The following is a 49,443-nucleotide window of genomic DNA, read 5'->3' as shown; positions in this document are numbered from 1 at the left end:
GCTGATGCCACAACAGCGCATGACCCCGCACACTCATCCCGTTCGCACGAGCATGACTCACCAGACGATCACCACCGGCGTAACTGAACCGCCCCTGCTGCGGCTCGGTGGCATCCCACTTCATCTCGTTCTCGGCCACGACACTGTTGAACTCGCTGTTGAGGATTCCGACGTACTGGCTGTCGGAGAGCTTGCCCGTGGCGACGGCGGCGCCGAAGTAGCGGCCCTTCTCGGCCGCCGACGCCTTCAGGGTCGTCCCGGCGCTGGCCATCGGGGCCAACGCCATCGTCATGCCCGCGGTCAGGGCGACCGCGAGGGTCGCCGTCGCCAGCAGCGTTCTCTTGGGTCTCATGTTGTTCCTTCTCAGTGGTTGCATCGGTGGTGGTGAGGTGCCACTTCACCCAGGACCGGAAGAAGCCGTTCGGTGCGGCCGACGCTCGCTGGACCGAGGAATCCGGGACGGTCATCCTGGCCATCTCGCACTGACGCACGCGGTCCGGCGGGTTGTCGCCGGCGACTGCGGAGAGCCCTGAGGCGACGTCCACATGCCCAGGGGGACGCCGTGCTCCGAGGTGCGGCCGGCGGGGCTCGCCCGGTGAGTTACCGGCGCCGCCGTCCTCTCCATCGAGAGTGAGCGATAACATGCTGTTCGTCAAGACGTAACGAACGAGCCATATCGATGCCTTCGATATGGCCGCTTTCCCGCGCCGAACCTCGCCCCCCGTCGCCGGATCGCACCGCCCGCACCTGTGGGACGACCTTGTTATCGCTCACAGGTGAGGCGCCGGTCAGGACCTCGGGTCGGCGCGGCGGGTGGTGCCGAACCGGCGCTGGTAGGCGGCGGGGCTGATCGACAACTGACGGGCGAAGACCCGCCGCAGGCTCTCGTAGCTGGGGAACCCGGCGAGGGTCGCGGCCTGCGTTGCCGTGTGCCCCTGGTCGAGCATCGCCCGGGCCAGATCGAATCGAATGTTCTCCACGTATCGGGCGGGTGTCGTGGCCAGCTCGTCGTGGAAGAGTCGGGTGAGGTGCCGGGTACTCACGTTGAGATGCTTCGCGAGTTCGCCGAGCGAATGGTCGGCCCGGGGGTTCGCCATCACCAGGTCGATGATCGAACGGAGCGCCGGCGAGCGGGGCGGCGGTCCCTGCAACGGCGCCGAGAACTGGGACTGTCCGCCCGCCCGCTGCATGTACACCACGAGGGCACGCGCGACGTCGCGTGCCACGTCGGGCCCGTGGTCCTCCTCGACGAGCGCGAGCGCCAGGTCGATACCGGCCGTCACCCCCGCCGAGGTGTACGTGGCACCGTCGCGAACGTAGATCGCGTCCGGTTCCACGCGGCTCGTCGGATACCGGGCGGCCAGCTCGTGCGCGACCCTCCAGTGCGTGGTGGCACGTTTGCCGTCGAGAAGGCCGGCAGCGGCGAGGACGAACGCGCCTGTGCAGATCGACGCGACCCGACCGGCACGGGCCGCCGGAGCCCGCGCGGCGTCGGCCAGGTCGGCGGGGACACCGACCCGCGGATACCGGTCGGAGCCGGCCACCAGGAACGTGTCGACCGCCGGTTCCGGGAAGACGGCGCCGTCGACCGCCATCCGGATCCCGAGGTTCGACGTGACGTCCGCGCCGTTCGGGGAGAGCAGCGTGATCCGGTAGTCGGCACCGAACCGGTTCGCCTCCTTGAACACCTCGGCCGGGCCGGCGACGTCCAGCAGGGTCACCCCGTCGTACACCAGGATCGCCACGCTGTGCGGACCGGCGCTCACCGCGGCCCCCGACCGCGTCGGCGAACCAGGCGGCGTGGACACCGTCTATTGGTAGCACGCCCCCTGTCCTGATCTGAGGGGAACCTGGCCAGACAAAGGCGGCGACGGACGAGGATCAGTGGGCAGCATGGGCGTGGAAACAGCATCCACGCACGTTCCGGAAGGGCCATGCACCATGCCAGAGGTCATCGCGGGGTGGGAGATTCCTGAGACAGCGGCGGTCGCGGAAGCGACACGGCACATCCAGGAGACGACCAGCTCCCTCATCTACCACCACTCGCGCCGGGTCTTCCTGTTCGGCCTGATCCACGCGGGCAGGCTCGGGGTGAAACCGGATCCGGAACTGCTCTACCTGGCGGCCATGTTCCACGACAGCGGCCTCCTGACGCCCTTCTCCGACGTCGAGCAGCGCTTCGAGGTCGACGGCGCCGACCACGCGCGCCGGTTCCTCCTGGACCGGGGCTTCTCCGCCGCCGCCGCCGAGACCGTCTGGACGGCGATCGCGCTGCACACCACGCCTGGCATCCCCGACCGGATGGGCCCGGAAATCGCGACCACGTACCTCGGTGTCCTGACCGACGTGCTCGGTCTCGGCCTGGACGGACTGGACGGCGATCAGCTGGCCGAGATCCTGGCCGTCCATCCGCGCGGGGATTTCACGAACGAGTTTCTGCGAGCGACGGTCGACGGGTTGAAGGGCCGCCCCGAAACCACCAACGGCACAGTGAACTCCGACATCCTCGAGCACTTCATCCCCGGCCTGCGACGGGTGACGACTGTCGAGCGCATCACCGGTTCGCCCTGGCCGAGCTGACCGGATCCGAGGTACCTCCTGAAAGGTTTTGATCATGCGAGCGATAGTCGTGCGAGACCGGGACGCGGGTGTCGGTGGTCTCACCCTCACCGATGTGCCGTATCCCCACGCCGCGGAGAACGACGTCATCGTCCGGGTGCACGCCGCCGGGTTCACGCCCGGCGAACTCGACTGGCCCGCCACCTGGACCGATCGGGCCGGCCGGGACCGGACGCCCACCATCCCCGGGCACGAGCTGTCCGGAGTCGTGGCCGAGCTGGGCTACGGAACCACGGGCCTCACCGTGGGTCAACGGGTGTTCGGGCTGACCGACTGGGCCCGCAACGGGTCGCTGGCCGAGTACACAGCGGTGGAGGCGCGCAACCTGGCCCCCCTCGCGGCCGACATCGACCACACCGTGGCCGCCACGCTGCCCATCTCCGGACTGACCGCCTGGCAGGGGCTCTTCGACCACGGCCGCCTCACCACCGGTCAGACCGTCCTCGTGCACGGCGCCACCGGCGGGGTCGGCTCGATCGCCGTGCAGCTCGCGCGGGAGGTGGGCGCCCACGTGATCGGTACCGGACGAGCCGGCGACCGTGACCTCGCGCTGGCCCTGGGCGCGCACACCTTCCTCGACCTGGGCGCCGACGACCTGCGGGACGTCGGCGAGGTGGATGTGGTGTTCGACGTCATCGGCGGGGACATCCTCGAACGATCGACGGCGCTGGTACGCCCGGGCGGCACAGTCGTCACCATCGCCACGCCCCCGACCGTGCAGCCGAGGGACGGACGGGCCGTCTTCTTCGTCGTCGAACCCGATCGAGCCCGGCTCACCGACCTTGCCGAGCGCGTCCGGAGCGGGCGGCTCAAGCCCATCGTCGGTGCCGAGCGACCACTGGCCGAAGCGCCCGCCGCGTTCGCCCGCGACCGCCGTACGCCCGGCAAGACGATCATCAAGGTCGGGTGATCACGATGGTGGTGGGCCGGATACGGTGACCTCCTCGTCGGCCGGTGCGCCTCTCGGCACCGCCGAGGCCACCACTGGCACCCGGGAGCGGAGGAGAACCATCCTGATGCGCTCGACAACGTTGCTGCGGGAACGCCTGCTCCGCGCGGGGATGCGGGAGATCGTCACAGTGGAGCCGGCGTCGGGCGGGCTCGCGGCGCTCGCCGGCACCGCCACGCGACGGGACGGGCCGCCGGTGTTCGTCAAGGCCTTCGCCGAGGCGCCCGGCGACGACGTCTTCGTCGCGGAGGCCGAAGGGCTGGCCGCGCTGCGTGAACTGGGCAGGGTCGCGACGCCGGAGGTGATCCTGGCCGAGCGCGAACTGCTCGTGCTGTCCCTGCTGGAGCCCAGACCACGCAGCGAGGCCTTCTGGGAGCGGTTCGCGCACGAGTTGGCCCGCATGCACATGAGTACGACCCATAGCCGCTTCGGCTGGCACCACGACAACTGGCTGGGCCGCCGCCGGCAGATCAACACCTGGAATGACGATGGCTTCGCGTTCTTCGCCACGCATCGGCTGCTCCGGTGGCTCGGGCAGCCTCGCGTCGAGGCGGCACTCGACGCCGCGGACCGGGCCGCGTTGGAGCGGCTGTGTCACAGGCTGCCCGACCTGCTGCCGGACCGGCCGGCGTGTCTGACGCACGGCGACCTGTGGGCGCAGAACATCCTCGCCACAGCGGACGGACGGCCCGCGCTCATCGACCCGGCCGTGTCCTACACCTGGGCCGAGGTCGACCTCGCCCACGTGTGGTCCACCTCGCCCCCGCAGGAGGCGCAGCGGTTCTTCGAGGTCTACGCGGAGCTGACCGCGCTCGACGAGGACTGGCGGGCTCGCATGCCGATCGTCCAACTGCGCCAACACCTCGCCGTGCTCGCCCAGTTCGACGACGACTGGGGCGCGGCCGATCACATCCGGGCCACCCTCGCCCCGTTCCGGAAGCGGACCTGACAGGCGCTCGACGGCGCGGTGCCCCGATCCCCACGACCGCCGGCCCCCGTACGGTCAGGCGGTCTGGCGGTGCGCCAAGCACGCTCAACCCCTGCCGATGAGGTCGAGACCTGTCAGGTCCGCCGAGAGCGACCAGAGGCGGGCCGCGTCACCGCTGTCGGTGGGGGCGCTCCCGGCGATCCGGCAGTCCACGCAGTACTCGCCGCCGTTCGCGGCGAGCTGCGGTGACGTGGCGGCCCACACCTGCGTCGCCGCGCCCTGCTCGGCGGTCTTGAACAGGCCCGGTCGGGGCGTCCCGTGCGTGTCGATCCAGCCGGCGGCGACCATCTCCTCGACGTCGAGGTGTCGTTGCAGGCCGGTGAGGATCCAGCCGGGGTTGACCGAGAAGGCGCGGACGCCGTGCGGCCTGCCGAGCAGGTCGAGGTGGCGCGCGAACAAAATGTTCGCGAACTTCGACTGGGTGTACGCCTCCCACTTGTCGTAGCCGCGCTCGAACTGCACGTCGTCCCACCGGATACGCCAGGTCGGGTTGCGCCCGGAGCTGACCGATACGACACGGGCCGCGCCGGGATTGGTGAGCGCCGGCCACAGCAGGTTCGTCAACGCGTGGTGGCCGAGATGGTTGGTCGCGAAGTGCGCCTCCCACCCGGGGCCCACCCGGGTCGGTGGGCAGGCCATGATTCCGGCGCTCGTGATGAGGATGTCCAGGGCACGATGCCTGCTCAGGAACCGTTCGGCGAACGCGTGGACCGAGTCGAGGTCGGCAAGGTCGAGCTGGTCGACCTCGACCCCTGTCACACCGGCGAGCGCCCGCTGCGCGACGTCCGGCCGCCGTGCCGGTACGACAACCCGGGCACCGGCCCGGGCGAGGGCGAGGGTCGTAGCGAGACCGAGGCCGGAGGAGCCACCCGTGACGACAGAGGTCGTGCCGGTGAGGTCGATCCCGGCGAGGACGTCACCGGCCGTGCTGTGGGCGCCGAACGGCGTGTGCGTCGTGTGACTGGTCATGCCGCGGACGCTAGGTGCTAGACCGAGGTCTAGGTCAACGGACTACTGTCGACGGTGTGGCGGACCGGGACCTGAGCATCGGACAGGTGGCGCAGCGTACGGGGTTGAGCGTGCACACCCTGCGGCTCTACGAGCGAAAGGGACTGTTGGCCAGCGACGTGCGGCGTGACGCGTCAGGCAGGCGGGTCTACTGCGCCTGGGACGTCGAGTGGCTGGCGAACTGCGTGAAGTTCCGGGCCTCCGGCATGCCGCTCACGACGATCGCCCACCTGGCCCAGCTCGTCCGTGAGGGCGACGGCAACGAGGTCGAACGGCTCCAGCTGCTCCGCGAGCATCGGCGCCGGGTCACCGACCAGCTCGCGCAGCTGCGCGACTGTCTCGCCCTCATCGACACCAAGGTGAGCAGCTACGAACGGCACCTCGCCGACGGCGCCACAGGGGACCCCTGGCAGCAGCAACCCCCGCCGACGCCGGACGAGCACGCCTCCCGGGTCGCCTGACGCGCGGCGCTCCGGCGGCGTGAGCCGGGCAGGGAACAGCACAGGCCCGGGAAACAGCACGGGCCCCCGGAAACAGCAAAGGCAAGGAGGGGAACTCCTTGCCACTTTCAACATATACCGCATACCGGGGCTTGTGGCAAGACCCCGGTTGTGGCGCACAATCGTCGGCCGACCGCGAAAATCGGCAGACATGGGGAATTGCGTGTTCGACGTGATCATCGTCGGTGGCGGGCCGACCGGAATGATGCTGGCGAGCGAATTGCGGTTGCGGGGCGTCACCGTGCTCGTGGTGGAGAAAGAGATGGAGCCGCCGCCGTTCGTGCGGTCGCTCGGGCTGCACGTCCGCAGTATCGAGGTGCTGGATCAGCGAGGCCTGTTGGAGCGGTTCCTGGAGAACGGCAAGAAATTTCCGATCACCGCCGGCGGCGTTCGAGGATTCTTCGCGGGAATCGAGAAACCCGCTCCGGCCGGCCTGGACACCGCCCACGGGTACGTACTCGGCATCGCGCAGACGCTCACCGACCGACTGCTCGCCGAACACGCGGCCGACGTCGGCGCGGAGATCCGGCGCGGTGGTGCGGTGGTCGGGCTGGAGCAGGACGACGACCGGGTGACAGTGCACGTCGCGGACGCAACCCCTACGACGTTCCGGGCCCGGTATGTCGTCGGCTGTGACGGTGGGCGCAGCACGGTTCGGAAACTGGCAGGCATCGGATTCCCAGGCGAGCCGTCGACGATCGACACTCTGCTGGGCGAGATGGAGGTGACAGCGTCTCTGGACGAGACCACCGCGGTGATGACCGAGGTGCGCAAGACCGAGAAGCGGTTCGGTATCGGCCCCTCCGGTCGACCGGGGGTGTTCCGGGCTGTCGTACCGGCGGAGGGCGTGGCCGAGGACCGCTCGGTGCCGCCCACGTTCGAGGAGTTCAAGAGGCAGTTGCGCAGGTACGCCGGCACCGACTTCGGCGCGCACTCCCCCCGCTGGCTGTCGCGCTTCGGCGACGCGACCCGGCAGGCCGAGCGCTACCGGGCCGGCCGGGTGTTTCTGGCCGGGGACGCCGCGCACGTCCACCCGCCGATGGGCGGGCAGGGGCTCAACCTCGGGATCCAGGACGCGTTCAACCTGGGTTGGAAGCTGGCCGCGACAGTCGCCGGCTGGGCGCCCGACGACCTGCTGGACAGCTACGAGTCCGAGCGGCATCCGGTGGCCGCCGACGTGCTGGACAACACCCGCGCCCAGATGGAGCTGACGACCAACGAGCCCGGGCCGCAGGCGGTCCGACGGTTGGTGGCGCAGCTCATGGACTTCGAGGACGTCAACAGGTTCCTGATCGAGAAGATCACGGCGATAGGTGTCCGGTACGACTTCGGGGAGGGGCACGCCCTGCTGGGGCGGCGCCTGCGCGACGTCCAGGTGAAGCAGGGGCGACTGTTCGAGCTGATGCGTACCGGCAGCGGGCTGTTGCTCGACCAGACGGGGCGACTCTCGGTCGACGGCTGGACCGATCGGGTCGACCACGTCGTCGACACGAGCGAGGAACTGGACGTGCCAGCGGCGCTGCTGCGGCCGGACGGGCACGTCGCGTGGGTCGGCGAGGATCAGGAGACGCTCACCACGGCGTTGACCAGGTGGTTCGGTGCCGAGGGCGCTCCCGCGCGGGTGTGAGGGACGCTTCTATCCAGGCTCGTCCGGTGGCTGCTCCTTCGTCAGGTGGAGCAGCCATCCCTCGCCGGTCCGGATGAGCGCGTACCGCCGACGGCCGGTGCGGCCGTGCAACGTGAACAGCATCCTGCGGTCGGTGCGGTCGTGCTCCTCCCAGGTGCCGATGTCGGCGATCGACTTGTCGGCGTCCTCGTAGGTCAGATGGTCGAGGTGGTGGTCGGGTACGGCGATCGCGAGCCTGTTGTCGCGGGGACCTGCCGGCAGCCCGCGAGGCACCGCCCAGGAGCGCAGCACACCGTTCTCCTCCAGCCGCAGGTCGAAGTGCGGTCGTGGTTTGCGGTGGTGGTGCAGGACGAAGGCAGGTGCCACGTCCGCCATTGTCGGCGATCGTCGGCCCTCGCGCCTGTCGCTTGCTGCTCACGCCGGGGTGCCCGCCCTGCCCGGACACATCGATGCGAGGTGTAGCCCCCGCGTCCGAGGGGCAAGAACCACCCATGGGTGCGACGGCGCGGGGCGACGAGCAGGTGCTCGGCGGGCGGCACCGACAGGGTGGATCGGAGTGTGCGTACCCCTGGACCCGACTGTCACCGGCTCTCGACTGATGCGTCTGCGGTACTGCCTGCCCGCGGCGGCCCTCGGGGCGGCGGCGCTCGGCGCGGCCGTCGGCGCCGACCCCGCCGGCGCCGAACCACTGCCGTTGCCTGCCGGTCCCCCGCCGGCGCGGGCCGCCACCCCGCCGAAGATCATCAAGGCGCTGGTGCCGGACGTGATCGAGACGCCGCTGACGGTCCCCGTCCCGCTGCCGTCGGCCATCGCACTGCCGTCGGCCCTCCCGTTGCCCTCGGCCGTTCCCCTGCCCACCACCGCCCTGAGGCCGACGTCGGTCACGCCGCCCGTCGCGGTACCGACCAGACCGCCCAGGACCCGGCCGTCGCCCCGGTCGACAGCCGCACCCGTCCCGTCCGCCTCCAAGGGCCGTACCGCGGCGCCGTCGTCGCCTGCGCCCTCCGCGACAGCGACGGTGTCCCGCGCCCGCGAGGGTCGTGTGCCCGCGGGGAGGCGGGTGGCCGCTGCCGGAACTCCCGCGCCCACCCCGCCCGCCCGTCCCGTGCCGGGGCTGCCCGCGCTCGTACGGTCGCTGGCGTCCGTCACCGCGGCCACCGGCGTCAGCGGCGCCGATCCCGCGACATCGACCACCGAAGACCCGCCGCCCAGCTCGCCGCTGTGGCGGGGGCGCGCTGTCGCCGCCGTCGACATGCGCGCTGCCAGCCGCCCCGTGGGGCGGGGTCCGCCCCCGCCCCGGCAACTCCTGATCACCCACCCGCGTCCACGACGTTGATCAGGAGAAAGTCATGGAAATCGCTGTTATCTGGATCCCCGCCGACATCGAGCCGTCGGAGCCCGCCGTCGCGGCGTGTCTCACCCACCTCCGCCGGCACGACTACCGATCGAACGGGATCGTCCGGGCACCGTGGGAGACGGTCGAACAGGCGATGATCGACGGGGAGGTGGACGTCGTCGTGATCGCCGACCTCGCCCACCTGCCGCCGGACCGGTCGCCCCGCATCGAGGTGGCCACCGCCCCGGAGCCGACCATCGACGAGGACCGGCCGGTCCCCGGCTGACACGACGACGCGCCCCGTCCACTCCGGACGGGGCGCGTCGCGCTTCGTTATCTTGACTTTCATCGATGTTAGCGCCAACACTGCTGAGACCGCGTCTCCCGCGCTCCACACCCTCCGGAGGTCTGATGCCACCGCACCCGGACGGTCCAGCCAACCGCCGCGCCATCGGAACGGAGCGCGTCGGCCGCCACAGCCCCCGACGCCTCCGACCGATCCTGGCCGCGATGCTCGTCGTGCTCGCCGTGTCGGCGGGCCTGCCGGTGGCCGGGCCGGCGCACGCCGCGCCGGCGGTCGCCTACACCAACCCACTGGTGAACCAACGGGCCGACCCGCACATCGTCAGGCACACCGACGGCTACTACTACATGACCGCGACGGTGCCGCAGTACGACCGACTCGTACTGCGACGGGCGACCACGCTGCAGGGGCTCGCCACAGCGGCGGAGACGACCATCTGGTCCCGGCACACCAGCGGGGAGATGGGCGCCCACATCTGGGCGCCGGAGATCCATTTCATAAACAACAGGTGGTACGTCTACTTCGCCGCGGGCCGGACCGACGACGTCTGGCGGATCCGGATGTACGTGCTGGAGAACGCGAACCCGAACCCGCTCACCGGTTCGTGGACCGAACGCGGCCGGATCACGACCCCCTGGGACACCTTCAGCCTGGACGCCTCGACCTTCGTCGCCAACGGGGTGCGTTATCTGACCTGGGCGCAGCAGGAGCCGGGCATCTCGACGAACTCCAACGTCTACCTCGCCCGGATGGGCGCCAACCCGTGGCAGATCACGGGCACGGTGACCCGGCTCGTCGTGCCGACGTACGACTGGGAGACCCGCGGCTACCGGGTCGCCGAGGGCCCCAGCGTGGTCCAACGCAACGGTCGCCTCTTCCTGACCTACTCGGCAAGCGCAACGGACGCCAACTACTGCCTCGGGATGCTGAGCGCATCCGCCACCGCGAACCTGCTCGACGCCGCCTCCTGGAGCAAGAGCCCCACTCCGGTGTTCACCAGCAACGCGGCCACCGGCCAGTACGGCCCCGGCCACAACTCGTTCACCGTCTCGGAGGACGGGCAGAGCGACATCCTGGTCTATCACGACCGCAACTACCGGGACATCAGCGGCGATCCGCTCAACGATCCGAACCGCCGGACCAGGCTCCAGAAGGTGTACTGGAACGCCGACGGCACGCCGAACTTCGGCGTCCCGGTGCCCGACGGAGCCACACCGGTACGGCTGCGGTCACACGATGTGACAAGCAGCTACATCAGGCACTACGACTACCGGGCCCGGATCGAGCCGAACGTGGCCAACCTGGCCGACTCACAGTTCCGGATCGTCAACGGTCTCGCCGGTGGCGGCACGGTGTCGCTGGAGTCGACCAACTTCCCGGGCTACTACCTGCGCCACAGGGGCTTCGCCCTGTACGTCGAGAGGAGCGACGGGTCGTCCCTCTTCGGCGGGGACGCGAGCTTCCAGCGCAGGTCCGGCCTGGCCGACAGCGCCGGGCTCTCGCTGGAGTCGCAGAACTACCCGGGACGGTACGTGCGTCACCGCGACGGGCTGCTCTATGTGGAGGCGGTGGGTACGAGCGCCGAGCGGGCCTCCGCCACGTTCCACCTGGAGTAGTCGTCACCCACCCGTGGTGCCGGTGCTCTCCCTGCGGATGAGCCGGAACGGCGTCTGCACGGTCAGCGGCGCCGCAACCTGCGCACCCTCGATGCGGGCGATGAGGCGGCGCACCGCCAGACGGCCGATCTCCCTCTTGTCAGGCGCGATAGTGGTGAGGGTCGGCGTACTGAACCGGCCCTCCTCGATGTCGTCGATGCCGACCACCGCCACGTCCTGCGGCACCCGGTGGCCGGCCTCGGCCAACGCCCGCAGCGCGCCGACGGCGACCAGGTCGTTGTAGGCGAACACCGCGTCCGGTGGGTCACCGAGCGCGAGCAGCTCACGCATGGCCCGCATGCCGTCGGGTCGGCCGAACGCGTCGGTGCGGGCGACCAGCCCCGGGCGGTACGGCAGGCCGGCGGCGGCGAGGGCTTCGCGGTAGCCGCGTACGCGCAGGTGCGCCGACTGCCGGTCACCACCCGGCGTGGCGCCGAGAAACGCTATCCGGCGGCGACCGATCGTCACGAGATGCTGGATCGCCGCGTGGCTGGCGGCCACGTTGTCGATGGCGATGTGATCGTGCGGTACGTCGTACACGCCCTCGCCGATCAGCACGAGCGGACTGTCGGCGGTCCGGGACAGGACCTCCTCCCGACCGATCCGCACCGGGCTGAGGATCAGGCCGTCGATGATGTGCCGCCGGGAGCCGCCGAGGAGCGCCAGCTCCGCGTCCCGGTCCGCGGCGGTGTTCTCCATGACGAGCGTGTAGCCGAGCCCGGCGGCCTCGGCGATGGCGATCTCGGCGAGTTCGGCGAAGTAGGGATTGTTCAGTTCCGGGACGGCAAGGGCGATCAGACCGGTACGCCCCCGACGGAGGTGCCGGGCGCCGAGGTTGGGGCTGTACCCGAGTTCGTCGACCGCCTGCTGCACGCGCTGCCGGGTCCGCTCCCCCACCGGCCGGTATCCGTTTACCACGTTCGAGACCGTGGCCAGCGAGACGCCCGCGCGTTCGGCTATGTCCTTCAGGCTGACGGCCATCCGCCGACCCTCCACGAATTCGACTGATGAGCGACGGTACATCGATGACCAAGGATTGACGCGGCGGCCCGCGCGGCTCTATAACGTTATACAGACGATGATGCATGTCAATATCGCCGACGCCCACCACCCACGCGCTTCGGGCATGGCCGTACCGCCCGTGGCGACTCGTCCCCCGGAGACGGCATGACACGTCAGGTCACCACCCGCCCCGCCCTGCCGCTGCTGCTCATCCTCGCCCTGGTCGCCGGCGTTCTCGCCGCGCCAACCCGGGCGGCACACGCCGCGCCGGCCAAGACACCGCCACTGACCACCCCCTGGACCGGCCAGGCCCTGGTCGGCACACCACTGCCGGAATACCCACGACCCCAGATGACCAGGCCGGACTGGCTCAACCTCAACGGCGAGTGGCAGCTACGCCAGTCGGCCACCGACGACGCCCCGCAGTTCGGCACCACCCTGCCCGAGCGGGTAAACGTGCCCTTCCCGGTGGAGAGTGCCCTGTCCGGCATCGGGCGGGCCGCCAACGACAACCGCAACTACCTGTTCTACCGGCGCACCGTCACCATCCCCGCGAACTGGTCGGGTCGGCGCACCCTGCTGCACTTCGGCGCCGTCGACTGGCAGAGCACCGTCTGGGTCAACGGCGTACGGGTCGGCGCGCACACCGGTGGTTACGACGCGTTCACCTTCGACGTGACCCCCCAGCTCACCGCCGGGACCAACGAGATCGTCGTCAAGGTCTGGGACCCCACCGACACGCGGCAGAACGGCAGCCTGCCCGCCATCGGCAAGCAGACCAAGACCCCCGGCGGGATCTTCTACACGCCCAGCTCGGGCATCTGGCAGACCGTGTGGATGGAGCCGGTGCCCACCGCCTCCATCAGCAGCGTGGACGTCTACCCGAACCTCACCACCAACACCCTGCGGGTCCGGGTCTTCACCCGCGGAAACGTGAGCGGCCACAGTGTGCTCGCCGAGGCGCTCAACGGAAGCACGGTGGTCGGTACGGCCACCGGCGGCTTCACCGACTTCAGCGTGCCGGTGCCCAACGCGCGCCGCTGGTCGCCCGACGATCCGTTCCTCTACAACCTCCGGGTCACCCTCCGCAACGGCGCGGGTGCCGTCGTGGACCGGACCACTCACTACTTCGGCATGCGGGAGATCACCACCGGCCTGGTGAACGGCGTGCTGCGTCCCAAACTCAACGGTCAGTTCGTGTTCCAGGTCGGCACCCTGGACCAGGGGTTCTGGCCGGACGGGCTCTACACCGCGCCCACCGACGCCGCCCTCGCCTTCGACCTGCAGAAGCACAAGGACCTGGGCTTCAACATGGTGCGCAAGCACATCAAGGTCGAACCGCAGCGGTGGTTCTACCACGCGGACCGGCTCGGTCTGCTGGTCTGGCAGGACATCCCGTCGCTTACCGCGCAGGACATCAACCCCACCGACGCCCAGCAGGCGCAGTTCGAGGCCGAGGCACGCGAGATCGTCGACGAGCACCGCAGCTCGCCCGCCGTGGTCGCCTACACGCCGTACAACGAGGGCTGGGGCGAGCGGTCCCTCGCCGACACGCGACGGGTCGCGCAGAACATCAAGAACCAGGATCCGACGCGCCTGGTCAACCCGCACAGTGGCCACAACTGCTGCCAGTCGCTCGGCGACCCAGGCAACGGCGACATCGACGACTGGCACGTCTACCTCGGGCCGGACTCCCCCGTACCGTCGAGCAGCCGGATCGCCGTGCTCGGTGAGTTCGGCGGCCTGGGCCTGCACACGCCGGGCCACGAGTACAGCCCCAGCGGCAGCTTCTTCGCGTACGAGTGGCAGGCCAGTTCGACAGCGCTCACCGACAGGTACGTCGGGCTGGTGCAGGGCAGCCAGAACCTGATGCTCGGCAAGGGGCTCAGTGCCTCCGTCTACACCGAGATCACCGATCTGGAGGGCGAGCTGAACGGCTTTGTCACCTACGACCGCCAGGTGATCAAGATGGACCAGGCGCGGGTCCGCGCCGCCAACACCGCCCTGATCAACGCGTCGAAGACCATCGGCAGCTCGGCGCCCGTCGCCCTACCTGTCAACACCCGGCGTTCCCTACAGGTGACCACGCCCGGCTACACCAACCGCTACCTGCGCCACCAGGACAGCCTGGCGTACACCGAGGTCGTCGACGCCGCGAGCCCCAGCCTGCTCAAGGCCGACGCCACGTACACCATCCGCGCCGGCCTGGCCGGTACCGGCTGCTACTCGTTCGAGTCGGTCAACTTCCCCGGGCAGTACCTGCGCCACCAGAACTCCCGGGTGCGCAACTCGCCTGACGACGGCTCGGCGCTGATGCGCGCCGACGCCACCTGGTGCGCGCGCGTCGGACTGACCGGCTCGGGTGTGTCACTGGAGTCGTACAACTTCCGGGGCAGGTACCTGCGGCACTACAACTCGGAGGTCTGGCTCAGCAACGGCACGGGCGGCGACGCGTACAACACGCCGGCGTTGTGGGCCGCCGACAGCACCTGGGCCATCGCCGCACCCTGGGCGCCCTGACCGGGCAGAGGCAGCGGCGGGCCGTCGCCGCCAGCAGACGACCGCGGAGGTTCCGGCCGGGCCGGAACCTCCGCGGTCGGTCGGCGTGCCTTCAGGTACGTCGGTCACCGCGTCGCCTCTCCGTTGAGGCCGGAGAAGTCGTGCCACCCGGCGCCGCCCAGGAAGCCCGCACCCGCGGACGTCCCGCACGCCGGGCGGCCGCAGCAGGGTCTGCCACGTCAGCCAGTTCGCCGGCTCCCTGTGACCGACCACCGTCACCTGCCGTAGCGGGTGTCGTTTCCTGGTCATGAGGGAAGTGCCGCATTGGAATCAACCCAGGGCAAGCACCGGCTCGCAACTTGCATCCGGCCGGGAATGACCCATCCGTTGCAGCGCGCAAATAACCGTTCATCAATTAGATGTACGTCAATCTTGACTTGCGCGGCCCGTTAGCGGACCGTAAAGAGACATGGCAGATGCGTGACATTGTCGGCCCGATCGGCGTGGTTCGCCAAATAGTCGCGCTGCCGGTTTCGCGCCGCGTGCATCAGGAGGCGTTTCATGCGGTTGAATCCGTTCACCGGAGCTTATCTCAACGATCCGGCGACATTGTGGCGCCGCATTCTCGACGATCCTGACGGGGTGCACTACGCCGACGATCTGGGCATGTGGTTGATCAGCGGGCACGCCGACGTCAGGCGGGCTCTCAGCGACGCCTCGACGTTCGCCAACGCCCTCACCCTCGCACCTGTCTACGAGGTCTGCCCGGAGGCGATGAGCGTGATCACGCAGATCGACGCGCCGCCCACGACGGCCGCCGCGGACCCCCCGGTGCACCCCCGCACCCGCCGGGCGCTGCGAGCCACCTTCGCGAACACCCCCGAGCGGGTCGAGACCGAGTACGGCGCGATCGTCCGCCGCCGGGTCGACCAGCTGGTGTCCCGGCTGGTCGACCGCCAGGGCGACCAGGTGGACCTCGTCGCCGAGTTCGCCACCGAGCTTCCCCTGCTCGTGGTCCTGGACATCCTCGGCGTACCCGACGCCGACATCGCCCGGATCCGACAGTGGGCGGACGGCCAGATCGCTCTCATCTGGGGGCAACCGGACCCGGCCGAGCAGGTACGTCTGGCGTGCGGCCTGCTGGAGTTCTGGCACTACTGCCAGGATCTCGTGCGCCAGCGGATGGACAGCGGGCACCGGGGCGATGACTTCATCAGCCGGGCCCTGACGTACCGCGACGACGACGACGCCGTGCTGACGGTGCCCGAGGTGGCGAGCCTGGCGTTCAATCTCCTGGTCGCCGGCCACGAGACGACCGCCGGACTGCTCGCCCACGCGCTCGACCAGGCCCTCGCCACCCCACACCGATGGTCGGCGATGGCCGCCGATCCAGGGCTCGTCCCCGCGTTCGTCGCCGAGACGCTCCGGTTCGCGCCCGCCATCGACGGCTGGCTCCGCGTGACGCGCCGGGAGGTCACGCTGGGAGAGGTCACCATTCCCGCGGGAGCCCGGTGCCTGCTGCTGATCGGTGCGGCCAACCGGGACCCCGCCGTGTTCGCCCATCCGGACCGGTTCGACCCGCACCGGTCCGATGCCGGGGATCACCTGTCGTTCGGCCATGGAGCACATTTCTGCATAGGCGCGGGACTGGCACGGCTTGAGGCCCGGGTCGCCCTCACCCGACTCGCCGCGGCCATTCCCGGCCTACGACTGACACCCGGCCACAGCCGTTCCTACAAACCGAATGTCGCGTTTCGCGCGCATCACGGGTTGAGCGCGACAATCGACACCGTGACACCAGCGGACGTGCCGGCGACACGAGAGGCAGCCGGCGCCGAGGCGTACATCGGGGGACAGTGAGCACGCACCGGGAGGTGCCGTCGCACATCCGGACGTGGGCCTGGGCGGACGTCGTACGGCTGCTTCCGCCCACCACGACGCGACGCCCGCACGGGGTGTCGGCCATGCCTTTCATGCTTTGCCGTGCGATCCATGTCGGTCAACGTCTTCACACCCATCACGTCCTGGGTTAAGAATTGCTCTCTACGAATGCCCGGCGCAGCGACACGATTTGATCCGTCCGCTGCCGATTCCCCGTTGCCACGAAGGTGAGCGCATGGAGCACACATCGCCGTCGAGCTCCGCTCAACCCGCGGCCAGCGAGCGGTTCCGGTGGGAGCTGCGCAACTGCCGCCTCCGACGCGGCCTGACCCAGCGGGCGCTGGCGGATCGGGTGCGGTTCAGCCGGGAGACGGTCGCGGCGGTGGAGTCGGGTCGCCGGTTCGGCAGCCACGAGTTCGCGGTGCGCTGCGACGACGTACTCGACACCGACGGCCTGCTGGCGGCGCTGTGGCCGCAGGTCGCCGCCGAACAGCTGGCGGCCGACGGTCGCCGCGGTCCGCGATCCTCCGAACCCGCACGCTCGGACCCGCCTGTCGCACGTCAGCGCGGTCGGCGTGACGCCAGCGACCCCGGTGCGGTGGTGGACGCCATCGACGAGCTGCGCGAGCTGATCGGCCAGGTCCTCAACGGTCAACCCGAACCGGACGACCGCGAGCGCGACGCTTCGACAGGACCCCGGGGCGACCGGCACTGACCTCGCAATCCCGTGACGCCGCGCGCTGTCACCGCCCGCTGACGCTGGGTACAGATGCTGGTACGGGCAGTTTGTACCACGGTCAGGTCTGGCCTACGAGCGCCGCTTCCGGCCGAATGGGACTTGCATTTGGCAAGGTGCGGATAGACCGTCATCGACGAGTCGTGGGAGTCAATCTTGGCGTCGAGCACGAGGTCCCACGAGGCCCGACCCTACCCGACCCGTCGGCGCGGCTGGAAGATTGCCGGTCGGATGCGCCTCATCGTCGCGGCACCGCTCGTCGCCGTGATCGGCTTCGCCAGCCTCGCGCTCACCGAGAGTGCGCGCCAGACGGGCCGCGCCGACGACCTGCGGATCCTGGCGCAGGTCGGCGCCGAGGCCGGTGACCTGGCCTACCGACTACAACGCGAGCGCATCGCCGCAGCCGACCTGCTCACCTACGCCGCTCCGGAGCAGCAGGACGCGTTCGGCGTGGAGATGGCAGCCACCGACGACGCCGCCGCCCGCTACCGCCGGCAACGTGACCTGCTGCCCGCCGACGCCAACCAGTCACTGCTGCGCCGCATAGACGCCGCCCTGGACGGGCTCGCCCCGCTGCGCACCCAGGTCCGCACGGCGGCGCACGCCTCGGTGTCGGCGATGACCTTCAGCTACCGCATCGCCATCGCCGACCTGATCAACCTCCGGGAGAACGTCTCGCACGGCGTGGTCAACGCCCAGCTCGCCGACGGGATCCGGGCCTCGGCGGCGCTGTCGAAGACGGCCGAGGCGATCGGCCAGCAGCAGGTCGCCGTGCTCCGCGCGGTCGTGGCTGGCGAACTCACGCCCGCCATGCAGCAGGACATCACCGCGGCCCGGACGAGCTACACCGAGTCGAGCCTGTCGTTCCTGGCCCTCGCCCCACCGGACTGGAACACCTGGTGGGAGCAGGCCGGCACCGGCAAGGAGGCGCTCGCGCTGCAACGGATGCAGGACGACGTGTCCCGAGCACAGCCCGGGACACCGCTGCGGCTGGCGACCGAGGCCTGGGTGTCCACCACGCAGGCCCGTGCCGCCCGCCTGTCCGACCTGCGGGCCCGCGTCGACGCCGCGGTGCTCGACGACGTCCGGACCGCGCACGCCGACCAGCGCCGCCGGGCCGTGGCCGAAGCGGTGGGCGTCCTGCTGGCACTGGTGCTCACCGCAGTGGTGACCTGGGCCGTCGCCCGGCAGATCACCCGGCGACTGCGCCGCCTGCGGGACGCCGCGAACGCCGTCGCATTCCAACAGCTGCCCGCCGTGGTGGCCCAGCTCCAACAGCCGGGAAGCGCCGCCGTCGACCCGGACGAGCTGGCCCGCCAGCAGTCCACAGTCGCACTCGACGCGTCGAGCGACGACGAGATCGGCGAGCTGGGCCAGGCGTTCAGCGCCGTGCACCGGGCCGCCGTCCGGACCGCCGCCGGGCAGGCGGTGATGCGCGCCAACACCGCAGACATCTTCATCCACCTGAGCCGCCGCGAACAGCGCCTCGTCGACGCCGTCCTGGCCCAGGTCGACCTGGTCGAACGGGACGAGACCGACCCCGACCGGCTGCACCAGCTGTACACACTGGACAACCTGGCGACTCGGATGGGACGGATCAACGCCAGCCTCCTGGTGCTCGGCGGCGTCGGTGTCGGCCGCGTACGACAGCACGACGTCCCCCTGCAACAGGTGCTCCAGGCGGCGCTGTCGCAGATCGAGCACTACGCCCGGATCCGGCTCGGCATGATCGACGGCGACGTTGCCGTGGCGGCCAAGACCGTCGACGAGGTCGTACACCTGCTCGCCGAACTCATGGACAACGCCACGACGTACTCGCCGCCGGGCAGCGAGACCTGGGTGAGCGGCCGGAGCCTGGGCGACCGCGTCATCATCCAGATCAGCGACGAGGGTGTCGGGCTGTCCCCGCAGCGGATGGACCAGCTCAACGAGCTGCTGGCCCACCCACCTGCCATCGACGTCGCCGCCGTACGGGCGATGGGGCTCGTCGTCGTCGGTCACCTCGCGGCCCGGCTGGGCGCCACCGTCCAACTGCGGCGCGGCCCCCGGCGGGGCGTCCTCGCCGAGGCGACACTGCCCGCCGCGATGATCCGGTCACTGCCACCGGAGGAGTACCTGCTCGCCCCCGGGCGCCTGTCCCGGCGTGCGGCCCGGACCGCCGGCCCCCCACCGCCGTACCAGCCGCGCCCCGAACCCACCGCCGGACGCCCACCGGCCGAACGGACAGTGCCCTCGGCGCCGGTGTTCCGACCGGCTCCCCCGCCCCCGGACCGGGGGGACGCGCCCACCGAGGAGCTGCTCATCTTCGAACAGGTCAACCACTGGTTCCAGGCTGACATCGTCGACGGGCAGGACGGTCGGGAATGGGCCAGCCCGGCCGACGACGCCTGGCGCACCGCGGCCCGCGCGCACGCCCCGGAGGTCGCCACGACCACCACGTCCGGCCTGCCCAAGCGGCAACCACAGCGGCATCTCGTGCCCGGTGGCGTGACGGTGCCGCAGCAACAGCAACGGTCGGAGTACCGCGACCCCGCCCAGGTGGCCACGGCGATGGCCGCGTACGCCCGGGGCGTGGCGGCCCGACGGCGCACCCCGATCAACCTCGGCAAAAACTGACGCGACAGGAGAGCACGTGACCGATCAACAGGATCTCGGCTGGCTGCTGGACAACTTCGCCGCCCGCGCGACCGAGGTCAGCCATGCGATCGCGATCTCCAGCGACGGGCTGATGGTCGCCGCCACCCGCGACCTGCCACCGGACCGGGCCGACCAGCTCGCCGCGACCGGCAGCGGTCTGGTCAGCCTGCTGCGCGGCGCCGCGGCGTTCTTCGACGCCGGCGCGGTGATCTCCAACGTCACGCAGCTCGAGGGCGGCTTCATGTTCTCGATGGCGTTCAACGACGGAGCCTCGTTGCTGGTGCTCGCCGCGCCCGAGTGCGACGTGGGCAAGGTGTCGTACGACTTGACCGAGCTGGCCAACCGCATCGGGGACGCCCTGACCCCCGCGGCCCGCGCGGCCCTCGCCCGCAGCCGCTGACCACCCCGGCGCCCCCACGCCGGACACACTTCCCCTTCCCCTGGAGTAGGACATGCCTTTCACCACCCCTTGGCGCAGCCGTGCCCTCACCGCCGCGCTGCTCGCGACCGTGCTGACCGCCAGCTCGGCCTGCGGTGACGACGCGCCCGGCACGAGCGCCGGCGGATCGATAAAGATCGGACTGCTCGCGTCGCTGTCCGGGACGTACCAGGCAGTCGGTACGGAGATCCGCGACGGCTTCCAGCTCTACCTGGACACCCACGACGGCAAGCTCGGCGGTCGACAGGTAGACCTCGTCGTCGCGGACGAGGGCAACGGCGCACAGACCGCCGTGCCGGCGGCGACGAAGCTGCTCAAGCAGGACCGGGTGTCCGCGCTCACCGGCATCGTCGGCGGTGGCTCCGTCGCCGGGGTCACCCCCCTGCTCAACGAGACCAAGGTGCCCCTCGTCGGCTCCAACGGCCGGCCGGAACTCAAGGACGTGTCCCGGGTCTGGCACACCTCGTACCTCTCCGACGAACCCGGGGCGGCCATCGCCCAGCACGTCCGGGACAACGTGAAGGGTTCCGTGTATGCCATCGGGCCGGACTACCAGGGCGGCTGGGACGAGCTGCGCGGCTTCACCGACGCGTTCAGCAAGATAGGTGGGAAGCTCGCCAACGCGGACGGCAAGACCACCTTCACCCCGTTCCCGGCCACCACGAACTTCACCCCGTACTTCGCCCGGATCAAGGCCTCGGGTGCCGCCGCCGTCTACACGTTCTACGCCGGCAGCGCCGCCGTCGACTTCGTCAAGCAGTACGCGCAGTCCGAGATCAAGGACGTCCCGCTGTACGCGGCAGGGTTCCTCACCGAGGGCGGTGTGCTCAACGCGCAGGGCGAGGCGGCCCGGGACATCTACTCGGTGCTCAACTACTCGCCGGACCTGGACAACGCGGAGAACCGCGCCTTCGTGGCGGCGTGGAAGGCCAAGCACGACGGTTCGCCGACCACGTACGCGCTCGCCTCGTACGACGCGGCGGCGGTGCTGGACCGGGCGATCGGCGCCGCCGGCGACGACCCGACTCCGGAGGCCATCAACGCGGCCATCGCTCAGCTCGGTCAGATCGCCAGCCCGCGCGGTACCTGGCAGTTCTCCACCACCACGCACTCACCCGTGCAGAAGTGGTACCTGCGCCAGGTCCGTCAGGACGGGCGGGCGCTGTCCAACACCGTCGTGGGTGACCTCGCGACCGTCGGCCGGTGACCCTGGTGGTGGCCGTCCCGAACCGGATCGACCCGTACCTGATCCCGGCGCTGGACGGGGTCGCCTACGGGCTGCTCGTCTTCGTCGCCGCCTCGGGTCTGGTCTTCTGCTTCGGCGTCGCCAACATCCTCAATCTTGCGCACGGGATGCTCTACGCGATCGGTGGGTACACGGCGGCGGCGCTGCTCGACGGCGGCTGGGCGAGCCTGGCGCTGGCGTTGGCGGTCGGTGTGCTCGCCGCCGCCGCTGCGGGCGTGCTGCTGGCCGGACTGCTCACGCCTGTAGCCGCCGGCAACCACCTGACCCAGGCGCTGCTGACCTTCGGGGTGGCTCTGGCCGGCGGCAGCCTGCTCGTCGCCGGCTTCGGACCCGACGATCCGCAGGTCCGGGTGCCGGCCGCCCTGGACGGGTCGGTGGTGGTCGCCGGCCACCGGTACGCCGCGTACCGGCTCGTCTTCATCGTGGTCGCGGCGGTGATCTCCGCCGCGCTCTACCTCGTGGTGCGGCGTACCCGGGCCGGGATGCTCGTCCGGGCAGCCGTCGACGACCCGGAGATGGTCGCCTGCATGGGCGTGAGTCCCACCCGGATCCGGGCCGGTGTACTCGCCGCCGGCGGCGCGTTGGCCGGCGCTGCCGGGGTCCTGGGCGCGCCGATCATCGGCCCCGGCACGGACACCGCCGACACCGTGCTCCTGCTGTCCCTGGTGGTCGTGGTCCTCGGTGGTCTCGGGTCGATGGCGGGCACGCTGCTGGCCGCCCTCGCGATCGGCGAGATCCAGACGTTGGGGGTGGCGTTGCTGCCGTCCGCCGCGCCGTTCCTGCTGTTCGCCGCCATGGCGGCCGTGCTTGCCGTGCGGGCGCGTGGCCTGGCCACCAGGTGGGGGACGACGTGAGGGACGAGGTGATCCGGTGGGGTCGCGGTGGCGTCGCGGTGCTCGTCCTGGTGGGCCTGGTCGTGGCGCCCCTGGTGGTCGACGACTACACCACGGCGATCCTGGCCCGGACGCTGGCGCTGGCAGTGGTCGGGGTGAGCGTGGCACTGCTCACCGGCGTCGCGGGCATGCCGACCCTCGGCCAGACGGCGCCGTACGCGGCGGGCGCCTACGCCTGCGCGGTGCTCGGTAGCCGGGTCTCGGACGTCGGCGTCGTGCAGGTGGCGGTCGCGGCGGGTGCCGGGGCAGCGCTGGCCGCGCTGACCGTACCGCTCGTCGTCCGCGCCCGTGGGGTGATCGTCCTGATGATCACGTTGGCGATCGGTGAACTCGTCGTGACCGTCCTGGGCCGGTGGCGGGCGGTGACCGGTGGCACGGACGGGCTGGCCGGCATACCCGCGGTCCGCCCGTTCTGGGGCCTGCCGGTGCTCGCCAGCGACCAGGCGCGTTACCTGTACACGCTTGTCGTCGCGGCCACTCTTGTCGGCGCGGTGCTGTTGCTGCTGCGCACCAGGGCCGGGCTGCTGCTTCGCGCCTGCCGCGACGACGAGAGGCGGCTGCGGGCCAGCGGGCACCGGGTGCCCCTTCTGGTGTCCGGCGCGCACGTCGCCGCCGGAGCGGTCGCCGGGGCCGCCGGCTCGCTGCTCGTCGTCGCCCAGCAGTACATCTCCCCCGCCGACTTCGGCTTCGACACGTCCGCGCTCCTGCTGCTCGGGGTCGTCATCGGTGGCACCGCCTCGGTCGGCGGCGCCCTGGTGGGCGCGGCGCTCGTCATCGCCGTCCGGGACTGGCTGTTCGGGGTGCTGCCCGGCCACGCGCCGCTGGTGCTGGGGGCGCTGTTCGTGGCGACCGTCTACCTGCTGCCCTCCGGCGTCGACCGGGCACGGCTCAGACCGCGCCCGACGGACGTCCCGCCGGGCCACCCGGACCGGCCGGCCGTCCGCGAGCACGCCGGGGCAGCACCGGAGCCACGGACATGACGCCGCTGCTCGACGCCCGGGACGTCCAGGTGCGGTACGGCTCGCTCGCCGCGCTCGCCGGCGTCGACCTGACCATCCACGACGGCCAGCGGCACGCGTTGATCGGCCCCAACGGAGCCGGCAAGACGACCCTTCTCAACGTGATCGCGGGCGCCACGAGACCGCAGCACGGCGCTGTGGTGTTCGCCGGACGGGACGTCGGCCGGCTCGGCCCGGCGGCACGGGCCCGACGGGGCATCAACCGGATACACCAGCGACCGGCTGTCTTCTCGACGCTCACCGCGACGGAGAACGTCGTGGTGGCCGCGCTGCCGCGGGTCATCCCACGGCGCAGGTGGTGGCCCGGCGGACGCCGGCACGCCGCGCAACACCGGGCGGGTCCGCTGCTGGAGCGGATGGGCCTCGCCGACGTCGCATCGGTGCCTGCCGGGCACCTCGCACACGGGCAACGACGCCAGTTGGAGATCGCCATGGCCCTTGCCGGTCGCCCCCGCCTGCTGCTGCTCGACGAACCGGCGGCCGGCCTGTCCGCCACCGAGGTCGGCCGGCTGGTCGAGCTGCTCCGGGCGCTGCCCCGCGCCGTCGCCGTACTGCTTGTCGAACACCGACTGGACCTGGTGTACGCCCTCGCCGACACGGTCACCGTGCTCCGCGACGGTCAGCGGTTGGCCGCCGGTACACCTGACGAGATCCGTACCTCGCCGCTGGTGCGGCAGGCCTACGCCGACGGGGTGGCCTGATGCTGAGTGTGGACCGCCTGTGCGCCGGCTACGCCGGGGGGACCGTGTTGCACGAGGTCAGCCTGCGGGTACGCCCAGGCAGCATCCAGGCCGTGGTGGGACGCAACGGCGCGGGCAAGAGCACGCTCGTGCACACGATCGCCGGGCTGGTGCGCGCCTCAAGTGGTCGCATCGAGATCGGCGGCGTACACGTTGCGGGCCGGCAACCGCACCGCATCGCCCAGTCCGGGGTGGGTCTCGTGCCACAGGGCAGGCGGGTCTTCTCCCGGTTGACCGTCGCCGAACACCTGGTCCTGGCGGCCGCGCCGTGGCGGGCCGCCACCCCGGGCGGCGAGGGCTGGACGGTGGCCCGGATCCTGGAACTGCTGCCGAGACTGGCCGAACGGCTGCGGCACCGCGGCTGCGAGCTGTCCGGCGGCGAGCAGCAGATGCTGGCGATAGCGCGCGCACTCCTGGGCCAACCCCGGGTGCTGCTGCTCGACGAACCGTGTGAGGGTCTCTCCCCCGACCTCGCGGCCCGGGTCCGAGAGCTCATCGGCGCCCTCGCCGCCGACGGCCTGACCGTGCTGCTCGTGGAGCAGCAGCTCCAGCACGCGATAGAGGTCGCGGACCGGGTGGCGGTCCTGGAGTACGGCCGGGTGGTCTACGACCGACCGACGGCCGAGGCCCGCGTCGATCCGGGCCCGGTGGCCGCGATGTTGAGCGTCACCACCGCCGTCGCGCCGCCCCCGACCAACCGGCCCGCCCCCCGGCTCTGGGCCGACACCCCGTAGTCACCCGAACCTTTTGCGAGAGGTAGACACCCATGACCAGCGACACCAACGACGACACGTACACGTTCGACAACGGCGCACCGGACGCCGTCGCGCAGATGCACGCACTGGAATCCTTCCTGGACCCGATCACCACGCGCCGCCTCGCCCGCCCGGTGCTCCGTGCGGGGGCGACCTGCTGGGAGGTCGGCGCGGGCGGCGGCTCGATGGCCCGACGGATCGCCCGCGCGGTCGGCGACGACGGCGAGGTGCTGGCCACGGACATCGATCCCAGCCATCTCGTGGCCGACGGCAACCTGCGCGTACGCAGGCACGACGTCCGCACCGAACCGCCGCCCGGTGACGCGTTCGACCTGATCCACGCCAGGCTGTTGCTGCTGCACCTCCCCGACCGACGACGGGTCCTGCGTACGCTCACCGGCGCGTTGGCTCCCGGCGGGTGGCTGGTGGTGGAGGAGTTCGACTGCACCGGGCCGCTGCGGGTGCTGACCGCACCGACGGACGACGCCGCGAAGCTCTTCGCGCAGGTGATGGACGCGATGATGGGCGTTCTGCAGGACCACGGCGCCGACCTGGGGTGGGCGCAGGACGTGCACACCGAGATGGCCCTCGCCGGCCTGACCGACCTGGACACCATCACCCACTCGCAGAGCTGGACCGGCGGTTCGACAGGCACGTCGCTCTACGAGACGAACTCCCGCCAGTTGGAGCCGGACCTGCTCGCCGCGGGGCTGTCACCCAACCAGCTGAACGCCTTCCGGCGGCTGGTGCGTGACCCCGCGTTCGCCGTCATGTCGTACCACTTCGTCTCCACGCGCGGCCGCCTGCCGGGCTGACGGCACCCGACACCCAGTCGCGACCGTCGGTCGTCAGCGGTTGAGGTAGGCCGCCAGACCGCCGAGTTCCTCGTTGGCGATGAACACCGACCGCACGTTGAGGATGGCCTCCTCGACGTGGGTGGGGCAGCCCCACGCCGAGTCGCCCCACGAGTCGGCGATCTTGATCTCGGCCGGTGCGGGGCAGCCGGCGGGACCGCCGAGCTGGCAGCGCTCGGGGTGCGGCGCGGCGGCCTGCGCGGCGGCGGCGGCGCGTACCCGGGCGGCGAGTTCCGCTGCGGCGGCGGCGCGTTGCTCGGCCTCGGCACGCAGTTCCCGTTCCGCGCGTACCGCCCTGGCCAGGTCGTCGTGGGCGGACTTGGCGCGGGCCTCGGCCGACGTCTTCGCCTGCTCGATGTGGTGCCGCTCGATGGCAAGGGCGGCGGTGCCGGCGAATACGCGGGTGAGCGCGAGATCCGCGTCCTGCGGGACGCGCGGGGTGCGGTGGTACATGGCGAAGGTGCCCAGCAGGCCACCGTCGCGGGCCAGGATCGGCGTGGACCAGCAGGCGCCCAGGCCGGCCCGGCTGGCCAGGTCGCGGAAGTCGTTCCAGAAGGGATCGGTGGCGATGTCGGTGACGATGACCGGCTCCCGCCGGTGCGCGGCGGTGCCGCAGGAGCCGACACCCTCGCCGGTGGCGATCCCGTCGATGGCCTTGTTGTAGAAGTCGGGCAGGCTCGGCGCGGCGCCGTGCCGGAGGTGCCGGCCGTCGGGATCCGCGAGGAGTACGGAGACGAACACCTCCTGCGGCGCGAGGTTCTCGATGCAGCGGGCCATCCCGTCGAGCACCTCGGCCAGGGGCGCCTGGCGGGCGATCTGCTCCAGCAGGGCGCGGTGTTCGACCATCAGGCGTTGGGCGTGCTTGACCTGGGTGGTCTCCACGCCGAGCAGGCGAACACCGATCACGTTGCCGGCGGCGTCCCGTCGTGGCTCGCAGGTGACGTCGAAGAACGTCTCCCGCGTGTACGGGCCGCTGCCCAGGACGACCCGGACGTCACGGCCGGTGTCCGGCTCCCCCGTGCGGTAGACCTGGTCCAGCAGGGCGACGAAGTCCTGGCCGACCAGTTCGGGCATCAGGTCCGCGAGCGCGACGCCAGTGCGTGCCCGTTCCTGGCCGATGCTGGCGAAGAACGTCGGGTTGGCCGACTCCACCAGGTGCGCCGGCCCGGCAAGTGACGCGAACAGGGCCGTGGACTGCCCGAACAGCGCCCGCAGGTCCTCTTCTGCTCCCTGCCGGGTGACCTCCGGATCCGGAGCAGTCGGCTGCTGGCGTGGTACCGCCGTCATGTCGTGGCCTGTCCCTCATCCGCAGACGCGTGGCGTGGCGTGGTCGATGATTCACCGGCCGGTGACGGTGGCCGGCCGTGTTGTCGAGCGCTACCAACCTACGGCAAACCGCCTCCCGTCGCCCGCGCTGGGCCCGGGGCGTCCGGTCACGCTTCAGGGGCGTCGCCCGCTTCGACGATCGAGACGGAAGTGCCCAGTTCGACGGTACGGGAGACGGTGCACAGGCGGTCGTGGGACTGCTGTAGCGACCGGGGCAGCGCCTCGCGGGCCTTGTCGCCGTCCGGACCCGCCGGAAACGTCACTGTGAACTCCACCCGGAGGTTCTGCATCCGGTTGCCGCCGGCCTCGTCGCGTACCTTGTCGCCGGTGACGTCGACGGAGAACCGCGTCGGCTCGGCCCGGCGGCTGGTGATGTGGTCCACGTCTATCGCGGTGCAGCCGCCGATGGCTGCCAGAAGGAGTTCCACAGGCGTGAAGCTGGCGTCCTCGCCGGTGCCCATCGACATCGATCCGCCGCGGACGTTCCGCGCGACGTAGTTCCCCACGCTGGTGCGCTCGATCTCCACCGAGCGGAAGGTGTCGTCACTCATGACTGGAAACTACCCTGGCCGGCGGCCACCAACCTGGCGGCCTGCGCCGCGCGTGGTCCCGCGTGCCGGGGTCGTCAACCGGCCCGGGAGCGCAGACCCCGCGCCAGGGCGGGGATCATCACCGCCGCCGGCACGAGGTGCAGCGCGACGAGGGCCGTGACGGTGGCGGCATCACCCCCGGAGAGCACTGGCGGGACCAGCGAGATCGCGGTCAGCGTGCCGGCCGTCCAGACGAACCGTTGCGCGGGGCGCGCGCTCCACCGGAGCAGAGCGACGGCGATGAGGATGCCGACGACCGAGAAGAAGCCGGTCACCACGGCGAAGCCGGACAGCGGGATCGTCTCGCCGCCGTCGGGGATCTCGAAGTCGACGCCGACCGCCCGGGCGAGCGCGGCGGCGAGGGTGGTGGCCACCACCGCGGCGAGCGCGGCGGCGAGGCCTACGCCGACGAGCCCACGGACGCGGGTGTGGCCGGCCCGGCCCGCCGCCGGGGCTGCGACGAGCCCGGTGTCATTCGTGCTGTCCATGTCGATCCTCCATCGTTCGGTATCTAGCGCAGGGGTGGTGCCGGAGGGGACGGCCACGCGCACCTCGGCCGCGCGACACGTGCGCCACCGCGCAGCGTGAGCGTCCACACCGGGACTACTCGGTGTCGTGTGCCGGCAGGCTCTCCGGCAGCCCGAGCCGCGGGAACTGGTCGCCGTGGAAGATGGTGATCTCGGTGATCGCACCGCCGGTGATGCGCAGGACGTCGATGGTCAGCGGCAGGTACGCCCCCTCCCGCTCGCGCCGGTGGTAGAAGGCGACGGCGGGTTGCCTGTTGACCGAGGTGGGGACGGCACGCAGTCCCGTCATCTCCCCGAAGCCGCCCTCGGTCCAGTCCCTCACCACGGCGTCGCGGCCGACGTGCAGGCCCGGGGTGGGCGGCATCGAGCAGCGGACGTCGTCCCGCAGCATGGTGGTCAGCGTGGGGATGTCCGTTGCCACGCTGGCGTCGGTGAAGCGACGTACCAGCTCACGCGTCCCCGCGTCCTCCTCGCCGCCGGACCAGTCCTGCCGCTCGGTGGGCAGGTGCTCCCGCATCCCGGCGCGGGCCCGCTGCAACGCGCTGTTCACGGAGTTGACCGAATCTCCGAGCAGCTCCGCGACCTCCTTCGCCGGCCAGCCGAGCACGTCCCGCAGGATGAGCACGGCCCGGGGGCGCGGCGCGAGGTGCTGGACGGCGACCAGGTAGGCCAGCTCGATCGTCTCCCGGGCTACGGCGACCGCCTCCGGCTCGTCCGCGTCACCCGTCGCCAGTTCGTCGAGCAGCCGGTCCGGGTACGGCTGAAGCCACAGCACCTCCCCGCCCTTGGCGGGCTCGGGCCGGCGTTTGGCGAGCAGGTCCAGGCAGGCGTTTGTGGCGATCCGGTACAGCCAGGCCCGGAACGTCGAGCGACCCGCGAAGGTCTCCCGCCGCCGCCACGCCCGCAGGAACGTCTCCTGCACGGTGTCCTCGGCGTCCTCGAACGACCCGAGCATCCGGTAGCAGTGCACGTGCAGCTCCCGCCGGTGCCGCTGCGCCAGCCCCGAGAACGCCGACTCGTCGACCTCGCCCAGCTCCCCCAGCCGTGTGTCCGCGCTCATCACGTCATCCTTCCGCCTCGTCACGTCCTGTCGTAGGTATGACGGGCGCCGGCGCGACAACTCATCACCAACGGCGGCGGCGGAATTTTCGGTCGACGGGGTGCTGTCGGGTGACGAGTGGGTATCGGTAGGCGATGAAGTCCACCTGGAAGCCCCACGAGGAACACGGAACCCTGTCCGAGAAGGAGAAGCGCGAGCTGCCGGCGAGTGTCTTCGCGTTTCCCGACAAGCGCAAGGAACCGCTTACCGACGCCGCTCACGTCCGCAACGCCGTCGCCCGGTTCGACCAGGTGCAGGGCGTCGACGACGAGGAGCGCGATCTGGCGTTCCAGAACATCCTCGCCGCCGCCGCGCACTACGGAGTCGACGTCGTGGAGACCGACTGGCACCAGCTGGGCCGCCGGCCCCACACGCCGAATCCCGCCCACTGAGCAGCTCGACCAGGGCGTGGGCAGCTTCAGGTCGTCGCGTGTCGGCGTCAGAAGGGGGGCGCGTCCTCGCCCATCAACGCCAGCACGACGCCTCCCTTGCCGCTCTTGAGGCCCTGGACCACGACCCTGCCGGTGCTGCCGTCGGGCAGCTCCAGGGTGAAGGTCTTGCCCACCGCGTTCTTGGGACCGTTGCCGGCGCTGTTGGCGGGTCGGAAGTCACCTGCCCAGGGCGGGACCCCACCCCTGCGGGCGGGTTCGGCGAAGAGAGCGGCGGTGCCGGGGGTCCGGGTGCCGTCGGAGGCGAGAAGCACTGAGGCGCTGCGGTAGGTAGCCATATGCGCCACAGGCTATCCCGGACCGCGCTCCCCGAACAGGCTAGTTTGCTCGGATGAGTCTCCTCGATGACGTGGGCAAGCGTGACGGTTGGCGTTGCTGGGTGTGCGACGAGCCGGTCGACGCCGACATTTCGGTGAACGATCCGCGTGGTCCCAGCGTCGACAGCCGTACCGCCGACAGGAAGGCCAAGGTCACCGAGCGGCTCGCGCACCGTGCCTGCAACTCGCGCAAGGGGGCGGTCAAGGTGGTCATCGCCTGGCCGGACCGGCTGCACGTGGTGGAGCCCGCACCGCTGGTCACCGTCGCCGAGCGGCTCGAACGCAAGGGCGGTCGCGAGCTGGTCGCCCGCTGTCCGAGCAGGAAGGACGCCCAGGAGGCGGCGGACTGGCTGGTCGACCGGTTCTCCCGGCTGGTACCGGGCCTGCCGGTGACCGCAAGCGTCGACGCCGGTGGCGGGCAGTACCTCGTCGCCCTGGCCGCCGGCCGCCGCTGACGGGGGCGGTCCCGGCTGGCGACCGGCCCGGTGTGACGACCGGGCCAGGTCGGCTGTCGTACCCGGCTGCGAGGCTTGCGGCCATGGCGACATTCGTTCTGATCCACGGTGGCGGCGGCAGCGCGTGGGACTGGCATCTTCTGGTGCCGGAGCTGACCGACCGCGGCCACGACGTGGTGGTTCCGGAACTGCCGATCGAGGACCCGTCGGCGGGGTTCGCCGAGTTCCGCGAAACGGTCGTGAACGCGATCGGCGAACGGAGCGACCTTGTCGTCGTCGGCCACTCGTACGGCGCGTTCACCGCGCCCCTGATCGCCGACGAGTTGCCGGTGCGGCTGATCGTCCTGCTCACGCCGATGATTCCCAGGCCCGGCGAGAGGCCCGGAGACTGGTGGGACAACACCGGTTACCAGGGCACCGAAGGGCTCAGCGAGGAGCAGCAGTTCTACAACGGCGTGCCGGCCGAGATCGTCGCGGAGGCGGCGGCGCACAACCGGGACCAGGTCAGTGCCGAAGGCGACGAGCCGTGGCCTCTGGACGCCTGGCCGGACGTACCTACGAAGGTCCTCATCGGCCGTGCGGACAGGTTCTTCCTCCCGGACTTCCAGCGCCGGGTGGCCGCCGACCGGCTCCAGGTGACCCCTGACGAGATCGACGGAGGCCACGCGGTGCCGCTCAGCCACCCGAGGCGACTCGCCGACCGGCTGACCTCCTACCTGCGCTGACGATGCCAGCGGTCCCGCTGTGACACGGGCACCGGAGATCACCTGGTTGGATCGGCGACGTTGATGTGGAGGGCATGATGGCGCGTAGGGCGATCATTTTTCACGGGACCGGCGGCAACCCGGACGTTTGCTGGTACCGCTGGCTGGCGGGGCGGCTGGAGGCCCGAGGCTACGCCGTCGAGGTCCCGCACCATCCCGGCATCAACGACGAGCCGATCGCCACGTTCCTGCCGAAGGTGCTGGCGGGGCACACCTTCGACGAGGACACGGTCCTGGTGGGTCACTCAGGCGGCGCGGCGCTCCTCCTGGCGCTCCTGGAGCATGTGGATGTCACGGTCGCGCAGGCGATCCTGGTCGCCGGCTACTGCACCCGGCCCAACACCAGCGAAGAACCGGTCCTGCAGGAGAGCTACGACTGGGCCGCGATCCGGTCGCACGTGCGGGACATCTTTTTCATCAACTCGCGCGAGGATCCGTACGGCTGCGACGAGCGGCAGGGACGCGCCATGTTCGAGCGGCTCGGCGGCACCCAGATCGTGCGCGACGACGGGCATTTCGGCGACTACGACCAGCCGTACGAGCGGTTCGAGTTGCTCGACCGGCTCATCCCCTGACGTGCGCCGCTGCGCGGGCCAGCCCGACCGGCCCGATGTCGTCGCCGGGGCACGACGGCGTACGGCGCACTGCCAGAATCGGTACGTGGCGAACGTCTGGTCCGGTGTGACGATCGATTGCGTCGACCCCGAGCGGGTGGCCCGATTCTGGAGCGGACTGCTCGGTCGCGAGCCCGGTCCGTCGCAGGAGGGCTGGGTCTACCTCGGCGAGCGAGGCGACCCCCAGCCGCGACTGGTGTTCCAGCCGGTGCCGGAGCCGCGGACGGGCAAGGTGCGGGTACACCTCGACGTCACGGTCGATGACATCGACGACGCGATGACGACGGTCGCCGATCTCGGGGGCCGGTTCACAGGTGAACGGCACGACTATGACGAGGGCGTGGTCGTCGTCATGGCCGACCCCGAGGATCACGAGTTCTGCCTCGTGCAGTACTACGACTGACGGCTCCGGGGTCGCGCCCGCACCGATCAGCCCGAGGGCTTACTCCTCCGGGACGCGCGGCCCGACCTCGCCCCGCTTCAGATGCTCCGCGTTGCGGTCGGCTTCGCTGTCGGCGTGGGCGGCGCCGGAACCCGGGTCCGTCGTCCGGCGGCCCTCGGCGTCCTGGTACACCTGGCCGGTTTCCAGGGCCCTCTCCTGCTGACTCTGCTCAGGCGTGGTCATGGCACCACATCTACCCTCCGGGGGCACCAGCAAACGGTCGCCGGCGCCTGGAGCGCACCCGCGTGCCGAGGGCCGCCTCAGCACCCTGTGGTTGTCGGGGAGCCGGCAGTCTTCGGGCGACTGCCTGCTCGAAGCGTTCCCAGGCGGCCCGGGTGAAGGGGTGGGCCCCGTCGAGAATCAGGTCGGCGACGTACCGCGCCTCGTCGCGTGTGCGGGCCGCCTCGGCTGGGGTGATCCATTCGCTGTTGACGGCGTCGTCAAGTTCGTCGTCGTCGGCGAAGCCGACGGTCCGGCCGTGCCGGCTGAGCCTGGGGCGAGGATCGGTGCCGCAAGGCGTGTCGTCGTCCGGCAGGTGCCAGAGGTCCAGTTCGAGATCGACGAAGCTCCACACGTTCCCGCTTCGTGTCACGGGCCGGCACAGGTCGATGGTGATCGCGGTCCAGGGCGTGTGCCGCCAGGCAGCTACCCAACCGCCCTGATGTGGTGCGAAGTACAGGACGGGGCAGCCTGGTGCCTCGGGGATTCCGGAGAAACTCGTCGCCTCGCGGCCGTCGGCCCACCGACCCGTGTAGAGGGTGCCTTCGGGATGGAACAGCCAGGATCCGACCTCGTCGTCACCGAGGTGATAGGCGAGCCAGCTGCCCTCGTTGCCGTTGAGCTTCTGCTTCACGAGCTTCAGGACGCGGGGCATCGCCCGAGACTAGGCCACCACGGCGTGAACCTGCGTGGTCGAAAGGACCCGCTACTGCCAGTGGGTTTGGCGGCCGTACTAGCGGGCGGCGGCCCGGGCGGCCGTGTCGATGAGGTCCGCGACCGGGCCGGGCTGAGAGACCGCCACGGCGTGGGACGCGTCGATCTCGACAGTCGTCGATCCAGCACGCTCAGCCATGAACCGTTGCAGGTCCGGCGGAATGCCCAGGTCCTGGGTCGTGACCAGGGTCCAGGAGGGGATCGTCTTCCAGGCGGTCTTTGTCACGCTCTCCTGCTGGGCCTGGTCGGTGGGCGGTCGCTGGGTCACCGCCATCAGCGCGGCGGTGTCCGGGTCGACGTCGGCCGCGAACACCGCCGGGTACTTGTCCTGATGGATGTACTGCTCCATGGTCGTGCCACCGCCGTCGACGGGGATCGGCAGCATCTTGATGGAGGTGCCGAGCTGGCTTCCGGGGTACTTGGCGATCAGATCGAAGACGCTCTCCCCGACCTCGGGGCTGATGCTGGCGATGTACACCAGAGCCTTGACGTTGGGGGCGCCATCCGCGGCCTCGGTGATCACTGATCCGCCGTACGAATGGGCCGCCATCACGACCGGCCCGGATATGGCGTCCACAACAGACCGGACGTAGGCGGCGTCCTTCTGCACACCCCGCAGCGGGTTCGCGACGGCCATGACCGGGTAACCCCGGCGCTTGAGGTGGGCGATCACCCCGTTCCAGCTCGACGAGTCGGCGAACGCGCCGTGTACGAGAACAATCGTGGGCATGTCAGAAGCGGCGTTCATCTGGCATTCCTTTCGAGGGGCCCCGGCTGCCCGCTGAATGCGGTAGCGCGGGCCGGACGACGGTGATGTTCGACGGCGTCTCGCTGGCGGCCGCGTACCGGCCCCCACTTTCGGCAGTGGGAGCCGTGCGGCAGCATCAGTATCAAGGCCGGTCAGACTGTCTGTCAGCGAGATCCGCGAAGCCGGTGGCAGGGCACGTGGCCCTCCGTCAACGGCCGTATGTCTCCAGCAGCCGCAGCCAGATCTCACTGACGGTGGGGTACGCGGGGACCGCGTGCCACAGCCGGTCCAGCGGGACCTCGCCGACGACGGCGATCGTGGCGGCGTGGATCAGTTCCGCGACGTCCGGGCCGGCGAGGGTGAAGCCGACGATCACCTTCCGGTCCTCGTCGACGATCATGCGCGCGTGGCCACGGTAGCCATCGGCGTGCAGGGAGGATCCGGCAACGGCGCCGAGGTCGTAGTCCACGACCCGGGTCCGCAGTCCGGCCGCCTCGGCCGCGGCGGCGGTCAGTCCCACCGACGCGATCTCCGGGTCGGTGAAGATCACCTGCGGCACCGCACGCTCATCGGCAGTGGCCGCGTGCCGGCCCCACCTGCCGTCCTGGACCTCCTGGCCCTTCGCCCGGGCCACGATCACGTCGCCCACCGCGCGTGCCTGGTACTTGCCCTGGTGCGTGAGCAGCACCCGCCGGTTCACATCACCCGCGGCGTACAGCCACTCCCCGCCGCCGACGACGCGTAACGTGTCGTCGACCGCCAGCCAGGCACCCGGCGCCAGCCCGATGCTCTCCAGGCCGATGTCCCGGGTGTTCGGCGTACGACCGATCGCCACGAGAACCTCGTCGGCCTCCACCCGACCGCCGTCGGCGGTGGTGATGTCGACGGTTCCGCTGTCGTCCCGGCGGACGGAGACGGCCTCCGCGCCGATGCGTACCGACACACCTGCCGCGCGCAACGAATCGGTGACCAGCTCACCCGCGAACGGCTCCACCGACGGCAACACACCGTCGCGGGCCAGCACCGTCACCGACGATCCCAGGGCGGAGAACGCGGTGGCCATCTCGGCCGCCACCACGCCACCACCGATGATGGCGAGCCGGCGGGGAACCGACCCGGCAGAGGCCGCCTCCCGACTGGTCCACGGCGCCGCCTCCCGAAGGCCTGGGACATCCGGCAGGAGAGCGCTGCTCCCGGTCGCGACGACCACCGCGTGTCGCGCGGCCAACCTCGTCGTGACACCGTCGGCGCCGGTCACCTCGACGACCCGGGCGGAAGCGATCCGCCCCTGGCCGCGGTGCAGCGCGATCCCGGCGGACTCCAGCCAGGACACCTGCCCGTCGTCCTTCCAGTGCGACGCGAAGGAGTCCCGGCGACCCAGCACCGCCGGCACGTCCAGGTCACCCGTCACCGCCTCCCGGGCACCCGGCACCTGCCGCGCCGCCCGCAGGACGGATGCGCTGCGCAGCAACGCCTTGGTCGGCATGCACGCCCAGTACGAGCACTCGCCGCCCACCAGTTCCCGCTCGACGACGGCAGCGGTCAGGCCGCCCCGCACGACCCGGTCGGCGACGTTCTCCCCGACCGGGCCGGCGCCGATCACGACGACGTCGTACTCGATGGTGGTGGTCATGTCAGTTGCCCTTCGCGCCGCGGCCGAGGCGCAGGGCGGCGATGAGGAAGAAGATGGCGCCGGGGATGGCGTAGCCTGCCGCGTTGGTCAGCGACGGGTTGTCCGCGGAAGCAGCGACGATGAAGGACCCACCGGCCAGCACCGAGATGCCGCCACTAATGATCATCGGCCACTGCCCGCCCATCCGGCGACGGGTGACGCCCACGGCGAGCTGGACCAGACCGGCCACGACCGCCCAGGCGCCCCACACGCTCAACATCGCAGGAATGCCGGACGCGGCGGCGACACTCACGCCGACGGCGGCGATCAGACTGACCGCGATGTTCACGTAGAGCAGGGCCGGCGTGCCTGTGGTGCGCGACGAGCGGAGGTCGTAGATGGCGGCGCCCACGTCGAACAGCGGGTAGAGCACGAACAGCACCACCGTGAGGGGGCTGATCTCCGTGGCGGTCGCGATCGTCACGAGTGCCCACACGATGGCGAACGCGAAGCGGACGAAGTACAGCCGGCGCAGCGCGGCAGCGGTGTGGGACATGCCCGTCGAAGAAGCGATGGTGGTCACGATGACCCTTCCGGAAACCTAGGAGACCGAACGTTCTGTCGTGTTCAGCATGGCCATGCCGACGCCATTTCACAAGACCGACCGTTCTATCTCCCTGAGTGACCTGCGGCACAGCACGGGCGGCCATCCGCGAGACGCATCAGACCGAACGTTCTATCCGGTAACGTGGTGGCATGGCACGCGGCGACACCGACACCCGGCCCTCCGAGGCCCGACAGCGTCTCCTGTCCACGGCGACCCGGATCTTCTACGCCGAGGGCATCCACTCCGTGGGCGTCGACCGGATCATCGCCGAGGCGAAGGTGACCCGGGCCACCTTCTACAGGCACTTCCCCAGCAAGGAAGACCTCATCCTCGCCTACCTGCGTGAGGTCCACGAGATGGAACGCGGCAGGGTCGACGCGGCCATCGCCGCCAACCAGTCGGCGGTCGACCCCCTCCTGGAGATCGCCGGCTCCGTCGCTGAGCACATCCAGTCCCCCGGGTTCCGCGGATGCGCCTTTCTCAACGCCGCGGCGGAATACCCGGACGCCGACAATCCCGTACGCCAGGAGATCATCGCCCACCGGCGGTGGTTCCTGGACACGCTCACCACGCTGATGGCCCAGGTCCACCCGGAGACGGCGGATCCCGCCGCGCGCCATTTCGTCATGCTCCGCGACGGCGCCATGGCAGCCGGATGCCTCTTCGACCCGTCCCTGGTGTCCGACACCTTCCTGTCGGGGGTCGAAGGACTGCTGCGAATCAACACCGAGCGCCGGGCGAGCGACTCCACCCGCTCGTGACGACGACGGGGTCAGGCCTCCGAGTCGCGATCCCCTGACGTCTCCCCCGCGACAGGTGAGGCGGGGACCTCCGCCGGCCGTCCCCGACTCCGCCGCGCGTCCAGGAGCGCGACCAGGGCCAGCACGCCTGCCACCACGCTCAGCCCGACCATCGGCGCCCAGCGGGCCAACGCCGGCGTGACCAGCAGCAGCGCCACCAGGCCGACCAACCGGGATCGGGTGACCCGGCCGAAGATCTCGTGCTCCAGCCGTGCGCGGGCGACGAGGAAGAGCATCGGACCGCCGACCACGAACAGGAGCCAACTGGGCCGGGGCGGTCCGAACGGGTCGTCGATCACCAACTCATAGCCGACCGACGTGACAAGCACGCTGAGCACGATCAGCAGATGCGTCCGTTCCGACATCGCGCCCAGCCGGCCGGGCGTACCCGACCGAGCCAGGGCCTCGGTCAGCAGCAGACCGGCGCGGTGGAAGTAGATCCGCCAGAGCAGCGCGCTTGTCATGAACGCGACGGCGAAGGCGGCCGCCCGCAGGCCGGAGTAGTCGGCGCCGCCGAAAACCGTGCCGAGGACCAGAATCGACTCACCCAGGGCGATGAGAACCATCTGCTGGTACCTGTCGGCCAGATGCGTCCCGGCGATCCGCCAGCGGCCGATCCTCGAAGCGCCGAGCCGGGGCAGCGGCCAACCCAGGGTCCAGGCGAGGTAGTCGACAGCGAGGGCCACGGCCCACAGCGACAGGCGGAACCGGTCCGGTCCCAACGCGCCGACCAGCCACAGCGGCGTGGTCGCGGCAGCCCACACGGCAAGCCGCAACGGCACTCTCCGTCGTGGATGGCCACCCAGCGCGGCGGCGACCACCAGCGGCCGCACCACCATCACCATCAGGTACGCGGCCACGAACGGCACCGCCCGCTCCTCCATGGCGCGTGGCAACGTCACCGCCATCACCAGACCGGCGAACATGGTGCCGACCACTACCGCCTGGACGACCGGCTGCTCCGGCTCGTAACGGCTGGTGATCCAGGCGGTGTGCGACCAGATCAGCCAGAGCGCCAGAAAGAGCAGCAGCGTACGAGCGAACCCCTCGGCGAGCGCCCAGCCGGTGTCGTCGCCCAGGCCGGCGAATCGTTGCGATACCCGGGTGAGGGCCACCACGAACGCCAGATCGAAGAAGAGCTCCAGGAACGTGGCCCGGCCCGAACTCTCGGGAGGACGCAGCAGTACGGCACCCCGCCCCGCCGCCATCGACCGCCTCCGTCCCACCCCTCGTCGCCCAACGATCAGAGGTCGGCGGGGTTGCGTCAGCCAGCCCGCGGTCAGCTCTGCGGGCCCACCTGCCGCCCGGCGTCGACGAGGTTCTCGCGCAGGAGGTCCAGGAACCTCCCACACCAGGCCTGCACCGTCGAGCTGTCGAACAGGTCGGTGGAGTACTCGACCACGCCACGCAGGCCGTCGGCGAACGGCGTGACGACCATGGAGAAGTCCCGGCGGGCGCAGCCGAGCCCCTGGTCCGTCACCTGCACCGTCAGGCCGGGCAACTCGACCTCGGGTACGCCCGGATTCATCCCGAACAGCAGGGTGGCCACCGGCGGCGTACCGGCGTGCCACTCGGGATCCACCGCTGCGTAGATCGCGGGCAGGGGCGCCGGCTGGTGCCGGATCGCGTCGAGGAACGCCCGCTCGGTGCCGGCCACCAGCTCGGTGAAGGACGTCGCGGCGGCAAGCGGTGGCCGCAGCAGCAGAGGACTGGTGAACAGACCGACCACCGACTCGAAGGTCCGGTCGTCGCGGTGGGCGTAGGGACAGGCGAGCACGATGTCGCCGCTGCCGGTCAGCTCGCGCATCAGGCACGCGTAGGCCGCCGCCAGCACGGGGAAGATCGTGCTGCCACTGCGGGCGGCGAAGCGTGTCACACGCGCGGTCAACTCGGCCGGGACGTCGAAGGTGAACTCCTCGCCGTGACCCGACAACCGCGCCGGCCGCGGCCGGTCCGTGGGTAGCGCCACCGCGCGGGGAGCGCCGTCGAGCTGACGTCGCCAGTACGCGAGCACGTCAGGCGCCACAGGCGTGGCGCGCTGCCGGCGCGCGTACTCCAGGTAGGTGGTCGGGGGTGGCAGCGGGATCGTCGCGTCGCCGCGCTCGGCGGCGTACCCGCGCCCCAGTTCGTCGAGGAGCTGGAGCATCGACCACCCGTCGCCGTTCAGGTGGTGCACGACGAGCATCAGCACCAGGGTCTCGTCGTCGACCCGGGCCAGTCGGGTCCGGAGCCAGGGGCCGGCATCGTCGGGGAAGGTCTCCCGTCCGACGCGTAGGCACCACTCGTCGACCTGGTCCGCGCGGAGGTCGACCACGGGCAGGCCCACCCCGTCCGCCGGCAGGACCTCCTGGATCAGCTCACCGTCGCGCTCCACCAGGCGGGTCCGCAGCGCCTCGTGCCTCGCGACGAGCCCGTCCACCGCGCGTCCGAGAGCGGGCAGGTCGGGTCGGCCGGTGAGATCCATCCGCACCGCCATGTGCACGGCCGGCGGATTGGGCGCCTGACGCTGGCGGCGCCACATCAGCTCCTGCTGGTACGTCACCGGCGCCCGGTCCACGACCGCGTCGCCACCCTTCGGCGACAGGGCCGCCGCCAGGTCCCGGATGCCACGGCTGCGCAGCACCTCGTGCACGCTCACCGTGACCTCGCCGAGCGCGGTCAGGCGGTTGGCCAGACGGACGGCGGCGAGAGAGTGGCCACCGGCCGCGGTGAAGGGAACGTCCACCGACAACCGGGACACCCCCAGCTCAGCGCACCACGCATCGTGGACGAACCGTTCCTGACTCGTGCGGGGCGGCTCGTCGGCGGGCGCGGCGGCCGGCGCCGGCAGGCGGGCGGTGTCCACCTTGCCGGTGTCGGTGGTGGGCAGCGCGTCAAGCAGCACCCAGGCCGCCGGCATCAGATGCGCGGGGAGCCGATCAGCCAGCAGCGAGGCGAGCCGCGCGGTCCGGGCGCCGGCCGGCCCGTCGGTCTCGTCGGTCACCACGTACGCGGCCAGGTAGGGGTCGTCGCCCCGGTCGTGGCGGGCGATCACCGCCGCCTGCCGTACACCTGGCAACAGTGCCAGTTCGGCGGCGGCCTCGCCCGGCTCCACCCGGTGCCCGGAGATCTTGACCTGGTCGTCCCACCGGCCGACGAATTCGAGGGTGCCGTTTCCGCGCAGCCTGACGAGATCGCCGGTGCGGTACATCCGCTCGCCGGGCTGGTGCCGGTCCGGCACGAACGCCGCGGCGGTGTCGGCGGGTCGCCCCAGGTAGCCGCGCGCCACACCGGCGCCGCTCACGTACAACTCCCCCACCGCGCCCGGTGGCACCGGAAGGCCCTCGGGGTCCAGCAGATGCAGCCGCCTGTTGTCCACGGCGGTGCCGATGTCGACGGGTCCGTCGCCGGCCGGCGACACGGGGCCGGCAGTGGTGACGATGCTGCACTCGGTCGGCCCGTAGGCGTTGATCACCTCCGCGGGGAAGCCGGCGGGCGGGCGACGCCGCAGCTGGCTGCCCCCGACGACGAGCGTCCGGAGAGTGGCGGGCGCGGCATCCGGTAGCGCGAAGACCAGCTCGGCCAGGGGCGCCGGCAGCAGCGCCACCGTGACGCCGTGCCGGGACCACCAGTCGACCAGGGCAGCCGGGTCCGACCGGACCTCCGCCGGGACGAGGTGGACGGTGGCGCCGGCGGCGAGAGCCGGGTGGATCTCGGCGAGGTTCGCGTCGAAGCCCAACCCCATGCCGTGCGCCACCGTGTCGGCAGGAGTGAGCGCGAGCGCCCGCACATGCCAGGACACCGTGTCCACGGCGGCCCGGTGCGGCACCAGGACCCCCTTGGGACGGCCTGTGGAACCCGAGGTGTACACGCACCAGGCGAGGTGCTCGGGGGCGGGCACCCGCGAGGGCGGCGGCAGGTGCGGATTGACCGGCTCCTCCACGAGGACGTACGCCACCTCCCTCGGGTGGTCGACCTCGGCGGTGGTGAGCAGCAGCCGTGCGTCGCTGTCGGCCAGCAGGGCACCGACGCGCGCGGTCGGCAGCGCCGGGTCGAGGGGGAGGAACCCGGCACCGGCCATCAGGACGGCGAGCTGCGCGGCGACGAGTTCGGGCCGTCGGGGCAGGAGCACCGCCACGACGTCGTCCGGTCCCACCCCGGCCGCGGCGATCCGGCGGGCCAACAGCTCGGCCCGCCGGTGCAGCTCCCGGTACGTCCACCGGGTCTGGCCGCAGACCACCGCGACGGCGTCGGGCGTGCGGGACGCCTGCCTGACGAACGGGTCGTGCAGCCGTTCGGCGAGCGGTTCGGTGCGCGGCCCACTGAGCTGCCCGGCCGGCGCGTCGAGGCGTGTCGCCAGGCGGGACAGCGGATCACCGGGCTGCCGGGTCGCCTGGTCGAGCACCCGCTGGACGTCGTCGAGGAACCGCCGCACGGTGGTGCGGTCGAACACCTCGGTCCGGTACTCGACGTGGCAGTGCACGGTGTCCCGGTGGGACAGGTAGACGATGAGGTCGACGGGCGCCTTGTCCAGACCGACCCGCAGGGGCGTCGCCGTCACCCCGGGCAGGTCGAACGTGAAGAGTTCGTCGCCGTTCTCGTACTCGACGACGACGTCGAAGAGCGGATGGTGTCCGACCTGCCGGTCCATGGCGAGCGCGTGGACCAGGACGTCGAACGGGACGACGTGGTCGTACCCGTCGACCGCGCTGGCCTGGATCCGCGCGACAAGGTCCCGGAAGGTGGGGTCGCCGGTGAGGTCCAGTCGCAGCGGCACCGTGTTGACGAAGAACCCGATCAGGTCCTGCGAGTTCTCGTCCCGTCCACTGGTGCCGGTGCCCACCACCAGGTCGGGCTGGCCGCTGTACCGGAACAGCATCACCCCGAACGCGCTGAGCAGCGTGCTGAACGGGGTCACCCCCTCGGCCCGGCTGAACCGTCGGATCCGCTCGTCCAGGTCGGCCGGGAAGTCCACGAAGAGGCTCTCACCGGCGGCCGACGGGACGGCCGGCCGCTGCCGGTCGGACGGCAGGACCAGGGTCGGTGGCGGCGGGTCGAGCTGGTTCAGCCAGTAGTCGAGGTGCTTGTCGGGCTCGTCGGCGGCGGCACGGGCCCGCGTGAGTTCCGGATAGCTCACCGGCAGCGGGGGCAGGGACGGCGTCCGGCCGGCGACCCGGGCCTGGTAGCACGCCGACACCTCCCGGGTCAGCACGGCGTACGAGCCGCCGTCGGTGGCCAGGTGGTGGAACGCCATCACCAGCACGTGCCGCGTCGGGGAGAGGCGCAGCAGCTCGAAGGTGAACAACGGGCCCTCGACGAGGTCGAACAGACGCCCGCTCACCGAGGCCATCGCCTCCCGTACGACTGTCTCCTCGTCGGCTCCCACGTGGTCGCGTACCGGAATGGCGACCTCCAGTCGCGGGTGGACGATCTGGCGGGGCTCCCCGTCGATCTCGCGGTAGGTGGTCCGCAGCGGGGCGTGCCGGTCCACGACGTCCTGCACCGCGTCGCGGAACGCGACCGGGTCGAGCGTGCCGTGCAGCCGCACCGCGGCGCCCTCGGTGTACGCGGGGGTGCCCGGATGGGTCTGTTCGGCAAGCCACAGCCGCCGCTGCCCCGGGGACAGCGGTGCCGTGTCGACCACCTCGGCGGTGGGTCGGGACTCCCGGCGACGGGTGGCCCGGCGCAGCGTGTCGATGACCGGCAGCCCGTCCCGGACCGCCTGCGCCGGCAGGCCGAAGTCGACGAAGCAGGCGATCTCGTCCGCGCCCGCCGCGAGGATCTGGTCCAGGACCGGCCGGCAGCTCTCCGGTGACCCGATGAGGGCCCGCTCGTCGCAGTACCGCTCGTACGCGCGGGAGAGCACGAACCGGACGTCGTCGTCGGGTGTGTCGGCCAGGTCGATGTTCATCCCGAGACTGTTCACCACCTGCCCGAGCAGGCTGAACGACGAGCGCAGGTACGCGCAGAACGGCTCGAAGGCCGTCGCGCGGGCCCGCTCGGCATCGTCGTCGAGGTACGTGTGCATCAGCACCACTACCCGGCCGGCGTCGGGGTCGAGCCCGTGCTCGGCGCGGGTGCGGCGGTACAGGGCGATGTTCTCCGCCAGCCGCGCGACGTCCTGCGTCATCAGGTTGGTCACCACGCCCAGGCCCCGGCGGGCGGCCTCGCGGTAGCTGTCCGGGTTGCCGACGATGGCCGTGAAGATCGGCGGCTCGGCCTGCACCGGACGGGGGAAGAGCCGGACGTCGATGTCCTCGCCGGTGCCGGAGCGGGCCTGGACGGCCTCGCCACGCCACAGCCGCCGGACGGTGTCCAGGTTCTCGTACATCACCTGCTTGTGGCGGCGGAAGTTGTCCGGGTAGAAGACGAAGTCGTTGGCGTGCCAACCGGGCGCGCAGCCGAGACCGACCCGGCCACCGGAGAGACGGTCCACCATGGACCACTCCTCGGCGACCCGGATGGGATGGTGCAGCGGCAGCACCACCGACCCGGCGTTGAGCCGCAACCGGCGGGTCCGCACCGCCAGGGCGGCGGCGAGCACCGACGGGTTGGGGAAGATCCCGCCGAACGAGTGGAAGTGCCGCTCGGGCAACCACACGGCGTGGAAGTCGTGCGCGTCGGCGAACTCGGCGGCGTCCAGGATCACCTCGTACGAGTCGGCCCGGCCCTGCTCGGCGTAGTCGCCGAAGAAGTAGAGGCTGAAGTCGACAGCGTCGGCCGGCGCCGGTTGCGGGGCGATAGCCGGCCGCGGAGCGACCACGGGCTGCCGGGCGACCAGGGGCTGCGGGATAGGCGCGGGCTGCGCCGGTGGCAGCGGTTGGGCCGGCGGTGCCGGTGTCCCGCCCCCGAGCAGGGCGAGCTGGTCCCGCATGAGGTCGAGCTGGCGGTTCACGACGGCGACCAGGTCGGCCGACACCTCCCCGGGGCCGCCGGGCAGCGGCGTGGCCGCGTCCGCCGGTGGCCCTGCGCTCGCCGGTGGGGGCGTGCCGTTCGCGCGCGCGGTCGCCGGGTCGGCCGCCACCGGCCCCGGCGAGGACGCGGTCGACGGGACGGGCACGGTCGACGGGACCGGCGGACGCGCCGGGTTCGTCGCCGGTGAGGCACCGCCGACCACCGCCTCGGCGAGCCGGCGGGGGGTGCCTACCGCGCCGAACAGGTCGCGTACCGGCATCCGTACGCCGAACGTGTTGTTGATTTCCCGGGACATGGTCATCAGGAGCAGCGAGTCCGCGCCGGACTGGAGGAACGTCTCGTCCGGGTCGATCTCGGTGGCGTCCACGCCGAGCCGCTCGGCGGTCAGGGCCAGCACCCGCGTGAGCGCTGCGTCCACCGCCGGGTCGAGCTGCCCCTCCCGGTCGGGCGCGACCGGCGGAGCTGCCGCGACGGCCTCGGCCGGTACGCCAGCCGCCGACGGCGGGGTCTGCTCCACAGGTCCTCGTTTCTCGGCCCAGAACCGCCGCCGCTGGAAGGGGTAGGCCGGCAACGACGTCCGCCGGCCGCCGCAGTCGGCGGTGAGCGCCGCCCAGTCCACCCCGACTCCGCCGACGTGCAGCTCCGCGACGGCCTGCCAGACCCCGTCGACGGGTGCCAACTCCCTGCGCTGCGACGGCACCCACCGCAGCTCCGACCCGGCGCCCCTGGCGATCCCGCTCAGCACACCGTCCGGTCCCGCCTCCACTACCGTCGCGACGCCCTGCTCGTGCAGGGTGCGCACCGCGGCGTCGAACAGGACCGGCCGGCGGGCCTGGCGACACAGGTAGTCGACGTCGGGCAGCCAGCCCGCCCGCCGCACCTGCCCGTCCACGGTGCTGACCACCGCCACCCGGGTCGGCCGTACCGTGACCCCCTCGACCACGCGCCGGAACCTGTCGAGCACCGGTTCCACTGCCGCCGAGTGGAACGCCCGGTCGACCGACAGCGGACGGGTCACCGCAGCGAGCCGTTCGGCGCGGACGGCCAACGCCCGCACCGCCTCGGGTGGCCCGGAGACCACGTACTGCTTCGGACCGTTGTGGGCGGCGACCTCCACCTCGCTCCCGGCGACCAGCTCCCGTACGACGTCCGCGTCCGCGAGCACCGCGAGCATCGCGCCGGGCGGCATGTCCTGCTGCATGAGCCGGCCACGATGGGCGGTGAGCGTGACCGCGTCGGCAAGCGACAGGGCGCCCGCGGCGACGAGTGCGGCGTACTCCCCCACGCTGTGCCCCACGAGGCAGCCGGGGTTCAGCCCCCAGGACCGCCACAGTTCGGCAAGCGCCACGCCCGTGACGACGAGGGCCGGCTGCGCCACGTCGGTCGGACGGGTGCCGGCGCCCGGCCGCTCGCGCAGTCGGGCGACCAGGTCGCCGCCGACCGCCCGCCGGTACGCCTCGGCCCCCTCGTCGAGCACCTGTCGGACCACAGTGAAGCGATCGGCGAGGTCGAGGACGACCCCACGGAGATCCCCCTGGCCCGGGAAGGCCAGCGCGACCGAGCCGGGCGTCTCCGCGCCGGCCTGCCCGACCCGCACCCTGCTGTCGTCGACGCCGCTCAGGTAACCGTCCAGGGCGTCGGCCAGCGCGGCGGTGGAGTTGGCGCGGGCGACCAGGCGGTGTCGCAGATGACGGCGGGCCCGGGCGGCGGTCGAGACCACGTCCGCCATCGGCAGCTCCGGCTGACAACGCAGCCGGTCGCGGTATCGGGCGGCGAGTTCCCGCAGCGCGCTCGGGTCGGCGGCGGAGAGGGGCAGCAGTCCCGGCGCCGGTTGGCCCGGGGACTCACCGACCGGGCGGGGCACCGGCGGCTGCTCGACGAGCAGGTGGGCGTTCGTGCCGCCCACCCCGAGCGCGCTCACCGCCGCCCGGCGCGGGTGGGAGGCCTGCGGCCAGTCGGTGCGGTCGGTGACGATCGTGAACGGGCCGTCGGCCAGCTCGATCGCCGGGTTCGGCCGGGTGAAGTTGATCTGCGGGGGAATCCGGCCGTCGCGGACGGTCAGGACCGCCTTGATCAGACCGGCCATGCCGGCGCAGCTGTCCAGGTGGCCGATGTTGGCCTTGACCGAGCCGAGGATCGGCCGGGCGTCGCCGTACACCTCGGCCAGGGCGTGGTGTTCCACCGGATCGCCGAGGGCGGTGCCGGTGCCGTGCGCCTCGACGTAGCCGATCGACCCGGCCGGCACCGCCGCGACATCCAGCGCCCGTCGGGCGACGTCGACCTGGCCGGACACGCCGGGGGCGGTGAAGCCGACCTTGCCGGCGCCGTCGTTGTTGACAGCCGAGCCGAGGAGCACCGCGTGGATGCGGTCCCCGTCGGCGAGGGCGCGGTCGAGCGGTTTGAGGACCACCGCGGCGACACCGTTGCCCCCGACCGTACCGTCGGCGTCGGCGTCGAACGGTCGGCAGCGCCCGCGGGACGACAGGATGGACCCGGGAGTGGCCCGGTAACCGGTCACCTGCGGCACGTGCAGCGCGACGGCGCCAGCGACGGCCAGATCCGCCTCCCCGTCGAGCAGGGACCGCACCGCCAGGTGCACCGCCACCAGGGAGGTCGAGCAGGCGGTCTGCACGTTGATCGCCGGCCCGGTCAGCCCGAGGCGGTAGGCGATCCGGGTGGCCAGGAAGTCGGGCTGGTTGCCGAGCGCCGCCCCGATCGACGCCACCGGATCGGCCGACCCGGTGAACTCCCCGAGCTGGTGCCGCAGGTAGTTGTGGTGCGGGTACAGGTTCATCCCGCTGCCCGCGTAGACGGCGGTGCGAAGACCGGGGCCGTCGCCCGGGTGCCCCGCGTCCTCCAACGCGTGGTGGCACGTCTCGAGGAACAGTCGGTGCTGCGGGTCCAGCATCTGGGCCTCCCGCGCGGAGATGCCGAAGAATGCCGCGTCGAAGCCTGTGATGTCGTCGAGGGTGCCGCTCGCGGCGACGAAGTCGGGAGCGGCAGCCGTCTCCGGCGGAACTCCGGCCGCCACCAGTTCGGCGGGGGTGAAGAAGCGGATGCTCTCCACCCCCGCGAGCAGGTTGGCCCAGTACCGCTCGACGGTGTCCGCACCGGGGAACCGCGCGGCCATGCCGATCACCGCGATGCGCCGGTCCCGTGTCTTCGCCTCGATCGGCGCCGGTGACGGCGCGCCGGGGGTGGCGGCGAGATGGGCGCTGAGCGCGTGGACCGTGGGGTGGGCGAAGAGCGTGGGCGCGGAGATCCGGCGGCCCAGCGCCTGCTCCAGGCGGGACCGGAGCCGAACCATCTCGACCGATCCGACGCCCAGCTCGTAGAACGGCACACCGGGGTCCACCGCAGCGCCGGTCAGGTCGGCGAGGATGTCGGCCACCAGGGCCCGTACCTCCGCGTGGCCGGGCGCGGCGGGCAGCGCGCCGGCGACGGCGGCGTCCGCGCCGTCGCGGCCCGGCGTAAGGAACTCCCCGGCCACGTAGCGGCGGCGCAGCGCCGCGCGCTGGATCTTCCCGCCCGAGGTACGCGGGAACTCGTCAGCCGGCACCGCGAGGACCGCCTCAGGCGTTACCTGCCAGCGCCGGGCCACCACGGACGTGACGCCCCGGACCACCCGTTCGACGGGCACGTCGGTGTCGTCGGGGACGTAGAAGACCACAAGCGCCTCGGTCCCGGTGCGGGGATTCGAAACGCCCACCGCGGCGGCCAGACCGGCGCGTACGCCGGGCACCTCGCCCACCACCCGTTCGACCTCGTGGCTGGGGAGGTTCTGTCCGTTGAGGATGATCAGATCCTTGGCGCGTCCGGTGATCGCGATCTCCCCTTCCCGCATGAACGCGAGGTCGCCCGTGTCGAGCCAGTCGTCTCCGCCCGGGAACGCGAGCCGGGACGCCTCCGGATCGTCCAGGTATCCGCGCGTGACCCGGGCCGAGGTGATCTGGAGGCGGCCGATGCGACCCTCGGGGAGCACCGTGCCGTCGTGGTCGACGATCCGCATTGTGGTTCCCGGGGCGGGGCGTCCGACGGACAGGTACTCGGTGACGGTCTCCGGGGCGTCGTCCTCGGTGGCCCACTCCAGGTCACCGTCCAGACTCGAGGTACGGAGGCGGTGCCGGGCGCCGGGCGCTGCGTAGCGGGCGTAGGTGATGCCTGTGGTGGTCTCCGACATGCCCCAGGCGGGACGCACCGCCGCCACCGGAATCCCGCTGACCGCCAGGAACGCCTCGATCGTCTCCGACAGGCACTGTTCCCCGCCGCTGACCAGGCATCGCACGTCGCGAAGGTCCCACCGCCGGTCCGGCGTACGCGCGACCGCGTCGGCCACCAGCCGTAGCCCGAAGTTCGGTGCCCAGCTGTGCGTCACCCGGTGCCGCCGCATCAGCTCCAGCCAGCGCGGCGGGTCGGCGAGCACGATCTCGGTGGCGACGTGCACGGTGCTGGCCCCGAGGAAGATCCCAGCGACGTGGTAGAGCAGCAGGCCCGCGGAGTGGTCCAACGGCAGCCAGTTGAGCAGGACGTCGCTCGGGCCGATGTCGAGCATCTCGCGGGCGCCGACGGCGTTCTCGGCGAGCGCCCGGTGGGTCAGGGGCATGATCTTGGGGGTGCCCGTGCTGCCGGATGAGAGCTGCAGCAGCGCCACCGCCTCCGGGTCGTCGGCCGGTTCGATCCGGCCCGCCTCGCCGAGGGACGGCCCCTGCCGGCGGTCACCCCCGGCAGTCAGCTCGGACGCCGCCACCACCCGGTCCCGCACCGCCAGGCGGGCGAGCACCTCGTGGTCGTCCGTGCCGCCCACGACGAGCGGCTCCCCGAGCCGGCGCCAGGCGTGCAGGAGGGCGCCCACACCCGGGGCGTCGGCGTCGTAACCGCCGAGGGCACCCACGGTCAGCGGGATCATGCCCCCCAGCACGCAGCCGGCGAAGAGGGGCCAGTACTCGGCGCCGGACGTGATCCGCAGGATGACCGACGAGCCCGCCCGCGCCCCGTGTGCCCGCAGACCGGCCAACGACGCCTCTGCCCTGGCCAGCAGGCTCGGGTAGTCGAGGAACTCCTCGCGTCCGTCCGCGTCCACCACCTGGATGCCGCTGCCGGGGAAGTCCCGGGCCGCCCGGACGAGCGCCTCCCCCAGGGTGCGGGGGTGGGCGGCATCGTCCGGCACGTCCGGGCCGGAGCTGATCGCGGGAGGTCGGACGGACGGTGCTGGGTTCACGGGGCAACCTCGACTTTCTGTACAGCGGGTCGGTGCGGCCGGGGGCGGGCGTGGGCGATGACGAACACGACTGCGGCGACGAGCGCCAGCCCGTGCGCGGCGGCGACCACCGGGAGCGGGGGAAGTTGGTCGAGGGCGAAGGCGCCGACGACCATCCCGAGGCCGAACCCGGCGTTCTGCGCGGCGCCGGCCAGGCCGAACAGCTGGGCCCGGCGGGACGGATCGACCTGTTGCAGGCGGGTGGTGTAGGTGATCTCGGCGTAGCCGTCCGCCATCCCGGCCATGAGCACCACGACGGCCAGGAGCCACAACGGTGGGCCGGTGAAGGCGAGGATGAACAGCATCGACATCGCGCAGGTGG

At 71.5% G+C, this 49,443-nt stretch carries 43 protein-coding genes (1 of these 43 running past the window's edge); 25 read left to right on the top strand and 18 right to left on the bottom strand.

Annotated elements, in window-relative coordinates:
• Positions 1 to 352 (bottom strand): endo-1,4-beta-xylanase (locus ACZ6N8_RS19875; RefSeq protein ID WP_466011771.1); only part of this gene is annotated, 352 nt, incomplete at its 3' end.
• Between the two features lie 436 nt (positions 353 to 788).
• A complete protein-coding gene (locus tag ACZ6N8_RS19870) occupies positions 789 to 1,766 on the bottom strand; it encodes a GlxA family transcriptional regulator (RefSeq protein WP_466011769.1) in 978 nt (325 codons plus the stop codon).
• A 175-nt stretch (positions 1,767 to 1,941) separates the two neighbouring features.
• Here ACZ6N8_RS19870 and ACZ6N8_RS19865 point away from each other — a divergent pair, with 175 nt between their 5' ends.
• From ACZ6N8_RS19865 to ACZ6N8_RS19855, 3 genes are all read left to right on the top strand, one after another.
• On the top strand, positions 1,942 to 2,580 hold the full coding sequence (locus tag ACZ6N8_RS19865; RefSeq protein WP_466011767.1) for an HD domain-containing protein: 639 nt from the start codon (positions 1,942 to 1,944) through the stop codon (positions 2,578 to 2,580).
• 34 nt (positions 2,581 to 2,614) lie between these two features.
• Complete coding sequence (locus ACZ6N8_RS19860; protein ID WP_466011765.1) at positions 2,615 to 3,529, top strand: NADP-dependent oxidoreductase; 915 nt, start codon at positions 2,615 to 2,617, stop codon at positions 3,527 to 3,529.
• Positions 3,530 to 3,635: 106 nt separating this feature from the next.
• On the top strand, positions 3,636 to 4,517 hold the full coding sequence (locus ACZ6N8_RS19855; RefSeq protein WP_466011764.1) for a fructosamine kinase family protein: 882 nt from the start codon (positions 3,636 to 3,638) through the stop codon (positions 4,515 to 4,517).
• 84 nt (positions 4,518 to 4,601) lie between these two features.
• Here the strand turns inward: ACZ6N8_RS19855 and ACZ6N8_RS19850 are convergent, their stop codons facing one another.
• Positions 4,602 to 5,525, bottom strand: a complete 924-nt coding sequence (locus tag ACZ6N8_RS19850; protein WP_466011762.1) for an oxidoreductase — start codon at positions 5,523 to 5,525, stop codon at positions 4,602 to 4,604.
• Positions 5,526 to 5,611: 86 nt separating this feature from the next.
• Between ACZ6N8_RS19850 and ACZ6N8_RS19845 the strand changes: the two genes are divergently transcribed.
• Both ACZ6N8_RS19845 and rox read left to right on the top strand, forming a co-directional pair.
• Complete coding sequence (locus ACZ6N8_RS19845) at positions 5,612 to 6,025, top strand: MerR family transcriptional regulator (RefSeq protein WP_466011761.1); 414 nt, start codon at positions 5,612 to 5,614, stop codon at positions 6,023 to 6,025.
• 202 nt (positions 6,026 to 6,227) lie between these two features.
• The gene (gene rox, locus ACZ6N8_RS19840; protein ID WP_466011787.1) at positions 6,228 to 7,691 is read left to right on the top strand and encodes a rifampin monooxygenase; all 1,464 of its coding nucleotides are present in this window, start codon (positions 6,228 to 6,230) and stop codon (positions 7,689 to 7,691) included.
• A 9-nt stretch (positions 7,692 to 7,700) separates the two neighbouring features.
• Here rox and ACZ6N8_RS19835 read toward each other — a convergent pair whose 3' ends face one another.
• Complete coding sequence (locus tag ACZ6N8_RS19835) at positions 7,701 to 8,066, bottom strand: DNA polymerase ligase N-terminal domain-containing protein (protein ID WP_466011759.1); 366 nt, start codon at positions 8,064 to 8,066, stop codon at positions 7,701 to 7,703.
• A 181-nt stretch (positions 8,067 to 8,247) separates the two neighbouring features.
• On the opposite strand from ACZ6N8_RS19835, the gene ACZ6N8_RS19830 reads away from it, so the two are divergent.
• From ACZ6N8_RS19830 to ACZ6N8_RS19820, 3 genes are all read left to right on the top strand, one after another.
• Positions 8,248 to 9,027 carry a hypothetical protein gene (locus ACZ6N8_RS19830; RefSeq protein WP_466011757.1) on the top strand — a complete coding sequence of 260 codons (780 nt, stop codon included), beginning with the start codon at positions 8,248 to 8,250 and terminating at the stop codon, positions 9,025 to 9,027.
• Positions 9,028 to 9,040: 13 nt separating this feature from the next.
• A complete protein-coding gene (locus ACZ6N8_RS19825) occupies positions 9,041 to 9,313 on the top strand; it encodes a hypothetical protein (protein ID WP_364363347.1) in 273 nt (90 codons plus the stop codon).
• 224 nt (positions 9,314 to 9,537) lie between these two features.
• On the top strand, positions 9,538 to 10,947 hold the full coding sequence (locus ACZ6N8_RS19820) for a family 43 glycosylhydrolase (protein WP_466011756.1): 1,410 nt from the start codon (positions 9,538 to 9,540) through the stop codon (positions 10,945 to 10,947).
• 3 nt (positions 10,948 to 10,950) lie between these two features.
• Here the strand turns inward: ACZ6N8_RS19820 and ACZ6N8_RS19815 are convergent, their stop codons facing one another.
• Positions 10,951 to 11,967: a LacI family DNA-binding transcriptional regulator gene (locus ACZ6N8_RS19815; RefSeq protein ID WP_466011755.1), complete on the bottom strand. Its 1,017-nt coding sequence runs from the start codon at positions 11,965 to 11,967 to the stop codon at positions 10,951 to 10,953.
• A gap of 186 nt (positions 11,968 to 12,153) precedes the next feature.
• On the opposite strand from ACZ6N8_RS19815, the gene ACZ6N8_RS19810 reads away from it, so the two are divergent.
• From ACZ6N8_RS19810 to ACZ6N8_RS19760, 11 genes are all read left to right on the top strand, one after another.
• Positions 12,154 to 14,508, top strand: coding sequence for an AbfB domain-containing protein (locus tag ACZ6N8_RS19810; RefSeq protein ID WP_466011754.1), 2,355 nt, complete (start codon positions 12,154 to 12,156; stop codon positions 14,506 to 14,508).
• A gap of 540 nt (positions 14,509 to 15,048) precedes the next feature.
• The gene (locus ACZ6N8_RS19805) at positions 15,049 to 16,347 is read left to right on the top strand and encodes a cytochrome P450 (protein ID WP_466011752.1); all 1,299 of its coding nucleotides are present in this window, start codon (positions 15,049 to 15,051) and stop codon (positions 16,345 to 16,347) included.
• A gap of 256 nt (positions 16,348 to 16,603) precedes the next feature.
• The gene (locus ACZ6N8_RS19800; RefSeq protein WP_466011751.1) at positions 16,604 to 17,083 is read left to right on the top strand and encodes a helix-turn-helix transcriptional regulator; all 480 of its coding nucleotides are present in this window, start codon (positions 16,604 to 16,606) and stop codon (positions 17,081 to 17,083) included.
• Positions 17,084 to 17,335: 252 nt separating this feature from the next.
• Positions 17,336 to 19,720, top strand: coding sequence for a sensor histidine kinase (locus ACZ6N8_RS19795; RefSeq protein WP_466011750.1), 2,385 nt, complete (start codon positions 17,336 to 17,338; stop codon positions 19,718 to 19,720).
• A 16-nt stretch (positions 19,721 to 19,736) separates the two neighbouring features.
• Entirely contained in the window at positions 19,737 to 20,141 is a 405-nt protein-coding gene (locus ACZ6N8_RS19790) for a roadblock/LC7 domain-containing protein (protein WP_466011749.1), read from the top strand.
• Positions 20,142 to 20,193: 52 nt separating this feature from the next.
• The gene (locus tag ACZ6N8_RS19785) at positions 20,194 to 21,387 is read left to right on the top strand and encodes an ABC transporter substrate-binding protein (RefSeq protein ID WP_364363325.1); all 1,194 of its coding nucleotides are present in this window, start codon (positions 20,194 to 20,196) and stop codon (positions 21,385 to 21,387) included.
• Positions 21,384 to 22,280, top strand: coding sequence for a branched-chain amino acid ABC transporter permease (locus ACZ6N8_RS19780; RefSeq protein ID WP_466011747.1), 897 nt, complete (start codon positions 21,384 to 21,386; stop codon positions 22,278 to 22,280). The genes ACZ6N8_RS19785 and ACZ6N8_RS19780 overlap by 4 nt, the downstream gene beginning before the upstream one ends.
• Positions 22,277 to 23,299, top strand: coding sequence for a branched-chain amino acid ABC transporter permease (locus tag ACZ6N8_RS19775; protein WP_466011745.1), 1,023 nt, complete (start codon positions 22,277 to 22,279; stop codon positions 23,297 to 23,299). Before ACZ6N8_RS19780 ends, ACZ6N8_RS19775 begins: the two co-directional genes overlap by 4 nt.
• Positions 23,296 to 24,039, top strand: coding sequence for an ABC transporter ATP-binding protein (locus tag ACZ6N8_RS19770; RefSeq protein ID WP_466011744.1), 744 nt, complete (start codon positions 23,296 to 23,298; stop codon positions 24,037 to 24,039). Before ACZ6N8_RS19775 ends, ACZ6N8_RS19770 begins: the two co-directional genes overlap by 4 nt.
• On the top strand, positions 24,039 to 24,812 hold the full coding sequence (locus tag ACZ6N8_RS19765; RefSeq protein ID WP_466011743.1) for an ABC transporter ATP-binding protein: 774 nt from the start codon (positions 24,039 to 24,041) through the stop codon (positions 24,810 to 24,812). Before ACZ6N8_RS19770 ends, ACZ6N8_RS19765 begins: the two co-directional genes overlap by 1 nt.
• Before the next feature lie 32 nt (positions 24,813 to 24,844).
• On the top strand, positions 24,845 to 25,648 hold the full coding sequence (locus tag ACZ6N8_RS19760; protein WP_466011741.1) for a methyltransferase domain-containing protein: 804 nt from the start codon (positions 24,845 to 24,847) through the stop codon (positions 25,646 to 25,648).
• A 33-nt stretch (positions 25,649 to 25,681) separates the two neighbouring features.
• On the opposite strand, the gene ACZ6N8_RS19755 is transcribed toward ACZ6N8_RS19760, so the two are convergent.
• From ACZ6N8_RS19755 to ACZ6N8_RS19740, 4 genes are all read right to left on the bottom strand, one after another.
• Positions 25,682 to 26,974 (bottom strand): GAF domain-containing protein, encoded by a 1,293-nt coding sequence (locus ACZ6N8_RS19755; RefSeq protein WP_466011739.1) that lies wholly within the window; start codon positions 26,972 to 26,974, stop codon positions 25,682 to 25,684.
• Between the two features lie 146 nt (positions 26,975 to 27,120).
• A complete protein-coding gene (locus tag ACZ6N8_RS19750) occupies positions 27,121 to 27,564 on the bottom strand; it encodes an OsmC family protein (RefSeq protein WP_466011738.1) in 444 nt (147 codons plus the stop codon).
• A 74-nt stretch (positions 27,565 to 27,638) separates the two neighbouring features.
• Entirely contained in the window at positions 27,639 to 28,091 is a 453-nt protein-coding gene (locus ACZ6N8_RS19745; protein ID WP_466011736.1) for a DUF6069 family protein, read from the bottom strand.
• Between the two features lie 115 nt (positions 28,092 to 28,206).
• Positions 28,207 to 29,190 carry an RNA polymerase subunit sigma-70 gene (locus tag ACZ6N8_RS19740; protein WP_466011734.1) on the bottom strand — a complete coding sequence of 328 codons (984 nt, stop codon included), beginning with the start codon at positions 29,188 to 29,190 and terminating at the stop codon, positions 28,207 to 28,209.
• Positions 29,191 to 29,324: 134 nt separating this feature from the next.
• Between ACZ6N8_RS19740 and ACZ6N8_RS19735 the strand changes: the two genes are divergently transcribed.
• Positions 29,325 to 29,621: a DUF6582 domain-containing protein gene (locus ACZ6N8_RS19735; protein ID WP_357980946.1), complete on the top strand. Its 297-nt coding sequence runs from the start codon at positions 29,325 to 29,327 to the stop codon at positions 29,619 to 29,621.
• Between the two features lie 47 nt (positions 29,622 to 29,668).
• Here the strand turns inward: ACZ6N8_RS19735 and ACZ6N8_RS19730 are convergent, their stop codons facing one another.
• Positions 29,669 to 29,956, bottom strand: coding sequence for a hypothetical protein (locus ACZ6N8_RS19730; RefSeq protein WP_387123328.1), 288 nt, complete (start codon positions 29,954 to 29,956; stop codon positions 29,669 to 29,671).
• Positions 29,957 to 30,009: 53 nt separating this feature from the next.
• On the opposite strand from ACZ6N8_RS19730, the gene ACZ6N8_RS19725 reads away from it, so the two are divergent.
• The 4 genes from ACZ6N8_RS19725 (at position 30,010) to ACZ6N8_RS19710 (ending at position 32,231) form a co-directional block, all read left to right on the top strand.
• Positions 30,010 to 30,450 carry a hypothetical protein gene (locus tag ACZ6N8_RS19725; protein WP_466011732.1) on the top strand — a complete coding sequence of 147 codons (441 nt, stop codon included), beginning with the start codon at positions 30,010 to 30,012 and terminating at the stop codon, positions 30,448 to 30,450.
• Positions 30,451 to 30,533: 83 nt separating this feature from the next.
• The gene (locus ACZ6N8_RS19720; RefSeq protein WP_466011730.1) at positions 30,534 to 31,175 is read left to right on the top strand and encodes an alpha/beta fold hydrolase; all 642 of its coding nucleotides are present in this window, start codon (positions 30,534 to 30,536) and stop codon (positions 31,173 to 31,175) included.
• Positions 31,176 to 31,252: 77 nt separating this feature from the next.
• Positions 31,253 to 31,789, top strand: coding sequence for an RBBP9/YdeN family alpha/beta hydrolase (locus ACZ6N8_RS19715; protein WP_466011729.1), 537 nt, complete (start codon positions 31,253 to 31,255; stop codon positions 31,787 to 31,789).
• An 85-nt stretch (positions 31,790 to 31,874) separates the two neighbouring features.
• Positions 31,875 to 32,231 carry a VOC family protein gene (locus ACZ6N8_RS19710; RefSeq protein ID WP_466011727.1) on the top strand — a complete coding sequence of 119 codons (357 nt, stop codon included), beginning with the start codon at positions 31,875 to 31,877 and terminating at the stop codon, positions 32,229 to 32,231.
• Between the two features lie 39 nt (positions 32,232 to 32,270).
• Here the strand turns inward: ACZ6N8_RS19710 and ACZ6N8_RS19705 are convergent, their stop codons facing one another.
• From ACZ6N8_RS19705 to ACZ6N8_RS19685, 5 genes are all read right to left on the bottom strand, one after another.
• Positions 32,271 to 32,453, bottom strand: a complete 183-nt coding sequence (locus tag ACZ6N8_RS19705) for a ribonuclease (protein WP_466011726.1) — start codon at positions 32,451 to 32,453, stop codon at positions 32,271 to 32,273.
• 10 nt (positions 32,454 to 32,463) lie between these two features.
• A complete protein-coding gene (locus ACZ6N8_RS19700; RefSeq protein ID WP_466011724.1) occupies positions 32,464 to 33,144 on the bottom strand; it encodes a DUF402 domain-containing protein in 681 nt (226 codons plus the stop codon).
• Positions 33,145 to 33,222: 78 nt separating this feature from the next.
• The gene (locus ACZ6N8_RS19695) at positions 33,223 to 33,951 is read right to left on the bottom strand and encodes an alpha/beta fold hydrolase (RefSeq protein ID WP_466011722.1); all 729 of its coding nucleotides are present in this window, start codon (positions 33,949 to 33,951) and stop codon (positions 33,223 to 33,225) included.
• 208 nt (positions 33,952 to 34,159) lie between these two features.
• Positions 34,160 to 35,584, bottom strand: a complete 1,425-nt coding sequence (locus ACZ6N8_RS19690; RefSeq protein WP_466011720.1) for a dihydrolipoyl dehydrogenase family protein — start codon at positions 35,582 to 35,584, stop codon at positions 34,160 to 34,162.
• 1 nt (position 35,585) lies between these two features.
• Positions 35,586 to 36,146, bottom strand: coding sequence for a hypothetical protein (locus ACZ6N8_RS19685; protein WP_466011718.1), 561 nt, complete (start codon positions 36,144 to 36,146; stop codon positions 35,586 to 35,588).
• Positions 36,147 to 36,319: 173 nt separating this feature from the next.
• Here ACZ6N8_RS19685 and ACZ6N8_RS19680 point away from each other — a divergent pair, with 173 nt between their 5' ends.
• Complete coding sequence (locus ACZ6N8_RS19680) at positions 36,320 to 36,931, top strand: TetR/AcrR family transcriptional regulator (protein WP_466011716.1); 612 nt, start codon at positions 36,320 to 36,322, stop codon at positions 36,929 to 36,931.
• 11 nt (positions 36,932 to 36,942) lie between these two features.
• Here the strand turns inward: ACZ6N8_RS19680 and ACZ6N8_RS19675 are convergent, their stop codons facing one another.
• The 3 genes from ACZ6N8_RS19675 to ACZ6N8_RS19665 form a co-directional block, all read right to left on the bottom strand.
• Positions 36,943 to 38,178 (bottom strand): low temperature requirement protein A, encoded by a 1,236-nt coding sequence (locus ACZ6N8_RS19675; RefSeq protein ID WP_466011714.1) that lies wholly within the window; start codon positions 38,176 to 38,178, stop codon positions 36,943 to 36,945.
• 71 nt (positions 38,179 to 38,249) lie between these two features.
• Positions 38,250 to 49,082 carry an amino acid adenylation domain-containing protein gene (locus ACZ6N8_RS19670; protein WP_466011712.1) on the bottom strand — a complete coding sequence of 3,611 codons (10,833 nt, stop codon included), beginning with the start codon at positions 49,080 to 49,082 and terminating at the stop codon, positions 38,250 to 38,252.
• Positions 49,079 to 49,443, bottom strand: partial view of an MFS transporter gene (locus ACZ6N8_RS19665; protein WP_466011710.1) — the 3' end only. Its footprint extends 877 nt past the window's final position; only the last 365 of its 1,242 coding nucleotides appear in the window; its start codon lies off the right edge, out of view — the gene reads right to left on this strand; it ends in the stop codon at positions 49,079 to 49,081. The genes ACZ6N8_RS19670 and ACZ6N8_RS19665 overlap by 4 nt, the downstream gene beginning before the upstream one ends.

This window comes from Micromonospora sp. NPDC047521 (assembly GCF_055587305.1).
Note: the sequence above shows the minus strand (reverse complement) of the source record. Positions and strands in the feature narration are given on the sequence as shown.

Bases quoted from the DNA above. Each gene is read 5' to 3' on its own strand.
- ACZ6N8_RS19690 (WP_466011720.1), bottom strand. From the start codon at position 35,584: ATGACCACCACCATCGAGTACGACGTCGTCGTGATCGGCGCCGGCCCG.
- ACZ6N8_RS19860 (WP_466011765.1), top strand. From the start codon at position 2,615: ATGCGAGCGATAGTCGTGCGAGACCGGGACGCGGGTGTCGGTGGTCTC.
- ACZ6N8_RS19765 (WP_466011743.1), top strand. From the start codon at position 24,039: ATGCTGAGTGTGGACCGCCTGTGCGCCGGCTACGCCGGGGGGACCGTG.
- ACZ6N8_RS19695 (WP_466011722.1), bottom strand. From the start codon at position 33,951: ATGAACGCCGCTTCTGACATGCCCACGATTGTTCTCGTACACGGCGCG.
- ACZ6N8_RS19835 (WP_466011759.1), bottom strand. From the start codon at position 8,066: ATGGCGGACGTGGCACCTGCCTTCGTCCTGCACCACCACCGCAAACCA.
- ACZ6N8_RS19815 (WP_466011755.1), bottom strand. From the start codon at position 11,967: ATGGCCGTCAGCCTGAAGGACATAGCCGAACGCGCGGGCGTCTCGCTG.
- ACZ6N8_RS19855 (WP_466011764.1), top strand. From the start codon at position 3,636: ATGCGCTCGACAACGTTGCTGCGGGAACGCCTGCTCCGCGCGGGGATG.
- ACZ6N8_RS19730 (WP_387123328.1), bottom strand. From the start codon at position 29,956: ATGGCTACCTACCGCAGCGCCTCAGTGCTTCTCGCCTCCGACGGCACC.
- ACZ6N8_RS19740 (WP_466011734.1), bottom strand. From the start codon at position 29,190: ATGAGCGCGGACACACGGCTGGGGGAGCTGGGCGAGGTCGACGAGTCG.
- ACZ6N8_RS19700 (WP_466011724.1), bottom strand. From the start codon at position 33,144: ATGCCCCGCGTCCTGAAGCTCGTGAAGCAGAAGCTCAACGGCAACGAG.
- ACZ6N8_RS19800 (WP_466011751.1), top strand. From the start codon at position 16,604: ATGGAGCACACATCGCCGTCGAGCTCCGCTCAACCCGCGGCCAGCGAG.
- ACZ6N8_RS19825 (WP_364363347.1), top strand. From the start codon at position 9,041: ATGGAAATCGCTGTTATCTGGATCCCCGCCGACATCGAGCCGTCGGAG.
- ACZ6N8_RS19785 (WP_364363325.1), top strand. From the start codon at position 20,194: ATGCCTTTCACCACCCCTTGGCGCAGCCGTGCCCTCACCGCCGCGCTG.
- ACZ6N8_RS19705 (WP_466011726.1), bottom strand. From the start codon at position 32,453: ATGACCACGCCTGAGCAGAGTCAGCAGGAGAGGGCCCTGGAAACCGGC.
- ACZ6N8_RS19795 (WP_466011750.1), top strand. From the start codon at position 17,336: ATGCGCCTCATCGTCGCGGCACCGCTCGTCGCCGTGATCGGCTTCGCC.
- ACZ6N8_RS19865 (WP_466011767.1), top strand. From the start codon at position 1,942: ATGCCAGAGGTCATCGCGGGGTGGGAGATTCCTGAGACAGCGGCGGTC.
- ACZ6N8_RS19715 (WP_466011729.1), top strand. From the start codon at position 31,253: ATGGCGCGTAGGGCGATCATTTTTCACGGGACCGGCGGCAACCCGGAC.
- ACZ6N8_RS19675 (WP_466011714.1), bottom strand. From the start codon at position 38,178: ATGGCGGCGGGGCGGGGTGCCGTACTGCTGCGTCCTCCCGAGAGTTCG.
- ACZ6N8_RS19755 (WP_466011739.1), bottom strand. From the start codon at position 26,974: ATGACGGCGGTACCACGCCAGCAGCCGACTGCTCCGGATCCGGAGGTC.
- ACZ6N8_RS19810 (WP_466011754.1), top strand. From the start codon at position 12,154: ATGACACGTCAGGTCACCACCCGCCCCGCCCTGCCGCTGCTGCTCATC.
- ACZ6N8_RS19725 (WP_466011732.1), top strand. From the start codon at position 30,010: ATGAGTCTCCTCGATGACGTGGGCAAGCGTGACGGTTGGCGTTGCTGG.
- ACZ6N8_RS19750 (WP_466011738.1), bottom strand. From the start codon at position 27,564: ATGAGTGACGACACCTTCCGCTCGGTGGAGATCGAGCGCACCAGCGTG.
- ACZ6N8_RS19805 (WP_466011752.1), top strand. From the start codon at position 15,049: ATGCGGTTGAATCCGTTCACCGGAGCTTATCTCAACGATCCGGCGACA.
- ACZ6N8_RS19850 (WP_466011762.1), bottom strand. From the start codon at position 5,525: ATGACCAGTCACACGACGCACACGCCGTTCGGCGCCCACAGCACGGCC.
- ACZ6N8_RS19720 (WP_466011730.1), top strand. From the start codon at position 30,534: ATGGCGACATTCGTTCTGATCCACGGTGGCGGCGGCAGCGCGTGGGAC.
- ACZ6N8_RS19820 (WP_466011756.1), top strand. From the start codon at position 9,538: ATGCTCGTCGTGCTCGCCGTGTCGGCGGGCCTGCCGGTGGCCGGGCCG.
- ACZ6N8_RS19745 (WP_466011736.1), bottom strand. From the start codon at position 28,091: ATGGACAGCACGAATGACACCGGGCTCGTCGCAGCCCCGGCGGCGGGC.
- ACZ6N8_RS19770 (WP_466011744.1), top strand. From the start codon at position 23,296: ATGACGCCGCTGCTCGACGCCCGGGACGTCCAGGTGCGGTACGGCTCG.
- ACZ6N8_RS19680 (WP_466011716.1), top strand. From the start codon at position 36,320: ATGGCACGCGGCGACACCGACACCCGGCCCTCCGAGGCCCGACAGCGT.
- ACZ6N8_RS19735 (WP_357980946.1), top strand. From the start codon at position 29,325: ATGAAGTCCACCTGGAAGCCCCACGAGGAACACGGAACCCTGTCCGAG.
- ACZ6N8_RS19760 (WP_466011741.1), top strand. From the start codon at position 24,845: ATGACCAGCGACACCAACGACGACACGTACACGTTCGACAACGGCGCA.